Below are 56,456 nucleotides of genomic sequence, written 5' to 3' on the forward strand. Positions count from 1 at the left end.
ATGGCCGCTTACGCGGCCAGCGCTATCCATCCTCGGCCTGAACGCCGAGGCTTTTCGCGCATTTGGTAATGCTTTAGTTGTCGTTGCGGTGGCAGCCTGGCAAATCATTGTTCCAGCGCTTGCCATCGGGCGTACATCTCCAGAACGTAGCCGGGCCTTCTAGCACACACACCGGGCGCATCAATAAGCTGGCCTGCCCGCAGGATTTAACCTCCGCCACCGGGGCCGGCGCGGGTGTTGGCGCCGGGGCCACTTCCGGGGCCGGGGCCTCGCGGGTTACGGGGCGCACCACCGGCTTGGGCTGCTCCACCGGGCGCTTGACCGGCTTGGGCTCAGCTTGCGCGGGCGCTTCGGGCGACGGCGGCAGCGGCACATCGGGCACCATCACAGGCTGGGGGGCCACCGCCAGCGGGGTATTGAGCGGGGCACTGTCTGTCACCAGCGCAGGCGCGACAGGTTCCGTGGGTGCATTCATAACCGGGGCCGATACGGCAGGCACCTCCATCGGCCCCACCTTGTTCTTCAGGGGCGAGGGGCTGTTGTCCATGACCAAGTACACCGCCCCACCAATGGCCGCAAAAAAAGCAATGGCCCCACCAATCCAAAGCCCCACATTGTTCCCCATATTGGTAGCTGGTTCCACAGGAAATACAGGTGGAATGGAACGGTTTCCGTCATCTTTTGATTGTTTATCAGCGGAAACAGCTTCTTTAATAAGAGCAGACTCAGGCACAGGGGGCGCTGGCGGCACCGCCACAGGCTGGGCCGCCATGGGGGCACGCGCAACGGCAGCGCCGCAATGGTTGCAAAACTTGGCCTCGGGCTTCAAAGGCGCTTGGCAAGCCGCGCAAGCCAATGGTGGAGCGAGCACCGGCGCAACGGCTGCGGCAGCAGGGTGGCCGCAGTCGGGGCAAAACTTGGCGCCGTCATGAAAGTCAGCATGGCATTGGGTGCATTGCACGGCAAAAATCCCCTTCTTATTGAAAAAACATGGCCTTTAAACCAGACAGGCGCGGATATTACCCCGCCAAAACAGCCCATCCCGTGCGGAAAACCACTTTGCCCGACAATCGCGCCCACCATGAAAGCCCCTGAACTGCTCCTGCCCGCCGGCTCGCTCGACAAGATGCGTGCCGCTTATGACTTTGGTGCCGATGCCATCTACGCCGGCCAACCACGCTACTCGCTGCGTGCCCGCAACAACGACTTTCGCCTGGAGCAAATCGCCCAAGGCATCCAAGAAGCCCACCAGCGCGGCAAAAAATTCTTCGTCACCAGCAACCTGATTGCGCACAACGACAAAGTGCGCACCTACCTGCGCGACATTGAGCCCGTGATTGCCTGCCGCCCCGATGCCCTCATCATGGCCGACCCCGGCCTGATCATGATGGTCAAGGAAAAGTGGCCCGCGCAGGAAATTCACCTCTCGGTGCAGGCCAACACCACCAACTGGGCGACAGTGAAGTTTTGGCAGAAGATGGGTGTCTCGCGCATCATCTTGTCGCGCGAGCTGTCGCTGGACGAGATTGAAAAAATCCGCCAAGAATGCCCCGACATGGAGCTTGAAGTCTTCGTCCACGGCGCTTTGTGCATCGCTTACTCGGGCCGCTGCCTGCTGTCGGGCTACTTCAACCACCGCGACCCCAACCAGGGCACCTGCACCAACGCTTGCCGCTGGGAGTACAAGACGCACGACGCGGCCGTCGATCCCAACACCGGCGAAGCCCTGGCCACACCGATGGAGCAAGGCTTTAGCTTTAGCAAATCGCGCGAAGATGCCGATAGCCAGTTTTCCAGCACCCACATGCAGCGCCACCCGCTGGCCGACCAAATCTACCTGCTCGAAGAAAAAGGCCGCCCCGGCGAGCTCATGCCCATCATGGAAGACGAGCACGGCACCTACATCATGAACAGCAAGGACTTGCGCGCGGTGGAGCACGTGGAGCGGCTGGTGAAAATCGGGGTGGATTCCCTCAAGATCGAGGGCCGCACCAAGAGCCTGTACTACGTCGCCCGCACCGCCCAGGTGTACCGCCGCGCCATTGACGATGCCGTAGCCGGCCGCCCCTTCAACCCGCATTTGATTACCGAGTTGGAAGGCCTGGCCAACCGGGGCTACACCGGCGGCCTGCTCGAGCGCCGCCCGGCCAACGACTACCAGAACTACGAAACCGGCACCAGCGTGCTGCAGCGCAGCCACTTTGTCGGCCAAGTGCGCGGCCACGCTGACGGCATGGCCGAAATCGAAACCATGAACCGCTTTGCCGTGGGTGACATGATCGAAATCATCCACCCCAGCGGCAACCGCACCGTTAAGCTCGAGCAGATGTTCAACCTGGAAGGCGAACCGGTACAGGTCGCCCCTGGCAACCCGGTGCGCGTGCGCGTGCCGCTGACGGGGCCGCTAGAGGGCGCACTGATCGCCCGCTTGCTGTAAGAACGTGTTCACGATCTAATAACAAATATCAAAAAAACCGATTGCCCCGCTCGGGCTTGGCAGGGGCCAACTCACCAAACCGTGCCGTGGTGCTGCTGCCCTCGCGGTAGGCCAGCACGGCGCTGGCCAGGGCAAAGTCTTCTGGGTAAGTCACTTTAAAGTTTTGCGCGCCGCCCGCCACCAGCTTGGGGCGGTGGCCTGCGGCCTCCATGGCGCTGGCTTCGTCGGTGGCCGCATCGCCCAACTTTTCTAGCGCGTGCAGCAAAGGCTCGAGGCGGAACATCTGCGGCGTTTGTGCCAACCATTTATCGCTGCGCTCCAGCGTTCCCACCACGCGCACACCACCCGGGCCGGTGACCGCCGTTTTTAAGGTATCGGGGATTTTGTGTGCCAGCAAGCCGCCCACACTGTCGTGCTGGCACTCGGCAATCAAGGTTTCAATTTGCAGTGAAGTGACCAAGCACCGCGCCGCATCGTGCACCAGCACCCAATCGTCGGCCTGTGCCCCACGCTGCAACAACGCGCGCAAAGCACCCAACACCGTTTGCGCCCGACTCGGGCCGCCGCAGGGCACCGTGAAATAGCGCGAGGAAGGGTAAGCGGCCAAAAAATCATCGCCAGAGGCCACCGCAACCAGCGTGCCCGCCAACTGCGGTACAGCGGCAAAGGCCGCCAAGGTATGCAGCACCAGGGGCTGCCCCAACAGCGGCTGGTATTGCTTGGGCAAGCTTGGCTCCAACGCCCCCGCAGCCATCGCGCGAGCACCCACGCCAGCACAGGGAATGACCGCCCAGAAACGGGGCGGTGAAGAAGGTTCAGGGGCAATAAAAGCGAGCGTCATGGCAGGCGATGATAGCGAGCACGGGCAAAGAAAAAGCCGTGCTTGCTTGCGCAACCACGGCTTTTATCAAACTTGGCAGGGGAGGAAGGACTCGAACCCTCGCATGCCGGAATCAAAATCCGGTGCCTTAACCAACTTGGCGACTCCCCTACGAAAAATCAAATTATGCACGATTTTTTCTGTCATTTTTTCCAAGCACTCAATTTTTTTAAAAATGAGCGCAATGCTCACAATTTTTCTCCCTGCTGTGCAGCGCACGGGGCCACTGTTCTGAATTGTGCGCTCTCCAAGAGGCATGCATTTTTTAAAACTAAGCCCTGGGGCAAGGATTTATGCAACTGCCCACAATGGTAGCTTTTTAATACGCTTTACTCGTTTTCATGTCTCAACACGAATCGGTCTCGCCAACTACGATCTGGGTTTTAACCCTTGCAGGATTGGGCGTTGCCTTGCTCATCATTTGGGGCTTTGTGGTACAGCGTCAGCAGCAAGAGGCGGCGCAGCAGCTGAAAAAACAGCAAGCCGCTTATGCCATCTATGAGCGCAATACCCGGGTCAATGCACTGACCACAGACAACTCGGCCGAACCCACCCCCACCCAACAAGAGCGCCAAAATGCTTGGGAAGAGGCCCGGCAAATCCGTAAATTCTTACTCGAGCACCCCAGCGTCACTCCCGGCCCCGGCTTTAGCGCCCCTGGCGTGCAAACCACTGGGGCGGCCATTGTTCGCGCGATTGACAATGCCCAAGAGCATTAAATCGGCCACCTAACACTATCAAGGCCTCACACCATGCCCCACCAGTCCAGCCCCCAGCAACCAACCGCAAGCATTTACCTGGCCGGTGGTTGTTTTTGGTGTACAGAAGCCATCTTTCGCCGCGTGCGCGGTGTTCAGCACGTGCGCAGCGGCTATGCCAATGGCACTGATATAGCAACCCCGCCGACGTACGCCGCGGTCTGCACCGGCACCACGGGCTATGCCGAAGCGGTTGAAGTGGTGTATGCGCCGCAGGAGTTGGCGCTGGTGGATTTGCTCGCCATTTTCTTTGCCACCCACGATCCAACCACGCTCAATCGCCAAGGCAATGACGTGGGCACGCAGTACCGCAGCGGGATTTACACCACCACCGCAGAACAGCTCGCGGTGGCACAAGGCTATGTGGCGCAATTGAACCAAGATCGCAGCTTCCCCGCGCCAGTGGTGACCGAAGTAGCCCCTCTCACCGCTTTTTACCCGGCAGAAGAGGAACACCACGATTATTTTGCCCAGCACCCCCAGGCGGGCTATTGCACCTGGGTGATTGCCCCGAAGGTGGCGAAATTCACAAGCCAATTCGCCCACTGCATGCGCTGAAGATGCGTGCGTGCGCCCAGCATGCGCCAAGGCCCAGCATGCATTGCATGGCCTTGTGCAGTACGCCGGTCATTAGCCGGTCATTAAAATCACAAATACCAATTAAGCGCCTCAGGACGGCGCTCGGTTGTAAACCACTGTGGTTCAAGCTGCAGACGATCGGGCCGAATGGGCTCATCTTGCCCCACCAGATAGACCATCATCTCTTTGCGGCGCAGCACCACGTGACTGACGGTTTCTTCGCGGCCACCTTGCAGCACCCGAACCCCAGGTTTGAACACCGGCATTTGAAACATGCGGTGGCGAGGCGTAGCCCCGGCCTGGGCCGCTTCGGTAAAAGTTGTGTTATTCATTCTGGAGCCCTTTCCAAGCTTTGCATTGCAGACAGCGAATACTTGCGCTATCGGCAGCTGCGGTAAAAAGTTAAGCTATTTTTCCAATCCGCCTGGTTTTCAAGGATTTTTGTGCGTTTCAAACCTGACACCTTCACCCTGCTCCTGCTTTCTACGGTAACGATAGCTAGTCTCGCACCAGCCACTGGGATATTTGCAGAAATTTTGAACAAAGCAACTACCTGGGTGATTGTTTTGCTCTTTTTTTTGCATGGCAGCAAACTCTCGCGCCAAGCCATCTGGGCCGGTATTGGCCACTGGCGCCTGCATCTGGTGGTTACGGCCACCACGTTCATGGTGTTTCCCCTGGTAGGCTGGCTGGCCCAACCGCTGTGGGCCCTGTTGCTGCCACCGCCTTTGGTGCAAGGCATGCTGTTTTTGTGCGCCTTGCCCGCTACGGTGCAATCGGCCATTGCGCTGACCAGCATTGCCCGGGGCAATATCCCTGCTGCGGTCTGCAGCGCATCGGCCTCAACCTTGCTGGGCATTGTGTTCACGCCTTTGCTGGTGGGCGCTTTGCTGGCCCACAGCGGCCATACCGGCGACCCACTGCAAGCCGTCAGCCGCATTGCCGTGCAGCTGCTGCTGCCCTTTGCCCTGGGCCACCTGCTGCGCCCCTGGACGGGCAAGTTGTTGCAAAAAGCAGGGCAAAAAATCCGCATCATTGACCAAGGCTCCATCCTGTTGGTGGTTTATGCGGCCTTTAGCAGCGCCGTCGTAGGCGGCCTGTGGCAACAAATGCCCCTTGCGGCCATGGCGACGCTGCTGGGCGTGTGCGCTGTGCTGCTGGCGATCAGCATGGCCTGGTGCCTTTGGATTAGCCGCCGCCTGGGCTTTAGCCAAGCCGATGAGGCAACCATTTTGTTTTGCGGTGCCCAAAAAAGCCTGGTCAGCGGCATTCCTATGGCCAACGTGCTGTTTTCAGCGGCGGTCGTGGGGCCCATGATCTTGCCGGTGATGCTGTTTCACCCCATGCAAATCATGGTCTCGGGCATTTTGGCGGGCCGCTATGGCCGCAGGCAGTCCCACGCCCTTGAAGAAAATAAATAAAGGGTTCACCTGGTAGCAAATTAAATAAAACCTTGGTTGCACCTCTAATTTTTCAATCAGAGAAAATCGTGCCATGTCCCCGTAAAGTGCCTGCCATGCAGCGTGCGAACGGGGATTTTTTCCTTTGAACACTGGCAGAGTTCCCCTCTGCTCCTCCGACGAAGAAGGGTTATCTCTCCTATGCACATCACCTTCAGTGCCTACTACACGCTGATCCTGGCCGTACTCGTGCTCCTACTGGGCAAGTTTTTGGTGCAGCGCATACGCTTTTTGCGCAACTTCAATATCCCAGAGCCCGTGGCTGGCGGCCTGGTGGTCGCCACGGTGATTTACACCCTGCACGAAGCGATTGGCCTGACGCTGGCCTTTGAAAGCAGCTTGCAAACGGCTTTTATGCTGATTTTTTTCTCGTCGATTGGCCTGAGTGCCAACTTCGCCAAGCTGCGTGAAGGCGGAATGGGGCTGGTGGTGTTCCTGGCCATCATTGCCGTATTTATCGTGGTGCAAAACACTGTGGGCATTGGGCTGGCCAGCCTGCTGGGACTGGACCCGCTGATCGGTTTGATGGCCGGCTCTATTACCCTGGTCGGTGGCCACGGCACTGCCGGGGCCTGGGGATCGGTGCTGGAAGGCCAATATGGCCTGACCGGCGCCACCACGTTGGGGATCGCCTGCGCTACCTTTGGTTTGGTCATTGGTGGCTTGCTCGGCGGCCCGCTGGCCAAGCGCCTGATTACCCGCCACCAGCTGGCCCAAGCCCGCCCCGATGCCGAGCAACTGGCCCCCACCGCCCCCACCGTACCGGAAGGCGGCGAGCGCACGAATTTCGAGTTTCCCTCGAATGCACCGCGCCTGATTACGGCCGATGCCGCCATTGAAACCCTGGCCTTGTTTGCCGGTTGCCTGGCCTTTGCCGAGTTCATGACCCACCTGACCAAAGGCACAGCCATTCAGCTGCCCACTTTTGTCTGGGCCTTGGGCACGGGGGTGGTGATTCGCAACGTGTTGGACTATGTCTTCAATGTCCAGGTTTTTGACCGCGCCATTGACGTGTTTGGCAATGCTGGCCTGTCGATTTACCTGGCCATGGCCTTGCTGTCCTTGAAGCTGTGGGAGCTGACCGATCTGGCCGCGCCGTTGATGGTCATTTTGGCGGTGCAAACCGTCATGATGGGCTTGTACGCCGGTTTTGTGACCTTCCGCCTCATGGGCAAAAACTACGATGCTGCCGTGCTGGCCGCTGGCCATTGCGGCTTTGGCATGGGGGCTACGCCCACCGCGGTGGCCAATATGCAGGCCATTACCAACCAGTACGGGCCGTCGCACAAAGCGTTTTTGATTGTGCCGCTGGTGGGTGCCTTCTTTATTGACATCATCAACGCCTTCATGATTCAGGGCTTTATCCAGTTTGTGCGCTAAGAACGTGTTCACGATCTCCTCATGGGTGTGCGGGCGCGGCTTCGGGCGGTCTGCGTCGTTGCAAATCCTCGCAATAGCCAAGCTATTGCTGTGGTTTGCGCCTCGCAACCCATCCCGAACCGCATCCCCCACACCTTCATTCGAGATCATGAACACGTTCTAACACCGCCTAACTTGCACCGCACCGGGCCGCGACTGCGCATACCATCGCGCATGTTTTTACGGTTTTGCTCCGCCGCCTGCATCGCCCTGCTGGCTTTGGCCCTTGGCGGCTGCGCCCTGCCCTCTTTAGAGGGGCGCAGCCACAGCCAAGCCATCGCCGCCACTGCCAACACACCGCTGGGCCAGACAGCCCGCCACTTGCGCCAATTGGCCCAAGCGCCAGAGGGCATCACCGCCATCGTGCCCCTGGACAGTCCACAAGAGGCTTTTGCGGCCCGCCATTTTCTGATCCAGCAGGCCACACACAGCCTGGATGTGCAGTACTACATCTGGCGGGCCGATACCAGCGGGCTGATGCTGCTGGGCGATTTGCTCGCCGCGGCTGATCGGGGCGTGCGTGTGCGCTTGTTGCTTGACGATGGCGGCACCGCCGGCATGGACAGCCTGCTGCACACCTTGAACACCCACCCCCAGATTGAGGTGCGCCTGTTCAACCCCTTTGTGCTGCGCTGGCCCAAAGTGCTGGGCTATGTGTTTGACTTTCAGCGCACCAACCGGCGCATGCACAACAAATCGCTCACCGCCGACAACCAGGCCAGCATTGTGGGCGGGCGCAATATTGGCAACGAGTACTTTGGCAATCCCCAAGGGGTATTGTTTGCCGACTTGGATGTGCTGGCCTGGGGCCCGGTGGTGCGCGATATTTCGCACGACTTTGACCGCTACTGGGCCAGCCCTTCGGCCTACCCCATCGAGCGCATCGTCACCCACCCCTACGCTTTGGATTGGCCCACGTTGCGCCAGCGCATTGCCACAGCGCACGCCAGCACCGAAGGGCAGCGCTACCAGGCCGCCAAGGCCAACAGTCGGCTGCCCGAGCATTTACAAGCCAACGACCAAGCCATCCTCTGGGCCCCGGCCCACCTGGTCAGCGACGACCCGGCCAAGGTGCTGGGCCAGGCCCGCCAGCAGGGCCTGATCGGCGCACAACTGGCCCGCGCCATTGGCCAGCCCAGCATTGCGCTGGATATGGTCTCGCCTTATTTTGTGCCCACCCAGGCCGGGCTGGATGCGCTGGCCCAGCTGCGTGCCCAGGGCATCCGCATTCGTGTGCTGACCAATGCACTGGAGGCCACCGATGTCAGCCTAGTACACGTGGGCTACGCGCGCTACCGCGCCCCCCTGTTGCGCATGGGTGTGCAGCTGTACGAGCTGCAGCGCCAGGCCCCCATTGAGCTGCCGCGCCAGCTGCATGAACGCATCAAACGCCGTTGGCTACTGGCCAGCAGCGGCACCAGCTTGCATGCCAAAACCTTTGCCATTGATGGGCAACGCGCCTTTGTCGGCTCGTTTAATTTTGATCCGCGCTCTATGTTGCTCAATACCGAGATGGGGCTGGTGATTGAAAGCCCCGCCCTGGCCGCACAAATCAGCAATATCTTTGAGCAGGACATCCCCTGGCGCTCTTACCGCTTGAGTCTCGACCCCGAAGGCCACCTGCAGTGGGAAGCCCCCCCCTTTGGCAGTGGCACCACGCACTCAACCGAGCCCAACACCGGCTGGTTCAAGCGCTGGGGATTGCGCCTGTTGGAATATCTACCGCTAGAACCATTGTTATAAATTTAATAGCTGTTAGCGCTTATATAAAGCCATTTCCCATGGAAAAACGGATAAAAAATATACATAACAAACGCAAATAGCTTCAAAAACAATAGTAGAACCCTGTTCTTGCTGGCCTACTTCAACCGCGCCAGCTCGCGCTCAATGCCTTGCACATCGCTTTCTTGGCGGGCGATTTTGGCTTTCAGGTCATCAATGCGGGCTTGGTACACCTCGGGCTGGCTTGCCTCCAGCTCGGCCGCAGTGGGCTGGCCACCATTGAATTGGGCTTTCAACTCAGCCAAGCGCGCTTGGGCCCGGCCCAGCTCAGACTGCAAAATCGCTCGGGCATCGTTATCGCGCACCTGCTGCTGAGTGCTGCTGACCTGCGCCGCTTCTGGCCCTCGGTTCACCGGGGTTGCGGGGCCACTGCTGGATGCCGCCGCACGTGGGGCGGTGCCACCACCACTGCTGCCCCCACCCGTATGCACAATCGTCAGCGAGCCGCCCTCGACCAAACGACAATTTTCTTTTTTCGCTTGGGCTGCATTGTTCGTGTACTCATTGCCACAGCGGTACACCCGGCTTTGCCCCCAGCTGGCCGAAGCCACGCTCAGCAGCACCAGCGCACAAAAAAATTGGATGCGGTTTGTTTTCATCACAGCCTCTACCTTCTAAATTTTGCGTATCCTCGCACCCACTGGCGCTTTGCCCGCACTGTAAGCGAGGCCGACGCGCTTAAAGCCCCAATGAGCAGGGTTTCTCTGCATGAGATACTTCTGTGAAACAGTTTTTTACCTCCCCGTGTGCCCATGACTACAACGCCCCCCAACGCCGCCACCGAGCGCGTGATTAAAAAATACCCCAATCGCCGTCTGTACGACACCAGTACCTCGGCCTACATCACCCTGGGCGAAGTCAAGCAGCTGGTTTTACAGCGCGAAAATGTGCTGGTCAAAGATGCCAAAACAGGTGAAGACCTCACCCGCTCCATCCTGCTGCAAATCATCTTGGAAGAAGAAGCCGCCGGCATCCCCATGTTCAGCGAAGCGGCGCTGGCCAACATCATCCGCTTCTACGGCCACGCCATGCAGGGGCACATGGGCAGCTACATTGAAAAAAACCTGCAAATGTTCACCGACTTTCAAACCAAGCTGGCCGAGCAAACCGGCAACACCGATGCTTGGGCCAAGATGATGCAGATGCCCCAGGCCATGCTGCCGGCCGGTTACGCTGAACAAATACAAAAAATGCAGGAGCAAATGCGCCAACAAACCGAGCAAATGATGGGCATGTTTGGCCTCAAGCGCTAACCATGCGCTTGCCCGCTGCCAGTGGCACGTGATGGCTTGCCTGCGCACACAATAAAAAAGCCAGCTTGCGCTGGCTTTTTTTGATGGTCAATGTGGTCAATGGCTGACCAACAACCAATTAATAGCTGCTGCGACGCGAATCACTGTAGCCACCGCCGTAGCCACCGCTGCGGGGGGCGCGCGCTTCCATCGGGCGGGCGATGTTCACGGTCAGGTCACGGCCACCCATGTTCTTGCCGTGCATGGCCTGGATCGCTGCCTCGGCTTCTGCGCCACTGGACATCTCGACAAAACCAAAGCCTTTGGAGCGGCCGGTGTCGCGCTCCATCATGACTTTGGCGGATTGGACTTGGCCAAAGTGGGAAAACTGCTCTTGCAGATCGTCGTCACGGACCGAGTAGGACAAGTTACCGACATAAAGTTTGTTGCTCATTTTGGAGCCTTTCAAAAAAAGCGCCCAACAACGTTAGGGGCGCAGGTGAAAACACAGGTGTGCGAGAAATTAGTATTAGTGCTTGCGTTTGAAAGCAGGCGCTCGCGCAGCGCGGGGCTGGCGATTTTCGATATGGCGGAAAGTGATCCGCCCTTTGGTCAGGTCGTACGGCGACATCTCCAGCGTGACGTTGTCGCCGGCCAGAATGCGGATTCGGTGCTTGCGCATCTTGCCGCCGGTGTAGGCAATCAATGTGTGGCCGTTGTCCAAGGTCACCCGATAACGGGTATCAGGCAGCATTTCATCTACCTTGCCTTGCATTTCAATAAGTTCTTCCTTGGCCATAGAGCCTCCTTGAAGTTACGGTTTAGGGCAGCGAGGTGGGGTCAAGCAACCAGTGGCGGCCTTGTGCGGCGGCGTACATCAAGGCGCTGTCTTGCGTCTTGAACTCGGGCTTGAAGGTGTAAACACGGTCAAGTTGTTGGCGGCCTTGACCTCGCTGGATGGAAAGCAATGCGGTGTGTTGGTCGCTGCCGTGCGAGCGGCTAAGCGGTGTGATCCGAAAATCGCCGACAGCGAACGGATGGGTACTGGCAAATGGCATTAAAAACAATAGTGCTCGGGCCGATGTAGCCCGGGTTCATGCTGTCACGCTGTGCGACAAAGCATGGGCAGAGGCAACCGCGTAAAGGTTGCTCAAGTGAAGCTTGCCTTGGGAAAAGTCAGACCACCGAAGAGCCCACATTGAAGTGGTATGCAGTAGAGGTGTGCGGTTTTGGGGTACCGCTGCCCAGATCGAACCTGCTTGCAGCACGAGTAAGCAAAAAAACGCTGCAGCTGGGCTAATGTAGGGGGCTTAGGCCTGGTGCGCAAGCAGTTTTTGCATATTTGTAGAAAAAAGTCTAGCGCCAGGTGTGCGCCAGGTGTGCGCCAGTGCATTCGGGGCAAGCGGTTATAGCCAGTGTCGCCCTTGTATGCAAAGCGTTTGAAATAGAATGCCCGCCTTACGAATAAAGGCGTTACCGCAAAAGAAAATTAAATGAAATCAATGGATTGTGAAAATAATACCCAACCCGCCATTCCGAAAATTGGGATGGTGAGTCTGGGCTGCCCCAAAAATCTGACCGACTCTGAACTCATCATCACCCAGCTCAGTGCCGAGGGCTACCAGACCGCCAAAAGCTTTGCCGGTGCCGATTTGGTCATTGTGAACACCTGCGGCTTTATCGACGATGCCGTCAAAGAAAGCCTGGACACCATTGGCGAAGCCCTGGCTGAAAACGGCAAAGTCATCGTCACCGGCTGCCTGGGGGCCCGCAAAGACGATGGCGGAAGCAATATGGTGGCCGGCATCCACCCCCGCGTACTGGCCGTGACCGGCCCACATGCCACGCAAGAAGTGATGGATGCCGTGCATGCGTACTTGCCCAAACCACACGATCCCTTCATCGACCTGGTGCCCAGCCTGCCCGGTGCGGTGGGCGAGGCGGGCATCAAGCTCACCCCACGCCATTACGCCTATTTGAAAATCTCGGAGGGCTGCAACCACCGCTGCACGTTTTGCATCATCCCCAGCATGCGCGGCGACTTGGTTTCGCGCCCGATTGGCGATGTGCTCAAAGAAGCGCAAGCGCTGTTCGCTGGCGGGGTGAAAGAGCTGCTCATCGTCAGCCAAGACACTTCGGCCTATGGAGTGGACATCAAATACCGCATGGGTTTTTGGGAAGGCCGCCCGGTCAAAACGCGCCTGCTGGAGCTGGTGCAAGAGCTGGGCAAGCTGGCACAACAACACGGTGCCTGGGTGCGCCTGCACTACGTTTACCCCTACCCCAGCGTGGACGACATCCTGCCGCTGATGGCCCAGGGGCTGGTGCTGCCCTACCTGGATGTGCCGCTGCAGCACAGCCACCCCGATGTGCTCAAGCGCATGAAGCGCCCGGCCAGCGGCGAGAAAAACCTCGAACGCATCCAGCGCTGGCGCGAAATCTGCCCCGAGCTGGTGATCCGCTCCACCTTCATCGCCGGTTTTCCGGGCGAGACCGAAGAAGAATTTCAGCACCTGCTCGATTTTGTGCGCGAAGCACAAATTGACCGCGCCGGCTGCTTTGCTTATAGCGATGTCAGCGGTGCCACCGCCAACGACCTGCCCGGCCAACTGCCCCAGTCCGTGCGCGAAGAGCGCCGCGCGCGCTTCATGGCCGTGGCCGAGGAAGTCTCCATCCAGCGCCTGCAGCAGCGCGTGGGCCAGACGATGCAGGTGCTGGTCGATAAAGCGCACAGCCTGGGCAAAAAAGGCGGCATCGCCCGCAGCTGGGCCGATGCGCCCGAAATTGATGGCCTGGTCCACCTGCAACCCATTGCCAAGGCCAGCCAGCAGTACAAGGTGGGCGACATGCTCAAGGTGCGCATCACCGCCGCGCAAGGGCACGATCTGATCGGTGAAGTGCTCTAAAAAAAGCGATAAAAAGCCAATTCAGTAGCTATTGCCGCACGTTTTTATTCAAATTCAGGTGTTTTTAACCCTGAAAATCAATAAACACCTGCGGTAAAAGCTATAAAAAATCAGTGGCTGTTACTCAGGGTCGGAACGCTCAAAGAAGCGATGGCGCTGCGCTTGCAAGGTGTTTTTGATTTCGGCACGGATTTCCACCTCCAGCTGGCGCAGGTGGCTGGCAACCAAGGCATTGATGCGCTCCTCCAGTTGCTCTTGCAGTAGTTTTTTTGGTGGCCCCGCCGTGGGCTGCGCCACCGGTGTGTCCACTGCCGCCTCGATCGGTGGGGCGGCCAGTGGTTCTGGCCCACGCTGCTGCCCCACGGGCTCAGGCACAGGCTCAAGGATAGGCTCCACCGCCTGGGTCAGGGTTGGCACAAAGCGGGGGGGCTGCTTTTGCGGGTAGTGGCTCATGCTGCGCGCTGAAGCAAATAGTGCAGCAACAAGGCCACTGGGCGGCCCGTAGCGCCTTTGGCCGCGCCTTCTTTCCAGGCCGTGCCGGCAATGTCCAAATGCGCCCACGGTGCATCACCGACAAAGCGCTGCAAGAACTTGGCGGCGGTGATCGACCCACCAGCGCGGCCTGCGACGTTGCCCACGTCGGCAAAATTGCTTTTCAGCCCCTCGCCGTAATCCTCATCCAGCGGCATGCGCCAGCACAGATCCAGGGTTTGTTCACCCGCTGTTTGCAATTGCTGGGCCAGGGCATCGTCGGTGGCGTACATGCCGCTGCGGATGCCGCCCAGGGCAATCACGCACGCGCCAGTCAGTGTGGCAATGTCGATCAAGGCGGCGGGTTTGAAGCGCTGGGCATAGGTCAAGGTGTCGCACAGCACCAAGCGGCCTTCGGCATCGGTGTTCAGGATTTCAATGGTCTGCCCGCTCATGCTGGTGACCACGTCACCGGGTTTGACGGCTGCGCCATCGGGCATGTTTTCGCAGGCGGGGATCAAGCCGACCACGTTGATGGCCGGCTGCAACTGCGCCAAGGCGGTAAACACCCCCAGCACGCTGGCCGCGCCGCACATGTCGAATTTCATTTCGTCCATGGCTGCGGCCGGTTTGATGCTGATACCGCCGGTATCAAAGGTGATACCCTTGCCGACCAGCACCACGGGGGCCTCGGTTTTGGCGGCCCCTTGGTAGTGCAGTTCGATCAATTGCAAGGGCTCTTTGGAGCCTTGGGCTACGGCCATAAAGGCATGCATGCCCAGCTTGGCCACTTCTTTGGGGCCGTGAATTTTGCAGCGCATATTCTCGGCCTTGCCCAGCGCCTGGGCCACCTCGGCCAAGTGGCTGGGGGTGGCGTGGTTGGCGGGGCGATTGCCCCATTCTTTGGCGGTGGTTTGCCCGGCAGCAATGGCTTGGCCCAAGGTGAAAGCGGCCTCAGCAGCGCGTTTGTTGGGCACGCCCAGGGTCAGTTTTTTGATGGCGGGGACTTTGGCCGAGGGCTTGGTGTGCTGGTAGTGGTAGAGCGCTTCGTGCAGGGCTTGCACGGCAATGGCCACGTCAGGCGCATCTAAAGCGCTTAAACACAGCGCAGCGTGCTCTACTGCTGGCGCTTTGAGCGCGCTGGCTGCCCCCAGCAAGGCGCTGCGCAGCTCTTTGGCGCTGCCTTGCCCGGTGCCCAGCACCAGCACGCGGCGGGCTTTGATGCCCGCGACTTGGTAGGCCTGCAGCTGGCTGCCCGCTTCGGTGGAGGCATCCTTATGGGCGATGGCGGCGGCCAGCCATTGCGGCAAAACCTCTTGTTGTGCGGAAAAATCGCCACTTTGGCTGCTGATGGGCACGATCAGCAAATCACATTTGAGCGCTGCGGCCGCGCTAAGGCTTAAAGCTTTGAGTTCAAAGTTCATAATCGGGGTTTTCCTTTTTTGCCAATGTTATTCGATTCATCCATACGCAAAGAGCTCTCGCGCAGCTTTGGTGCCACGCTGTTGGTGCTGATTACTGTGGTGATGACCATGATGTTGATCCGCATGCTGGGCCAAGCGGCCAAGGGCGTTATCAGCCCCGCAGATGTGCTGCTGATTATGGGCTTTACTGTGCTGGGGTATCTGGCCACGATTTTGACGCTCAGTTTGTTCGTGGCCATGGTTTCCACCCTCTCGCGCATGTACCGCGACAGCGAAATGGCCATTTGGATGAGCAGCGGCCAAGGGTTGCTGGCGCTGCTGCGGCCGTTTTTGCGCTTTTCTTGGCCCATTTTGCTGGCCGTGCTGGGGCTGTCGGTATTTGCCTGGCCGTGGAGCAATAACCAGGTTTTGCAATTGCGCACCCAGTTTGAGCAGCGCAGTGACCTGGACCGCATTGCCCCCGGTGAATTCCAAGAATCGGCCGATGGCAGCCGGGTCTTTTTTATTGACAAAGAAAAACTCAGCGCTGAATCGGCCAGCAACGTCTTCATTGTAGAAAACCGCCCGGATCAAGAGATTGTGACTTCGGCCCAATCGGCCCATTTAGCGGTGCACGATGGCCTGCGCTATGCCATCTTAGAAAATGGCCAGCGCGTTGAAACCCAGCCCAGCACCCAAACCACCAAATCCACCCAATTTGCGCGTTACCAGGTGCTGCTCAAGGCAGAAAGCACCACGCAGACCGCAATGAGCGTGCGCGCCCTGCCCACCATGGCCCTGTTCAGCGCAGCAGAGGCGCAACACCGCGGTGAGCTGGCCTGGCGGCTGAGCCAGCCTTTGCTGGGCCTGAGTTTGATTTTCTTGGCGCTGGCCATTACGCGCGTCAATCCCCGAGTGGGCAAAAGCAGCAGTTTGATGCTGGCCCTGCTGGCCTTTGTGGTTTATTACAACTTGGTCAATGCCGGGCAAAGCTGGGTGGCTGCGGGCCGGGTGAATATGTGGGCGTTTTTAATCGTGCTGCATGGCAGCGTTTTGCTGCTGGGGGTGGGCGGGCTGCTGATGCGCCACCAACAAACCACCCTGGGCCAACTCCTGGGGGCCTGGCTGGGCCGTGGCACGGCAGGCAAAACCGGAGAAGCCGCATGAAGATTTTTCGCCGTTTGATTTACAAAGAAGTCATCAGCGCCGTCACGTTTGTCTCACTGGGGTTTTTGGCGCTGTTTTTCTTTTTTGACCTGCTCGATGAAATGCGCAGCGTAGGCCGGGCCCCGGGCTACACCCTGGGTTATGCGCTGATGGCGGTGACGTTTGAAATTCCCAATCACCTGTACGAGTTGCTGCCCATCACGGTGCTGATTGGCACAATTTTTGTCATGGCCCGGTTCGCCCAAAGCTCTGAGTTCACCATCATGCGCACCAGCGGCCTGGGGCCATGGCGTGCGCTGGGCACGATGGTGTTGCTGGGGCTGGGCTTTGTGCTGTTTACCGGGTTTTTGGGCGACTACGTTGCGCCAGCGGCCCAGCGTTTGGCCTTGCAAGCGCAGGCCAAGTATTTAGGCAGCAGCAAATCGACCGGCAGCACGGGCGCTTGGCTCAAAGAGCGCAGCGCCGATGGGCACATGCTGGCGGTGAATATTCGCGCCATTGATGCCAATGGCCGCTTGGGCCCGGTGCGGATTTTTACGTTTGATGCGGCCGGCCGCCTGCACGAGCAGCTGCACGCCAGCGATGGGCAGGTGCATGCCGAAACCGGAATTTGGGAGCTGAACGCGGTGCAGTACAGCCAGTTTTCATACGATAGTGCTGGAGAAATGGCGCAAGTAAAGCGCGAGCAGCTCCCAAACTTTAGCTTTTACACCAACATTACCGGCGACATGGCCCTGGCCGCAGCGCACAAGCCCGACCACATGCCCATGCTGGAGCTGTGGCGCTTTGCCCAGCACCTAAAAGCCAACGATCAATCGGCGCAAAAGTACGAAATGGCCTTTTGGCGCAAGGTGTTCTACCCCTTGAGCTGCCTGGTGATGGTGGTGCTGGCCCTGCCCTTTGCCTATTTGCACTTTCGCTCGGGCGGGATTGCCGGCTATGTGTTTGGCGGCGTGATGGCGGGGATCAGCTTTTTTCTGCTGAACAACGTCTTTGGCTACGCCGGCAGTTTGCAAAACTGGTCGCCGCTGTGGAGCGCTGCGGCTCCGGGGCTGACGTATTCGGTGCTGTCCCTGGCGGCCTTTGGGTGGCTGGTACTTAGACGATAAAACAACAGCGCAGTCAATCCTATATGCAAATAGATCATAATGACGCGCAGTTTTATTGTTTGCGTACCTTATGAACCTCCATCAATTTCGCTTTGTGCAAGAGGCCGTGCGCCGCAACCTGAATTTAACGGAGGCGGCCAAGGCCCTGCACACCTCGCAGCCCGGTGTCTCTAAGGCCATCATCGAGCTGGAAGAAGAACTGGGCGTGGACATCTTCGCCCGCCACGGCAAGCGCTTAAAGCGCGTGACCGAGCCCGGTGAGCATGTGCTGCAAAGCGTGGCCATCATCATGCGCGAGGTGGGCAACCTCAAGCGCATTGGCGAGCAATTCAGCGCCCAAGACAGCGGCACCCTGAGCATTGCCACCACCCACACCCAGGCGCGTTACGTGCTGCCGCATGCGGTGGCCAAGCTGCGCAGCAGCTACCCCAAAGTCCACATCAGCCTGCACCAAGCCACCCCACACGAAGTGGCCCGCATGGTGCTGGACGAGCAAGCCGAAATCGGCATGGCCACCGAATCCTTGGCCGACTACCCCGACCTGGTCACCCTGCCCTGCTACGAGTGGGAGCACGTGCTGGTGGTGCCGCCCAGCCACCCGCTGGCCACCAAGGAGCGCATCGGCCTGGACGATTTGGCCATTGAGCCGCTCATCACCTACCACCCCTCATTCACCGGCCGCAACAAAATTGACGCTGCCTTTGCCGTCCGCCAGCTGCATCCGCGCGTGGTGCTGGAGGCGATCGACTCCGACGTGATCAAAACCTACGTGCGCCTGGGCCTGGGCGTGGGCATCGTGGCCGAAATGGCCATGCGCGAAGACCCCGGCGTTGATTTGGTCGCCCGCCCGCTGGGCCATTTGTTTGGCCAAAGCGTGGCCCGCGTGGCCTTCAAGCGCGGGGCCTACCTGCGCAACTTTGTCTATAAATTTGCCGAAACCTTGAGCGACCGCTTAAGCCGCGACCTGATCATTCGCGCCATGCAAGGCCAACCCAGCGACTACAGCCTGTAACCCATGACTGCCACCCCCCCCTCCTTCCCCAGCCGCCTGCCCCAGGTGGGCACCACCATCTTCAGCACCATGTCGGCCCTGGCGCAGCAGCACCAGGCCGTCAATCTTGGCCAGGGTTTCCCCGACTTTGGCTGCGATCCGCGCCTGCTGCACGCCGTCACCGAGGCCATGCACGCCGGGCACAACCAATACGCCCCCATGCCCGGCATCGCCGCACTGCGCCAGGCCGTCAGCGACAAAATGCTGGCCCTGTACGGCCGCCGCTACAACGCCGATAGCGAAATCACCGTCACCGCCGGGGCCACCCAGGGCATCCTCACCGCCATCCTCGCATGCACCCAGCCGGGCGACGAGGTCATCGTGCTCGACCCCTGCTACGACAGCTACGTGCCCAACATCGAACTGGCCGGTGCCACCGCTGTACGCGTGCCGCTCACCCCCGGCAGCTTTGCGCCAGACTTTGCCAAAATCGCCGCCGCGCTAACCCCGCGCACGCGCCTGCTCATCATCAACACCCCGCACAACCCCAGCGCCACCGTCTGGAGCGATGCGCAGATGCGCCAGCTGCAAGAGCTGCTCGCCCCCACCAATGTGCTGCTGCTCAGTGATGAGGTGTACGAGCACATGGTCTTTGACGGCCAGCCGCACCAAAGCGCCGCCCGTTTCCCCGGCCTGGCCGCGCGCGCTTTTATCGTCTCCAGCTTTGGCAAGACCTACCACGTCACTGGCTGGAAAGTGGGCACCATCGCCGCCCCGGCCGCGCTGATGGCCGAGTTTCGCAAAGTCCACCAATTCAACGTCTTTAGCGTAAACACCCCCATGCAAGTGGGCCTGGCCAGCTACATGGCCGACCCCGCGCCCTACCTGGAGCTGCCCGCTTTCTACCAACGCAAGCGCGACCTGTTTTTACACGGCCTGCAAGCCACCCGCCTCAAGCCCTTGCCCACACGCGGCACCTACTTTCAGTGCGTGGACATTTCTGCGGTCACCGACCTGCCCGAGGCCGACTTCTGCCGCTGGCTGGTGCAAGAAATCGGCGTGGCCGCCATCCCACTCTCAGCCTTTTACGGCGACGGCTTTGACCAACAAGTGGTGCGCTTTTGCTTTGCCAAAGAAGATGCCACGCTACTGGCCGCGCTAGAGCGCTTGAAGAAGTTGTAGCGATAGCTGCTTACGCTGGTATTTAAAGGGTTTCATGGCTTTATTGCTTTGAAACCCTTTGTTTTTGTGCGCTGAAGGCTATGGAAGTCTTGGTAAAAGTTCTGTGGCAAGCTTGTTGCCGTCCGTTGAATAGAAAAAACCTCATTTTTTGCATAGATACTGCGTTTTATCCATTTCTGGCATCGCTGCAGGAGAAAGCCGCTCATGACTCCCCATTCAAAAACCCATTGGCTCCATGCCTCTTGCCGGGTGGCCTTGGCCGCCTACTTGCATGACTTGGGTAAATTTGCCGAACGTGCCCGCTTGGACGTGCCTGCCGACGCGCTGGCAGCGCACAAAACCCAGTACTGCCCCTGGCACAGCACCACCCCGGGGGGCAAAAACGGCTACCACAGCCACATCCACGCGGCCTACACCGCGCTGGCCTTTGACCACATTGAGCGCCACGCCCCCAGCCTGATCCAGGGCGACATGGCGCCTTTCGTCAACCGCCATCAATTGCAGGCGGGCAGCGAGGCCGATTCGCTGGTCAACGCCGCCGCTGCGCACCACCGGCCCGACACTTTTTTGCAGTGGATCATCGCCAGCGCCGACCGCCTGGCCAGCGGCTTTGAGCGCGAGGCGTTTGATGCCTACAACGCCGCGCAAGAGGGCAACCCCGACACTCCTACCGGGCGCAACCACTACCAGGCACGGCTGCTGTCGCTGCTGGAGCAGGTGGACATCAGCGCCGCGGCCAAGAAGTCTCACAGCCTGAAAAGCCTGCAATGGCGCTACCCGCTGAAAGCGCTCTCGCCCCAGGCCATCTTTCCCCAGCCGCGCGAAAAATGCGAACCCGCACAAGACGCGCCCGCCCAGCAGGAATACGCCGCCCTGTGGCAGCAGTTTTTGCAGGCCCTGCAAGCCATTCCCGCCGCGCACCGCAGCCAATGGCCGCTGTGGCTAGACCATTTCGACACCGCCTGGCTCACCTTTACCCAGGCCATTCCCTCGGCCACGGCCTTTGGCAGCAAGCCCGAGGTATCGCTGTACGACCACAGCAAAACCACCGCCGCACTGGCCGTGGCCCTGTGGCGCTGGCATGCAGCCCAAGGCCAAACCGATGCCGCCGCTGCCCAGCGCCTGAAAGAGCGCAGCGACTGGGACGAGCAAAAGTTTCTGCTCATTCAGGGCGACTTTTTCGGTATCCAAGACTTCATCTTTGCCGACGGCAGCCAGACCCGGCGCGATGCCGCGCGGCTCTTGCGCGGGCGCTCGTTCCAGGTGTCGCTGTTCACCGAACTGGCCGCGCTCAAGGTGCTGGAGGCACTGCAACTGCCGCCTACCAGCCAGATCACCAACGCGGCGGGCAAATTCCTCATCGTCGCGCCCAACACCGCCGAGGCCCGCGCCCAACTGGCTGCGGTGCGCACCGAGCTGAACAACTGGTTTTTGCAGCACAGCTTTGGCCTGGCAGGCCTGGGCCTGGCAGGCAAGGCCGCCAGCAGCAACGATTTTCTGGACAAAAAGCCTGCACACCGCTTCCAGGCGCTGATGAGTGAGCTGTTTGCCGACCTGGAAAAAGCCAAACTACACCGCTTTGACCTGACAGCCGCCAGCGCGCCCAGCGTCTTTGAAGTGCAGTACCCCCATGGCGTGTGCCGCTACAACGACCGCCTGCCAGCCGACCAACTGCAAGACGGGCAGGCCAGCGCCGCCCTCTCGCGCGATCAGATCGAGATCGGTAAGGGCCTGGCGCGCCAAGATCGCCTGCTGGTGCTGCGCCAGGGCGAAGCCGTGGTACCAGGCGGCAGCGTCAAGCGATTGGAGGTGCCCATCTTTGGCTACACCGTCGCCTTTACCGCCGATGAAGACCGCAGCGGCAAGTTTGGCAACCTCGCCAGCAACGCCAGCCTAGCGCGCTGCTGGGATTTCAGCCTGCCCGACACCCTGGACGCACCGCTATGGCACGGCTACGCGCGCCGCTACATCAACGCCTACGTGCCGCGCTTTGGCAGCCTGGACCTTCAAACCCAGGCCAAATACAAAGGCATCGAGGAAGAAGTGGATGCCGACGCGGTGGCGCACGGCGCGGGCAAAACCCTTAACCACATCGCCTGCGAAGACCGCCTGCCCAAGAGCGACGACACCAGCAGCGCCGCCAACTGGCAAGGCCAAGTGGCGCTGATGACGCTCAAGGGCGACGTGGACAACCTGGGCACCATCTTCCAGCAGGGGCTGCCGTCGCCCACGTTTGCCAAGATGGCAGCCCTGTCGCGCCAGATGAACGCGTTTTTTGCCGTGTACCTGCCCGCGTTGTGCGCGCAAGAATTTCCCAATACCTACACCGTGTTTGCTGGCGGGGACGATTTTTTCCTCATTGGCCCCTGGCACAGCACGCAAAAACTGGCCGCACGCATGGCCCGCGCCTTTGCCGACTACGTGGCGGGCAACCCGGGCATCACCTTCTCGGCAGGCATGTGCATGACCAAACCCGGCCTGCCCATGCACACCCTGGCGGCGCAGGCCGAAGATGCGCTCGATGCCGCCAAGGCAGGCAGCCACCCCGACCCCGCACAGCGCAAGAACGCCCTGGTGCTGTATGGCGAGCGGGTGCGCTGGCCAGAGTGGAAGGTGATTGAGTACACCCAGCAGCAACTCGACGACGTTCGCGCAGCCTACGGTCTTTCCACCAGCTACGTCTATAGCCTGCTGCACCTGATCGACCTCAAGGCCGACACCCACAACCCCGAGCACGCCATGTGGCGCAGCCGCTTTGCCTACCGCACGCGCCGCTACGTGATGGACAAGCTCAAAGACCGCGACCCCCTGGCCCGTGCGCAGGCGCAAACCCGCTTGGCCCAGGTGCTGGGCGAGCAGGGGCTGGAGCACCTGGGTACCCAATTTCGCATTCCGCTTTTCAACCACTTCTACCGCCAGCGATAAGGAGACAGCATCCCATGGCCACGCAATACCAACGCAACCAAGGCTGGACCGACCGGTCACGCCAGGATGCGCCACGCATCACGATTTCTGTTGCCGATGTGCAGCTGAAAAACATCCCCGCCACGCTGTTTTCTGACATTGCGCAAGACAAAGCGCGCACCGTGCATGAAGCGGGCGAAGGCAAAAAGAACAAATCTACCCAGCTGCGCCGCTTTTACGACGAGCTGGTGATGTGGTACGAGCGCGTGCAGTTCGAGCGCACCCCTGCCGAGCGCAGCGCCAAATACGAGGAAGTGGCGCCCTTCATCCAGATGCTGGTGGCTAAAGCGGCCTACGCCAAGGGGCGCGATCACGTGGATGAATGCTTTGAAACCCTGTTCGCCCACCTCATCCGCCAGATCAGCGATGCAGACAGCCTGCGCCACGCCAAATTGTTCATGGAAGCCTTCATGGGCTTCTACAAAGCCCAGGAGAAATAAGCCATGACCCAACAAGCACCCCAACAACTCACCGGCATCACCACCATCCAGGCAACGCTGGAGCTGGTCAGCGGTCTGCGCATTGGCGCGGGCGACAGCGAAATGCGCATTGGCGGCGTGGACAACACCGTGATTCGCCACCCGCACACCCAGGCGCCCTACATCCCCGGCTCCAGCCTCAAGGGCAAGATGCGCAGCCTGCTCGAATGGCGCAGCGGTGCCGTCAAAGAAGCCCCGCTGGGCTACCCAGACCTGCAAAACGCCAGCGGCGCGGTGCAGGCCGAGGTCAAGCACATCCTGCAGCTGTTTGGCATCAGCGGCGATGCCAAGCTGGGCAAAGAGATGCAAGAGCTGGGCCCCAGCCGCCTGTCATTCTGGGACTGCAACTTGCAAGCTGAGTGGGAAAAAGAAATCCGCGACAACAACCAGATGCTCACTGAGGTGAAAAGCGAAAACCGTATCAACCGCATCTCGGGCGTGGCCGAGCACCCACGCCAAACTGAGCGCGTTCCAGCCGGGGCGCGCTTTGACTTTCGCCTGTCCGTTAAGCGCCTGGCTGGCGATGGCGATGCGCTGCTCACCACCGTGCTGCAAGGCCTGAAGCTGCTGGAGCTGGACAGCCTGGGCGGCAGCGGCTCGCGCGGCTACGGCAAGGTCAAGTTTGTTGGCCTGACCATCGACGGCCAAGATGCCCAGGCCCGCTTTGACACGGTGCAACCGTTTGCGAGGTAAGCCATGAACCACGCCGCCTTAAGCCAAAGAATTTTTGACACCGTGCAGCAGCTGCCTACCGCCTTGCAGCAAGAAGTGCTGGACTTTGCGGCGTTTCTGGCCCAGCGCGTCCAGGCATCTGCACAACAGGAATGGCACGACCTGCAGGCTGCGCAAACCACCGCGTTGCACGACGTATGGGACAACCCCGAAGACGAGGTGTGGAATGACGCTTGAACCCGGCAGCGTGGCCCTGGTGCCGTTTCCTTTCAGCGATTTGAGTGCCTCTAAAAAGCGCCCAGTTTTGCTGCTAACCGCCGCCGACGCACGCGGCGACTTTATCGCCATGGCATTGACATCCAAGGCGCAGAACCATCATGCCATCGCGCTACCCGCAGGCCCCTTGCCGCAAGGCGGCGCCCTGCCCGTAGCCAGCTGGATACGCACCGACAAAGTCATCACCCTGCGCAGCACCATCGTCACCAAAACCCTGGGCCGTGTGGACGAAGCCACGCGCCAGGCCTGTGTGGCGCAACTGTGCAGCCAACTACACCAAGGAGGTTGAATGCAAACCTACCGCCTCACCCTGCAACCCCTGTCCGCTTTGGGCACGCCTCTGGCGGGAGATACGCTGTTTGGCCAGCTGTGCTGGACGCTACGCCACCAGCTGGGCAACGACGCCCTGACCACCCTACTGGAGGGCTACACCCAAGGCCAGCCCTTTGCCGTGGTGTCCGATGCGCTGCCGCAGGGCCACCTGCCCTTGCCCAGCCTGCCCAGCAGCGCCTGGCAGGCCGAGGCGGGCAGCGACCGCAAGGTTTTAAAGAAAAAACGCTGGTTGCCCTTATCCAGCTTGCGCGAGCAGCTACCAAAATGGCAGCAATTGGCCCAGGCCGACAGCGCCCTGGGTGCCACCCTGGAACGTGCCCAGCCGCACAACAGCATCAACCGCCAGACCGGCACCACCGGCACCGGCATGTTTGCCCCGTACACCATGGGCCAGACGTGGCTAGCGCCGGGCAGCCAGTTCGATGTGTACGTGGCCCTCGATAGCGCACGCCTGTCGGTGGCGCAACTGCAGGCCGCTTTGGCGTACATCGGCCAGCACGGCTATGGGCGCGATGCCAGCATTGGCCTGGGCAAATTTGCGTTGGTGGGCGAGGCCACACCCGTCACCTGGGAGCTGCCCAGCCAAGGCACGCCCAACGCCTGGCTCACGCTGGCCCCCTGCGCGCCGCAAGGGCTGGGTTTTTGCCCGGTGCGCAGCCACTGGCACAGCGTGACGCGCTTTGGCCGCCATGGCGATGTGGCCGTGCAAAGCGGCACCCCCTTCAAGCGCCCGGTGCTGCTGGCCAAAACGGGCAGCGTGTTCTGGCCCGAGCAGCTGGATGCGCGCCGCGCCTTTATCGGCCAGGGCCTGGGCGGCACGGCGGCACCGGTGTCGCTCACCCTGCCCGAGACGGTGCAGCAAGGTTATGCCCCCGTGGTGCCGATTCATATTCCTGAAACTCCTGAAACCATAGCTGCCAGCGCAGTACTGGAGAGCATATGAGCCCGTTTTTAACCACCCACCGGCTGCACCTGACGCCGCTGTCGCCCATCCACATTGGCTGCGGCGAAGACTTTGAGCCGACCAACTACGTCATTGATGATGGCTTGCTCTACGGCTTTGACCCCAGCCGAGCTGCCCTGAACGACTTGCAGCGCAAGCAACTCACCGACGTGGCGCGGCGCGGCTCGCTGGCTGGCATTCAGCGCTTTTTTCGCGACCATGCTGCCGCCTTCAAACCCCATGCGTATGTAGTCATGCCGGTGTGTGCTGGAGTGGAAGAGAAATATAAAGAAACGATTGGGAAAGCCGCCAACATTGAAGCCAGCGGCAAACCCGTTTTCAATAAGCAGGAAATCGAACGCCACGTGTACACCGGCGCGCTGCAACAGCCCTTTATCCCCGGCACCAGCTTCAAGGGCGCCTTGCGCACGGCATGGCTGGATGATTTGAATGCCGAACAGCGCCCTCAAGAAAACACCAGCAGAAGCACCACCGCCATGGAAAAGCGCCTGCTGGGCGGCGACTTCCAAACCAGCCCGCTGCGCCTGCTCAAAGTGGCCGACCTCATGCCCACGCGCGAGCCCGAGCGCGAAGTGCTGTTTGCCGTCAATCGCAAAAAGCGCGAAGTCTTGGGGCGCGATGGCCAGCCCCTGCAGCCCAAAGGCATTGCCGCGCGCAAAGACTGCGTGCTGCACGGCCAGTACCGCCTGTTTGTGGCCGATGTCACCCTGCCCGCACTGCTGCAGCACGTGGGCGCCAGCGACAACAAAGGCAAGCCCGCCACGCCCCAGGCGCAGCAGCTCAACGCCCACGGGGCCGTGGATATGCGCAAGCTGGCGCGGCAATCCAACGCCTACCACCTGCAGCGCTTGCGCCGTGAACTGGCCGTGCTAGACGGGCGCGGCCTGGTGCATCCCACCTGGAAAAACAGCATCAACCTGTTGTTGCTGGCTCAAGGCACCCTCGGCAAAAAACTGTCGACGGGCGATGCCTTCCTGGTGCGCATTGGCCGCTACGGCAGCGCCGACAGCAAAACCCTGACCGGCGAAGGCGTGGCCAGCATCAAGATCATGGGCGGCAAAGGTCAACCCCCCACGTTTGAGAGCACCACCAAAACCGTCTGGCTGGCTGCGCAAACCGAAGGCGACCAAAAACACCTCATCCCCTTTGGCTGGGCCGTGGTCGAAATCGACCCCCAGGGCGACTGCCCCGAGCTGCAAGCCTGGTGCCAGCAGCAAGCCCAGGGCCGCCCCAGCATGGCTGCGATGCGCGCCCAACTGGCGCAGCAGCGCACACAGGCCGAAGCCGAGAAAACCCGCCTGCACGCGCAGGCCCAAGCCAAAGCCGCCGCGCAAGAGGCCGAGCGCCAAGCCCTGGAGCAGCGCGCCCAGGCCTTGAGCACACTCTCCCCCCAGGGGCAAGAAATAGAAAAACTGCGCCAAGCCTGTGCCGACTGGGCCGCCAAGCTACCGCCCCACGGCAACTTCAAAAAGCAACCTGCCGATGCCAACAAGCCCGGCCTGTACCAAGATGCGCTGCGCCTGGTCAAAACCGCCCTAGAAAGCGCCAACTGGAGCGCAGCCGAGCGGCTGGCACTGGCTGAGATGCTGCCCACTGCCCTGGCCCCAGTGATCGAGCGCTGGGACGCCAAAGAGCAGCGCAGAAAGCTGCAACTGGCCCAACTCAAGGGCAGTGCATGAGCATGCAAGCGCCTACACAGCACCAGCACGACGGCCACCCCCTGCCCATAGCGCGCTACCGCTTCAGCGCGCGTGCGCTGGATGCCGTGCAGCTGCCGCATTACGCCGGATCGCTGCTGCGCGGGCAGTTTGGCGCGGCACTGCGCCATCTTGCCTGCATGACGCGCCAGCCCAGCTGCACCGACTGCCCGCTGCGCAGCACCTGCCCCTACACGCGTATTTTTGAAGCCGCTGCGCCCGAGCAACACCAGCTACAGCGCTTTTCCGCCATCCCCAACGCCTATGTAGTGGAGCCGCCGCCACCCGCCTTGAACAGCATGGCGCATGCCAACGACCGTTGGCTCCCAGCAGGGCAAAAACTGGTGTTTCACCTGGTGTTGATCGGCTATGCCTTGGAGCAATTGCCCCTAGTCATCGTCGCCTGGCAACGCGCACTGGCGCGTGGCTTGACCAAGAGCCGCAGTCGGCTGGAGCTAGAGCAAGTGCAATGGCAAGATTCAGAGGGGCAGTTGATCCCGGTGTGGACAGCGACCAAAGCGCACATCCAACCCCACGCTGCCAGTCTGCATATTCCCCCTCTACCCAAAGCGACCCAGGCACTGCAATTGCACATCCACACCCCACTGCGCCTGCAACACCAAGGCCATGCCCTGCCACCGAGCAAGCTCACGCCACGCACCCTCATCAGCCACCTAGCGCGCCGAGCTGCGCTGATGCTCGAATTTCACGCCAACCAAACCCATTGGGGCACCCAAGTGCCCGCTGCCGTGGCACTGGCCGAACAAGTGGGCGATGAGCGCCAATTGCGCTGGTTTGACTGGACGCGCTACAGCAGCCGCCAGCAGCAGGAAATGGCGCTGGGTGGTGTGGTCGGCCAATGGCACCTGCACACCAACGCCGACACATTGGAGCAGCTGTGGCCGTGGCTATGGCTGGGCCAATGGCTGCACGTCGGCAAAAACGCCAGTTTTGGCTTAGGCGGCTATCGTTTGCAGGGGCTGAGCACCGATGCCCACGCCTAGCTTTGGCAAGCTTGCGACAGCCCCCACCAAGCTGGTGCCCCTTACCATCACGGGCAATGACCACCTACTTTGTCTCGCGCCACCCCGGCGCACTGCTTTGGATGCAACACCATGGCCCCGCCTTTGATCAGCACGTAGCGCACCTGGACACCACCCAGGTGCAGCCGGGCGACTGCGTAATTGGCACCTTGCCCGTAAACCTGGCCGCGCAGGTGTGCGCCCGCCAGGCCACCTACCTGCATCTAAGCCTGGACATCCCCGCGCAAGCGCGTGGCCAAGAACTCAGCGCCGAGCAACTGCAAACGCTGGGGGCCACCCTGCAACAATTCCACGTTCAATCCCATAAAGTGAGACCTGCACCATGACCACCTTGCACCTGTGCATTGCCACCGGCCAAAACGCCGCCAACTTCATCCCCTTAAAACAGCTCCAGGCCCAAGAAATTTGGATTCTGGAAACCCCCGAAATGCAAAAGCAGCAAAGCGCCAAGGCACTGAGCATGGCGCTCAAATCGGCACTGCCCGAGGCGCAGCTGCGCACCTTGGCATTTGATGACAGCACACCTGCCAACATGCAAGCTGCAGCGCTGCAGCTGGCCTGTGACCAGCTCGATGGCCGCGATGTCGTATTTCACGCCACCGGTGGCACCAAGCTCATCGTGCTGGCCATTCACCAGCAACTGCTCAACCTGGCCAGCGGCCAAGGCCGCTACCGCCTGCTCTACGCCGACACTTTTCAGCAAACACTCAGCTGGCTGGATGACACCCCGCGCCAAGAAGCCATGCAAGACGTGCTCACCCGCGACGAACAACTCTTGCTGCGCGGCTACCGCACAACCAACGACACCCGCCCAGCGCAAATTCAGCAGCGCGCCGCTGAACGCGCCAAAGTCACGCGCTTCATGGGCGAAAAATCAGCCCAACTCAAAGGCTTTCTGAGCACGCTGAACTACCACGCCAACCAAGCGGCCGATGGCAAAAGCCTGACCCGTGACATGGACTACCTGCCACGCGCCAGCACAGCCGCTGGCAAGCTGTTGGATTTAGCCCAAGAGCACGGCCTGCTGACCATGGACGAGGCCTACAGTTCCATCACCTTCACCAACCAAGAAGCAGCCAAATACCTCGGTGGCGGCTGGGTCGAGGAATACGTCTTCCTCAAATTCACCGGCACCCTTGCCCCCACCCAATACACCCTGGGCGCACAAATTACGCACAGCGTCAGCAAAACCAGCAACGAAATCGACGGCATCGCCGTGGCCAACAACCGCGCCCTGATCATCGAGTGCAAAGCCAAAAAGCAAGACCAGGCACAAGACGCTATTTACAAATTGGGCCAACTCGTCAAACAAGTCGGTGGCCTGATGGCGCGGGGCCTGTACGTCAGCGCCAAACCCGTCAGCGACACCGACCGCGCCCGCGCCCGCGAATACGGCGTCGATATCCTTGCTGGCGATGAACTGGCCACCCTCAGCGACTACCTGCGCCGTTGGAAAGACAGCGAGCAAGCATGATGACCTTCCCCCGCCGCATCCTCTTGGCCGCCACCGGCCTGTTTCCGCAAATCGTCACTGAAACGCTGTACGCCCTGGCAGTGCAACCCGGTGCGGCAGGGCAGGCATTTTTGCCTACAGAAATCCACCTGATCACCACCGCTGAAGGCGCACGCCTGGCACGCACAGCCCTGCTGCACCCCGATGGCGGGCAATTCCACGCCCTGCTGGCCAACTACCCCCAACTAGGGCACCCCGTGTTTGACGATGCCCACATCCACCAAATACACAACGCCCAGGGCCAGCCCCTGCCCGACATCCGCACCCCGGAAGAAAACGCCTGCGCTGCCGACGCCATCACCACACTGATGGCCCAACTGACCCACGACCCCCAAGCCGCGCTGCATGTGTCGATTGCCGGGGGCCGCAAAACCATGGGTTTTTATCTGGGCTACGCCTTCTCGCTCTTTGCCCGGCCGCAGGACGAACTCTCGCACGTACTGGTCTCCAGCCCCTTTGAAAGCCACCCAGAGTTCTTCTTCCCCCCCGCCACCCCCCGGCGGCTGGCCACGCGCGACGGCCAACACATCGACACTGCAGATGCCACCATCACCCTGGCCCGCATCCCCGTCGTGCGGCTGCGCCACGGCCAGCCCCAGGCACTGCTGGACGGGCACGCCAGCTTCAACCAAACCGTTGCCACCATCCAAAAAAGCCTAGAACCGCCACACCTGCACATCGACCTGCGCAGCAAACAAGCCCTTTGCGGCGGCACACCCGTGCCACTGCCACCGGCACTGCTGGCCTGGCTGGCCTGGTGGGCACACCAAACCCTGCACCAGCGCGGCCCGCAAAGCTGGCGCAGCGCCAATGCCCAAGAATTTTTAGCCCTGTACCGCAGCGTTGTAGGCATCGATGCCGAAGCCTACGAAAAAGCCGCCCTGCGCCTGCAAGAAGGCATGGAGAAAGAGTTTTTCGAACAAAACAACTCCAAACTCGAACGCGCCCTAAAGGCCGCACTGGGCCTGGCCGCCACCCCCTACCTGCTGGCCACCAGCGGCAAACGCCCCCACACCCAGCGCAGCCTCAGCCTGCCGGCAACCGCCATCACCTGCCACACCTAGCCCCAGCCGCCCCCACCCGCCGCCGCCCCACCCGCGATAGCTGCAAACGCTGCCCCACAGCGACTGCAGCTATTTTTTTTACCCCACGGGGGCCAGCGCAGCCACCGCCCTGAACGGCAAGCTTGCCATAGCACCCTGGCAGCGCCCTGAACAGCACACTGGCAGCCATCCCAACCACACCTGAAAAGGAAACAACATGAAAAAAACCACCGCCGCCATTTTGGCTTGCACCCTGGCAATCAGCGCCTGCTCAACCTCCTCGAAAAAAATCAGCGCCACCTACATCACCCCCACCCAGTACCACAACTACGACTGCGATCAACTGGCCAGCGAAACCCAACGCCTGCATCCACGCATCACCCAACTGGGCGCACGCCTGGACGAAGCGGCCAGCAACGATGCTGCCCTCATGGGCGTTGGCATGATTTTGTTCTGGCCCGCCCTGTTCGCCCTGGGCGGCACCAAAGAACAAGAAGCCGAATACGGCCGCCTCAAAGGCGAATACGAAGCCATCCAGCAAGCGGCCATCGCCAAAAAATGCACCCTGCCCACCCTGCCCCCGGTCCAAGCCGCCAACACCGCCGCCGCCCAGGCCACGCCTGACGGCAGCCCACAAGGCACCACCCCCTAACCCTTTACACCCCCCATGGCCCGCACCCTCTACCTCATTGCATACGACGTTTGCCACCCCAAGCGCCTGGCCAAAGTAGGGCGCTACTTTCACAGCTACCGCGTCGCGGGCCAAAAAAGCGTGCCAGAAATCTGGGTCACTGGCACCGAACTCCAACGCATCCAGCACGACCTGGAAAACCTGCTCAACCCCCACGAAGACCGCCTGCACATCATCGCCCTGGACCCCCGGCAACAACGCCACTGCCTAGGCCAGGCCCAAACCTTTAACACCCCATTTTTCAGCGTCGTTTAAGACAGACAGCCCCGCCCATGACCAGCCTCTACGTCGATCGCCGCGATGTCCTGCTCAAACACGATGCCGGAGCCATCGTCTTCTACGAAAACGGCCAGCGCAGCGCCACCGTCCCCCTGGCCCCACTCACGCGCCTGATCCTGCGCGGCAAAGTCACCCTAGAGGCCGGCCTGCTCGGCCAACTGGGCCAGCGCGGCGTTGGCGTACTGTTTTTATCCGGGCGCAATGGCGACCCCCACCTGCTGCTAGGCCCTGGGCACAACGACATCCAGCGCCGCGTCGTCCAAGTGCGCCTCAGCCTGGACAGCCACTTTTGCCTCAGCTACGCCAACGCACTGGTGCAAGAAAAAATCCAAACGCAAATCAACAGCCTGGACGAACTGCGCCAGCACTACCCCCAGGCCCGCCTGCCCCTCACCCAAGCCCTGCGCCAACTGCAAGAACAAACCCAGCGCCTACCCCAAGCGCCCAACCTAGACAGCCTGCGCGGCATGGAAGGGGCCGCCGCTGCCGCCTACTTTGCCGGCCTGCGGGCCGTAGTCCCCGCCAGCCTGCACTTTCAAGAACGCAACCGCCGCCCCCCGCGCGACCCCTTTAACGCCCTGCTCTCGCTCACCTACACCCTCGTCACCGCCGAAGTGGCCATGGCCCTGCACATCGCCGGCTACGACCCCTGCATTGGCTACTACCACCAAATCAGCCACAGCCGCCAATCCCTGGCCTGCGACCTCATGGAACCCCTGCGCCCCCTGGCCGACCGCCTGTGCCTGCGCATGGTCGCCCAGCAAACCCTGCGGGCCGAACACTTCACCCACACCAACACCGGCGGGGCCTGCCTACTGGGCAAAGCCGGGCGCGTGCGCTACTACCAAGCGTATGAAGAAAACGCCCGCCCCCTGCGCCGCGCCATCAGCGCCCAAGTCAAAGCACTGGCCCAGCGCATCAACCCCGAGCTACCCCAGCCAGCCACAAATTTAAAAGCGCCTACCGCTGACGAATCCTATGCTTTAGATGATTAAGTATTAAAAAACGCCTATTCACAAGCGGCTAATGCTCCTAGAAAAGAGGTTTTTCATGTCCGAATACATCATCTGCTACGACATCACCAACCCCCGGCGGCTAGGGCGCATTCACCGCACCTTGAAGCAATACGCCGTGCCGCTGCAGTACTCAGTGTTTTTATTTACCGGCAGCGCGGCCCAACTAGCGCAATGCCTGGCCCGCCTGCAGGCCATCATGGACGAGCACAGCGACGACATCCGCGCCTACCCCCTGCCCCAGCGCGGCCTGCGCTTTACCCTGGGGCCCAGCAAACTGCCCGCAGGCGTTACCCTGGGCGGCGTGGCCAGCCACTGGCAAAACACCGAAGACTGCAGCGCTGAAAATGAAGATGCAGAAAATGAAGACGATGATTAATTTCACCCCCACCACGCCGTTAGAATCGGCCTCGCTTGAAACATTGAAACTGACTGAGAAAAAACTGCTTGTACCCAAGCCCCCAAAAGACATCTTTTTGAAAATGAAAAAATCACTAACACCCCGTGCAAGTGCTTGTTTTCAAAAGTATTTTTTGCGCGAACGGTTTCAAGCTTGCCCTGATTTCAAAGGGATTAAGACAATTTCTTGGCTACTAAGCCAAGATACTCTACTGTTTCAAGCTTGCCCTGATTTCAAAGGGATTAAGACAGCCATGGCTCGGGAAACTTCCCGAACAGAGACGTTTCAAGCTTGCCCTGATTTCAAAGGGATTAAGACTGCTGATTACTCCTTAAATGTGAAAGCGCCCGCGTTTCAAGCTTGCCCTGATTTCAAAGGGATTAAGACTCGGTGCCGTCGCCTTTTTTCAGCGCGTCGAAGTTTCAAGCTTGCCCTGATTTCAAAGGGATTAAGACGTCTACACGTTTCTGATACAGACGTGAACGGAAGTTTCAAGCTTGCCCTGATTTCAAAGGGATTAAGACACTTCGGCGTGTTGCACCTTGTCGAGAATCAAGGGTTTCAAGCTTGCCCTGATTTCAAAGGGATTAAGACATCAGAATTGTTTTAGGCTTACGGCGGTACTCGTGTTTCAAGCTTGCCCTGATTTCAAAGGGATTAAGACGGCGCAGGCCGTGCAGACCGGCGTGCAGGCCGCGGTTTCAAGCTTGCCCTGATTTCAAAGGGATTAAGACTTTCCCGCTGCGGATTGGGTGGTAGAGGTGTTGCGTTTCAAGCTTGCCCTGATTTCAAAGGGATTAAGACCTTTGATAATGATTGTGTCATTGGTGTCGTCTGTTTCAAGCTTGCCCTGATTTCAAAGGGATTAAGACGATCGGTAGTCAGCATTACCCAGCCTTGGTGAAGTGTTTCAAGCTTGCCCTGATTTCAAAGGGATTAAGACCTTTTCTACGACGGCCAGCGTGGACGTTTTGTTTCAAGCTTGCCCTGATTTCAAAGGGATTAAGACGCCTCGATCAGAACTTCTTCCGCTGTGTACGGGTTTCAAGCTTGCCCTGATTTCAAAGGGATTAAGACTTGTCGTCCGCTAAAGTTGGCGTAGGCCACCCAGGTTTCAAGCTTGCCCTGATTTCAAAGGGATTAAGACGCCGCGCGGGTGGCCAATGTGTTATTGGTGGTGGGTTTCAAGCTTGCCCTGATTTCAAAGGGATTAAGACATACTAGAGACTATTGATCGGGCAGTTTGCTGACGTTTCAAGCTTGCCCTGATTTCAAAGGGATTAAGACATCCAAAGCATTTAACAAGGCGCTCTGCTTTTCCGTTTCAAGCTTGCCCTGATTTCAAAGGGATTAAGACATAAAAGTGTGAATGCATTCTTTGTGATACCGTTTCAAGCTTGCCCTGATTTCAAAGGGATTAAGACTTCGGGGCGCTGGAGACTATTCGCACGCTGACACCGTTTCAAGCTTGCCCTGATTTCAAAGGGATTAAGACTGGCTCTATTGTATGCGCATTAAATTGCGTGTTGTTTCAAGCTTGCCCTGATTTCAAAGGGATTAAGACCACGGGCTGGGTATCGGTTAGAGCACCGACCAGAGTTTCAAGCTTGCCCTGATTTCAAAGGGATTAAGACGCCCAACGTTTTGCACTATCAGCACCTAAATCCTGTTTCAAGCTTGCCCTGATTTCAAAGGGATTAAGACCCGTGAAGGTGGTCAAATTCCATGAAAAATTCTTGTTTCAAGCTTGCCCTGATTTCAAAGGGATTAAGACATGAACATGGAATTTCTCCTAGAAAATAGAAAGCGGTTTCAAGCTTGCCCTGATTTCAAAGGGATTAAGACTTGCCATTGACGGCGAGGGCTTGCAAGCCCTTTTGGTTTCAAGCTTGCCCTGATTTCAAAGGGATTAAGACAAGTTAGCTGCATTGACCTGAAGCTGGGTGATGTTTCAAGCTTGCCCTGATTTCAAAGGGATTAAGACAGCGCTCCTTCGGCATTGGCCAGCTTTTCTAGCGTTTCAAGCTTGCCCTGATTTCAAAGGGATTAAGACGATAACTGTAGCTTGTTTCTTCTCCAGTTTCGGTTTCAAGCTTGCCCTGATTTCAAAGGGATTAAGACAATGACCTGCAGGTCTTCGGTGAGGTGTTTGAGTTTCAAGCTTGCCCTGATTTCAAAGGGATTAAGACTAGATAATCCCTGCAACAATCAAGAGCGCTCCCAGTTTCAAGCTTGCCCTGATTTCAAAGGGATTAAGACAAATCGCGTGTTTTCAGCGGTAACTCGTGCCCCGTTTCAAGCTTGCCCTGATTTCAAAGGGATTAATACGGCTTTCGGCCTGCGCCTGGGGCGCGCTTGCGGGTTTCAAGCTTGCCCTGATTTCAAAGGGATTAAGACCTGGCGGATCCCGGCAGTTAACCAAGGCCCACAGTTTCAAGCTTGCCCTGATTTCAAAGGGATTAAGACTGTAGGGGCAGACCTGTGTGTCTGCCCTGGTGCCGGTTTCAAAATACCGCCCCCAACGGCATGGGGCAGCAAAGCCATAAATAAATGAATAAATAAATAAATGAATGACTGCCTGGCTCCCCATGCCTGCTGTGTTTGGGCATGGCCTACAGCAGGGGGCCGGGCTACACCAGCGCCTGCGCTACGCTGCAGCAGTTGGCAGGCAGGCCCAGCCAGCGCTGGGCGGCCGCTTGCAGTGCCGGTAGCTGGCCCGTGGTGAAAAGCTGCATGGCTGCGGTGGTGGTGGCTGGTGGTGGGGGGGCAAGCAGCTGGCTTTGCAGCAGCAGGCGCTGGGTTTGCTGGGCCACGGCTTTGCCGGTGTCCAGCAGGTGTACGTGCGGGCCGACCAGGCGCTGCAGCACGGGCCGGGCAAACACGTAATGGGTGCAGCCCAAAACCAGGGTGTCCATGTGCCCAGAATTTGGGCCAAATGGGCCTAAAACGCTTATGTAGCGTGCGCAGAGTGCTTCTATTTCTGCCAAGTTTCCGTCGGCTTGCCAGGTGCTGGCTTCAATGGCTTGGGCCAGGCCATCGCAGGCTTGCACGTGCCAATGCACTTGCTGGCCATGGGTGTGCAGCAGATTTTGAAAACGGCTGCTGCCCACCGTGCCGCGCGTGGCGATAACGCCGACGTGGCCGGTGCGGGTTTGCAGTGCGGCGGGTTTGATGGCCGGCTCCACCCCGACCAGGGGCAATTGGGGCCAAAGGGCACGCAGGTGGCCAATGGCGGCAGCGGTGGCGGTGTTGCAGGCCACCACCAATAATTTGATGGCGTGGTGCTTGAGCAGGTAGTCGGTGATTGCAGCGCAGCGCTGTTGCACAAAAGCATCACCACGCTCGCCGTAGGGGGCGTGGCCGCTGTCTGCGACGTAGATGCAGGGCTCGTGCGGCAATGCCGCGCGCAGGGCTTGCAAGACGCTCAGGCCGCCAATGCCGCTGTCAAAAATTCCAATGGGTGCCATGCCAGAGGCTGTTTGCATACTCAAAACGTCCAATTGCGAAGGGGTGAAGTATGCACCTTGGCGCGGCTGGCAAATGGGGGGAATGGGGAAATGAGGGGGGTGCCGAGGGGCCGGGCAGTGGTGGCTGCCGGCCCGTCTTAGAACGTGTTCATGATCTCGAATGAAGGTGTGGGGGATGCGGTTCGGGATGGGTTGCGAGGCGCAAACCACAGCAATAGCTTGGCTATTGCGAGGATTTGCAACGACGCAGACCGCCCGAAGCCGCGCCCGCACACCCATGAGGAGATCGTGAACACGTTCTTAGGGCACAGGGCGTAAAGCGGTTTTTGCAGCAGTTTTTGCAGCAGTTTTAGGGCTGGCTTTAGGGCAGTGCCGCAACGTAGGCAGCGACGGCTTTCATGTCGGCCTCGCTCATGCCCTGGACGATGCTTTCCATTTCGGGGTTGGAGCGAATGCCGTCCCTCTTCTTAAAGTGTTGGAGTGTGGCCAGCACATACCCTGGGTGTTGCCCAGCCAGGCGGGGCATGTGGGCGGTGCCCCGGGCATCAGCGCCGTGGCAGGCGACGCACACTTTGCCAAAGTACTGTTTGCCTTTTTCGACCAAGGCAGCGGGTTGAGTGGGCTGCGGCTCGACAGCTTGCGCGGCGTAATACAGGGACATGCCGGCGATTTCATCCACGCTCAGGGCTTTGAGCACGCCCTGCATAAAGGTATCGCGGCGGCGGCCGTCGATGTATTTGCGGGACTGCTCAATCAGGTAGTCCGGGTTTTGCCCGGCCAGCACGGGGATTTCTTCGGTATTGCTATGCCCTTTGTCGCCGTGACAGTTGGCGCAGACAGCGGCGACTTTGCGGCCCAGGATGAAGAGTTTTTTTCTAACTCCGGGTTGGCGCGTGCCGCTTGCATCCTGTCATGAATGGGGCCGGTGCCTACAGCAGGTGCCTGGGCATACGCGCAAGTGGCAATGAAAGTGGCCGACAGCGCTGCCACTGGCAGCCGAAAAAAACGAGACACCCGCAATTTCTGGTTCATGACAATGCTTTATCAAAACAAACCGAAAGATCATAGGGGCAAGCGCTGCGCATCCCACGCAATGCACGACCAAAATAGTCGCGCTTTCAAAAAAGAGGGATGAAAAAACCGCCCGAAGGCGGCAGTTAGTTGGCGGGAAATAAGGCGGCGCTGGCTTAGAACGTGTTCACGATCTCCTCATGGGTGTGCGGGCGCGGCTTCGGGCGGTCTGCGTCGTTGCAAATCCTCGCAATAGCCAAGCTATTGCTGTGGTTTGCGCCTCGCAATCCATCCCCAACCGCATCCCCCACACCTTCATTCGAGATCATGAACACGTTCTTAGACGGCTGCCAGACGCTTGACCGTGTCGGGATACTTTTCAACCAACCGCATGATGAGTGCGGCCTGGGCGTTGGGCTTGGCCCGGCCTTGCTCCCAGTTTTCCAGGGTACGAGGGTTGGTGCGCAGATAGCGGGCGAACACAGCGCGGGACAGCCCCAGGCGATCGCGCAGGGAAACGATTTCGGCTGCTTCGATTTTTACTTCAGGCCTGATCTGCACCTCATGGGTACGCAAAGTGCGCTTGCCGGTGCGCTGCTCTTTCAGGGCCTCAAAGCCTTCGGTCAGTTCTGCAAAGATGTCGCGTTTGGTCATTGTCGGGCCTCCAGTTCTGCCTTGAGCATGGTCTTGAGCGCAGCCTTTTGCTTGGGGCTCAAGCCGTCTAGTTCGTGTTTGTCGTAGAGGGTAAAGAGCCAGAATTGGTTCTTGCCATCCCACCGATTGCGTAGAGATTACAAAGAAAAAACCGCCCGAAGGCGGTTTTTCTGCGCAGGCCAGTGGTTTACGCGCTCTTGCGTTTTGTCACTGAAAACTCGCCGCTGGCAATGCGCTGCTGCCACTGGGCCGGGCCGGTGATGTGGGCGCTGGTGCCGCCGGCATCTACGGCCACGGTGACGGGCATATCGACCACGTCAAATTCGTAGATGGCTTCCATGCCTAAGTCTTCAAAGGCCAGCACTTTGGCGTGCTTGATGGCTTTGGATACCAAATAGGCTGCGCCGCCCACGGCCATGAGGTAGGCGCTTTGGTTGTCTTTGATGGCTTCGATGGCGACCGGGCCGCGTTCGGATTTGCCGATCATGGCAATCAGGCCGGTTTGCTCCAGCATCATGCGGGTGAATTTGTCCATGCGGGTGGCGGTGGTGGGGCCGGCGGGGCCCACCACTTCATCGCGCACGGGATCGACGGGGCCGACGTAGTAAATCACGCGGTTGGTGAAGTCCACGGGCAGCTTCTCGCCCTTGGCCAGCATGTCGTGAATGCGTTTGTGGGCAGCATCGCGGCCGGTGAGCATTTTGCCGTTCAAGAGCAGGGTTTGGCCGGGCTTCCAGCTGGCGACTTCTTCCTTGGTCAGGGTGTTCAGATCGACGCGCTTGCTGGTTTCGGTGTTGGGTGTCCATTCCACCTGGGGCCACAGATCGAGGCTGGGCGCTTCCAGGTAAACGGGGCCGCTGCCGTCCATCACAAAGTGGGCGTGGCGCGTGGCTGCGCAGTTGGGGATCATGGCCACGGGTTTGCTGGCCGCGTGCGTGGGGTAGAGCTTGATTTTTACGTCCAGCACGGTCGAGAGGCCGCCCAGGCCCTGTGCCCCAATGCCCAGGGCATTGACTTTTTCGTACAGCTCCAGGCGCAGCTCTTCGACCTGATCGAGTTTTTCGCCGCGTTCGGCCTTGGCTTGCAGCTCGTACATGTTCAGGTCTTCCATCAGGCTTTCTTTGGCCAGCAGCACGGCTTTTTCGGCTGTGCCGCCCACACCAATGCCCAGCATGCCCGGCGGACACCAGCCCGCGCCCATTTCAGGCACGGTTTTGAGCACCCAGTCCACCAGGTTGTCGCTGGGGTTCATCATGATGACTTTGGACTTGTTCTCGCTGCCGCCGCCTTTGGCCGCGACGGTCACGTCCAGCTTGTCGCCCGGGACGATTTGCACGTTGATGATGGCCGGGGTGTTGTCCTTGGTGTTTTTGCGGGCAAACAGCGGGTCGGCCACAACCGAGGCCCGCAAGGTGTTGTCTGGGTTCAGGTAGCCCCGGCGCACGCCTTCGTTGATGGCATCTTCCAGGCTTTGGTCAGCGGGGAAGCCTTCAAAGCGCACGTCCATGCCGATTTTCAGGAAGACGTTCACGATGCCGGTGTCCTGACAAATCGGGCGGTGGCCAAAGGCGGCCATTTTGGAGTTGGTCAAAATCTGCGCCATGGCATCTTTGGCGGCAGCGCTTTGCTCGCGCTCATAGGCACGGGCCAGGTGCTGGATGTAGTCGGCCGGGTGGTAGTAGCTGATGTATTGCAGGGAAGCTGCAACAGATTCAACCAAGTCTTGGTAGCGAATGGTGGTAGTCATCGTCTCTCTACGGTCAAAGAAAGCGCTGTGCGCGGGAGGGTATCCCGGGATTATCGGGCCAAGACCCCTACACCCAGCTGACCTGGGCAAGCTCTTATACAAGAGTGGCAAGAGTGGCGCATTGGCTATCGGCCCGTTTGCTGCCCCAGCGCCTGTTGGGCTAGCATGACCGCCATCACACACAAGGAGTTGCACGATGACCGACACCCGCATGGAATCCGACAGCTTTGGCCCCATCGCCGTCCCGGCGCAGCGCTTGTGGGGAGCGCAAACGCAGCGCTCGCTGATCCACTTTGCCATCAGCGGCGAAAAGCAGCCGCGCGAACTGCTGCACGCGCTGGCCCTGGTCAAACGCGCCAGCGCCACCGTCAATCACAAGCTGGGGCTGCTGGACGAGAAAAAAACCAAAGCCATCCTGGCCGCTGCCGATGAGGTGCTGGACGACAAGCACCCGGAAGAATTCCCCTTGGTGGTCTGGCAAACCGGCTCGGGCACACAAAGCAATATGAATATGAACGAGGTGCTGGCCAACCGCGCCAGCGAGTTGCTGGGCGGCCAGCGCGGCGAAGGCCGGCTGGTTCACCCCAACGATGATGTGAATAAAAGCCAATCAAGCAACGACGTGTTCCCCACCGCCATGCATGTGGCCGCCGTGGTCGCCTTGCAGCAGCGGCTGCTGCCCGCGCTGGAGCTGCTGCGCCAGACGCTGGCGGATAAATCCACCGCATTTGCCGACATCGTCAAAATTGGCCGCACCCACCTGCAAGATGCTACGCCGCTGACCCTGGGGCAGGAAATTTCTGGCTGGGTGGCCCAGCTCAGCCACGGCGCGGCCCATGTGCAAGCCGCCCTGCCCCACCTGAACGAGCTGGCCCTGGGCGGCACGGCCGTGGGCACCGGCCTGAACGCCCCCAAGGGCTACGCCGAAGCGGTGGCCAAAGAACTGGCCCGCCTGACCGGGGAAAACCTGGTCACCGCGCCGAACAAGTTTGAGGCCCTGGCCAGCTGCGATGCCCTGGTACACGCCCACGGCGCTTTAAAAACCTTGGCCGCCAGCCTGATGAAAATCGCCAACGATGTGCGCTGGCTGGCCAGCGGCCCGCGCAGCGGCATTGGCGAAATCCGCATTCCAGAAAACGAGCCCGGCTCGTCCATCATGCCCGGCAAGGTCAATCCCACCCAGTGCGAAGCGCTGACCATGGCCTGCGCCCAGGTGCTGGGCAACGACGTGGCCATCAACGTGGGCGGCTCCAGCGGCAACTTTGAGCTGAACGTTTTTCGGCCCATGGTGGCGCACAACTTTCTGCAAAGCGTGCGCCTGCTGGCCGATGGCATGCGCAGCTTCAACGACCACTGCGCCGTTGGCATTGAGCCCAACCGCGAGCGCATCGACGAACTGGTGGAGCGCTCCCTGATGCTGGTGACGGCGCTGAACCCGCACATCGGCTACGACAAGGCCGCCACCATCGCCAAGAAAGCCCACCAAGAAGGCAGCACCCTGCGCGCAGCCGCCATTGCCAGCGGGCACCTGACAGCCCAGCAGTTTGATGCCTGGGTGGTGGCGAAAAATATGGTGGGAAATTTGTAAACAGGTGACCGGTGACAGGTGGCGGCAGTGGGCACCGTAATGAGCGCCGTATTTAGGGTGCTTGGTAGATGATTTGCCCCTCTTTGAGCGTCTGGATGACACGAATGTCCTTGATCGCCATGGGATCAACGGTCAGCGGGTTGTTATCCAAAATCACCAGATCGGCCAATTTTCCAGGCTCTAGCGAGCCCTTGGTGGCCTGCTCACCATGCTGCTCGGCAGCCCACAGCGTCATGGCTTTGAGGCCCTCCAGCGCGGTGATGCGCTGGTCCGGGCCAATGGGCACGCCGTCCCGCGAAATCCGATTGACCGCAGACCACAGCATAAACATCTGGTCCAGCGGGGCAACCACCGCGTCCGTGTGGTTGGTCGGGCGCAAGCCCGCATCAATCGCATCGCGCATGGGACTGATGTACATGGCTTGCGCTTTGCCACGGTTGTTAATGTGCGCTTGGGCAAAGTAATAGGTGTGCAGTGTGTAAAAGGACGGGCGAATCTTGTACTGCACAAACTGCCCAATCTGGTCTTTGCGCGCGAACTGCGCGTGAATGGCCGTCACATTGCGCGGCTTGCCCAGATCGGGGGCGGCGGCAAATTCATGCGCTGCGAGCAGGGAATCAATCGCTGCATCGCCATTGACGTGAAAGAGCACTGGCACATTCAAGTCGTACACCTGCTTGAGCGCTTGGTTGATCACCGCCTGCGAAGCAATCAGCTGCCCCTTTCAATCCTTTTCGCCGCCCGGCCCGCCCGTGAGGTAGGGGGTGGTGAAGGCAGCGGTTCGCCCTTGCGGGGAGCCGTCAATGGTGATTTTGACCCCGCCAATTTTCACCCGCTGCTGGTACTGCCCCCAGCTGGCCACCGGAAACTGGGTGAGGGTATTTTGCAGATCGGTGATGAACGGGTAGGCAACCACATCAATGCTGTTGGCCCCGGCAGCGGCGGCGCGGTAAATGGTTTGCAACGCGCTCAGGTGCGTGGCCCCCTCTTGCGCTGTGGTGATGCCCGCTTGGGCGTACATCTGGTGCGCGGCCTTGGTGCCCTCAATCTCTTGCTGCGGTGTCAGCGGCGCGGCTTTTTCAAATATTGGCAAAAAAGCCGTTTCCATGATCAAACCGTAGGGCTCATTCGTCCCAGGCTTGCGCACGATGATGCCGCCGTCGGGGGTTTGGGTGTCCGCACCAATGCCGTAGAACTTTTGTGCCAAGGTGTTGAGCACCGTGCCGTGCATTGAGACGTGATCCACGCGCACCGGGTGGTTCGGGAAGGCACGATCGAGATCGTCGCGATTGAGCAAACGCCCCTGGGGCATCACCGTATCGTCATAGCCGTAGCCCATGATCATTTCACCAGGCGCAATCTTGCGCTCTAGGGCAAACCGTTGCAGCGCCGCAATGATGCTGGGGACATCTTGGCCCGGCCCTGCCGGTGGCGCGTACAACTTGGCCTGATGGGCCACCGAAAGCGCGTTGATGTAATGGCTGTGGGCATCAATAAAGCTGGGCATCAAGGTTTTTCCGCCAAGATTGACCACCTGGGTGTGGGCTGCCTGGTGGTTTTTTTCGATCTCGGCTTGTGGGCCAACTGCCAAAATTTTCCCATCCCGAATGGCCAGTGCCTGGGCGCTGGGCTGCGCATCGTTGAGGGTGACGATATCGCCACCCAGATAAATCACTTGCGCCGCGCCAGAGGGTAAAGCTGGCGCTAGTGCCAATGCGTGGGCTGCTGTGCCAGCGTATGGCAGCCAGCCAGTGCGGCAGCGGCCAAACAGCCAATCAGCACGCGGGGATGCATCAATCTCATGGGTGTCTCCTGGTATTAAATAAATGGCCCAAGCCATCGGGTCATCGTCTGCTCATCGTCTGGCAATCGGTCAGGGTACAGCAAAGTGACACCCATAAAGCCAAACACCCCAAGGCCAGGTTGCCCGGCTTTGGGGTGTTGCTAGGGTATAAAAGTATGAATTAAATAGCTTGTTCCGCTTGTTTAATAAAGAATTAAAGGCTTTTTCAATATAAAAGTCTTTAAATTAAAGCGCAAGCAGCTATCAAATTTATTAAATGTATTTCACCGACACAATTTCGTAGCTGCGCTCGCCGCCGGGGGCCATGACCACGGCCACATCGCCCTCTTCTTTGCCGATCAGGGCGCGGGCAATGGGGCTGGAGACGTTGATCAGGCCAAACTTCAAATCGGCCTCGTCCTCGCCGACGATTTGGTAGGTCACCGCGGTGCCGGTGTCTTCATCTTCCAGCTCAACCGTGGCACCAAACACAATGCGGCCACCGGCATCCAGGGCGGTGGGGTCGATGATCTGCGCGGCCGAGAGCTTGCCCTCCACCTCCATGATGCGGCCTTCGATAAAGCCTTGGCGGTCTTTGGCGGCCTCGTATTCGGCGTTTTCGCTCAAATCGCCTTGGGCACGGGCCTCGGCGATGGCGGCGATCACGGCGGGACGCTCCACGGTTTTCAAGCGCTGCAGTTCTTCTTTGAGCTTTTCAGCGCCACGCTTGGTAATGGGCAGGGTTGCCATAACGAGTTTCTCCACAAATTAAACGCACAAAAGCAAACCGCCGCGCAAACAATTGACGCGGCGGTTTTCTCAGGTATCGGCGGCTATTATGCCCCGTTTATCGCGTTTTTAGTGCGATGAATTGGCCCGGACGGGCTGGCTTTCAGGCCAGCAGGGCGTGCAGCTCTTGCACCGAAGTGACTTGCAGCGCACCGGCGCGCATGGCTTTCATGCCATCGACGGCGGCTTCGGCACCGAAGATGGTGGTGAAGGTGGTCACGCGCGCAGCCAAGGCGCTGGTGCGAATCGCCCGCGAGTCGGCAATGGCGTTGCGGCGGTCTTCCACGGTGTGGATGACCATGGCGATTTCGCCGTTCTTGATCATGTCCACCACGTGGGGGCGGCCTTCGGTCACTTTGTTCACCGCCTGCACCTGCAAACCGGCGGCCGCCAGCGCAGCGGCGGTGCCTTTGGTGGCCACCAGCTCAAAGCCCATGGCCACCAGGTCTTTGGCAACCTGCACAGCACGCGGCTTGTCAGCGTTTTTGATGGTCAAAAACACCTTGCCCTGGGTGGGCAGCTGCACGCCAGCGCCCAGCTGGCTTTTCACGAAGGCTTCGCCAAAGGTCTTGCCCACGCCCATGACTTCGCCGGTGGATTTCATCTCGGGGCCGAGGATGGTGTCCACACCAGGGAACTTGACGAACGGGAACACGGCCTCTTTCACGCTGAAGTACGGCGGGGTCACCTCTTTGGTCACGCCCTGGCTGGCCAGGGTTTGGCCGGCCATGCAGCGCGCGGCCACCTTGGCCAGCTGGATGCCCGTAGCCTTGGAGACAAACGGCACCGTGCGCGAGGCGCGGGGGTTGACTTCCAGCACGTAGATCACGTCGCCGCCCTCGGTTTCCTGGATGGCGAACTGCACGTTCATCAGGCCGACCACGTTCAGGCCTGCGGCCATGGCAGCGGTTTGGCGCTTGATCTCGGCCACGGTTTCGGCCTTGAGGTAGTACGGCGGCAGCGAGCAGGCCGAGTCACCGGAGTGCACGCCCGCTTGCTCAATGTGCTCCATCACGCCGCCGATGAACACCGCGCCAGTATGGTCACGCACGCAGTCCACATCGCACTCGATGGCGTTGGACAGGAAGTGGTCCAGCAGCACGGGCGAGTCGTTGGAGACCTTCACGGCTTCGCGCATGTAGCGCTCCAGATCGCGCTGCTCGTGCACGATTTCCATGGCACGGCCACCCAGCACGTAGCTAGGGCGCACCACCAGGGGGTAGCCCAGGGCTGCGGCTTTTTCCAGCGCTTCAGCCTCGGTGCGGGCGGTGGCGTTGGGCGGCTGGCGCAGGTTCAGATCGTGCAGCAGCTTTTGGAAGCGCTCGCGGTCTTCGGCGGCGTCGATCATGTCGGGCGTGGTGCCGATGATCTTCACACCTTCGCGCTCCAGGCCCAGGGCCAGCTTCAAAGGCGTTTGGCCGCCGTACTGCACGATCACACCTTCGGGCTGCTCCAGATCGACGATTTCCAGCACGTCTTCCAGCGTCAGCGGCTCGAAGTACAAGCGATCAGAGGTGTCGTAGTCGGTCGAGACGGTTTCGGGGTTGCAGTTGACCATGATGGTCTCGTAACCGTCTTCGCGCATCGCCAGCGCTGCATGCACGCAGCAGTAGTCAAACTCAATGCCTTGGCCGATACGGTTGGGGCCACCGCCCAGCACCATGATTTTTTTCTTGCTGGTAGGCGCTGCTTCGCACTCTTCGTCGTACGTCGAGTACATGTAAGCGGTGTTGGTGGCAAATTCGGCCGCGCAGGTGTCCACGCGCTTGTACACAGGGCGCACTTTCAGCGCACGGCGGGCTTCGCGCACGGCTTTTTCGGTGGTGTGCAGCAGCTTGGCCAGCCGACGGTCCGAGAAGCCTTTTTGTTTGAGCGTGCGCAGCGTGGCCGCGTCGATGCTGGCCAGGGCTTGTTCGCCTTTTTCGGCGTACAGCTTGTCCAGGTCGAGTTCGATCTTGACGATTTGCTCAATCTGCACCAAGAACCAACGGTCGATCTTGGTCAGGTCAAACACTTCATCGACCGACAGGCCCATGGCAAACGCATCACCCACGTACCAGATGCGCTCGGGGCCGGGCTCGCCCAGCTCTTTTTCCAGGGTTTCGCGGTCCTGGGTTTTTTCGTTCATGCCGTCCACGCCCACTTCCAGGCCACGCAGGGCTTTTTGGAAGGATTCTTGGAAGGTGCGGCCCATGGCCATCACTTCGCCCACCGACTTCATCTGGGTGGTCAGGCGGTCGTTGGCTGCGGGGAATTTTTCGAAGGCAAAACGTGGGATTTTGGTGACCACGTAGTCGATGCTGGGCTCAAACGAAGCGGGGGTTGCGCCGCCGGTAATTTCGTTTTTCAGCTCGTCCAGGGTGTAGCCCACCGCCAGCTTGGCCGCGACCTTGGCAATCGGGAAGCCCGTGGCCTTGGAAGCCAGTGCCGAGGAGCGGCTCACGCGCGGGTTCATCTCGATCACGATGACGCGGCCATCCTTGGGGTTGATGGCAAATTGCACGTTGGAGCCACCCGTGTCCACACCAATTTCGCGCAGCACGGCAATGCTGGCATCGCGCAGGATTTGGTACTCGCGGTCGGTCAGGGTCTGCGCCGGGGCCACGGTGATCGAGTCGCCGGTATGCACGCCCATGGGGTCGAGGTTTTCGATCGAGCAGATGATGATGCAGTTGTCCGCCTTGTCGCGCACCACTTCCATCTCAAACTCTTTCCAGCCCAGCAGCGATTCTTCAATCAGCAACTCGGTGGTGGGCGAGGCTTCCAGGCCGCGCTTGGCAATGGTTTCAAACTCTTCGGCGTTGTAGGCAATGCCGCCGCCGGTGCCGCCCAGGGTGAAGCTGGGGCGAATCACGGTGGGAAAGCCCACGCGCTTTTGCACTTCCCAGGCTTCGTCCATGCTGTGCGCAATGCCCGAACGGGCCGACTCCAGACCAATTTTGGTCATGGCATCTTTGAACTTCAGGCGGTCTTCGGCCTTGTCGATGGCCTCGGGCTTGGCACCAATCAGTTCCACACCGTATTTGTCCAATACGCCGTGGTGCCACAGATCCAGGGCGCAGTTCAGCGCCGTTTGTCCGCCCATGGTGGGCAGGATGGCATCCGGGCGCTCTTTGGCAATGATCTGTTCCACCGTCTGCCAAGTGATCGGCTCAATGTAGGTCACGTCCGCCGTGGCCGGGTCGGTCATGATGGTGGCGGGGTTGCTGTTGATCAGGATGACTTTGTAGCCTTCCTCGCGCAGGGCCTTGCAGGCCTGCACGCCGGAATAATCGAACTCGCACGCCTGGCCAATGATGATGGGGCCGGCGCCAATGATCAGAATACTTTTAAGGTCGGTGCGCTTGGGCATTATTTTTTCTCCTGGGTGGCTGCCATGGACGCAGTAAAGCGGTCAAACAAGTGGCCAATGTCGTTGGGGCCGGGTGCCGCTTCCGGGTGGCCCTGAAAGCTAAAGGCAGGCTTGTCCGTGCATTCCAAGCCTTGCAAGGTGCCATCAAACAAGCTGATGTGGGTAGCGCGGACATTGGCAGGCAAAGAGTCGGTGTCCACCGCAAAGCCGTGGTTCTGGCTGGTGATGCACACATGGCCGTTGGCCAGGGTTTTGACAGGGTGGTTGCCGCCGTGGTGGCCATGCGCCATCTTGAAGGTCTTGGCCCCCAGCGCCAGCGCCATGATTTGGTGCCCCAGGCAAATGCCAAACAAGGGAATGCCTTGCGCCAAGAAGGTCTGCACTGCCGCAATCGCGTAATCGCACGGCTGCGGATCGCCAGGGCCGTTGGAGAGGAAAATACCATCCGGATTGAGCGCCAGCACCTCGGCCGCAGGCGTTTGCGCTGGCACCACCGTCAGCTTGCAGCCGCGGCTGACCAGCATGCGCAAAATGTTGCGCTTGACACCAAAGTCATAGGCCACAACGTGAAAGCGCGGGTTTTCCAGCTGGCCAAAGCCCTGGCCCAGCTTCCATTCGGTCTGTTCCCAGACATAGGTTTCAGGGGTGCTGACCACCTTGGCCAGATCCAACCCCGCCATGCTGGGGGCGTTTTGCGCGGCAGCGATGGCGGCGGCGATGCGTTCGGGGGTGACCTGCTCACCGGCGGCCAAGCCCACAATGGCACCGTTTTGCGATCCTTTTTCACGCAGCACGCGCGTCAGCCGACGGGTGTCAATATTGGCAATGGCCACCGTGCCTTGGCTGGTCAAAAATTCAGACAAACTTTGCTCGGCACGGAAATTGCTGACGGTCAAGGGCAGATCGCGAATGACCAGTCCAGCGGCCTGCACTTTGGCAGATTCCATGTCTTGCGCATTGACGCCGTAGCTGCCAATGTGCGGATAGGTCAAAGTGACGATTTGCTGGCAATAGCTGGGGTCGGTGAGGATTTCTTGATAGCCGGTCATGGCGGTGTTAAACACCACTTCTCCGACGGTAGTCCCTGTGCTACCGATGGAGTTGCCAATAAAGACCGTGCCGTCTGCGAGCGCCAAGATGGCGGAAGGGAACGCTCCCTGAAGAGACAAAAGCACTGGGTTCTCCGAGTTGATTTCGGTTACGCCCAGCGTGTGCTTGACAACCTAGAGTTGTGCGGCAGCTTACAGCAGAAGTGGCCAAAAAACGACGCTAGGCGTAAAGTAGGTTAGCTGAAAGCCTCTCATTATAGCGACTCGCTCCTCACGTTTTGCGCATGCCATTCGGGATTACCCGACTTGCTTGCAGGCCTGTAGCGCACTGGCGTGCAAACAAATGGCTGCTGCGGCAGCGACATTGAGCGACTCCTCGCCCCCAGGCTGGGCAATGCGCACCCACAGCTGGGCCTGGTTGGCCACCTCAGGGCCTACGCCCTGCCCTTCATGGCCCATGGCCCAGGCGCACGGCCAGGGCAAATCGGCCTGGTGGAGAAACGCGCCTTGGTGCGAGCTGGTGGCCAGCAGCGGCACATTCAGCTGGGCAATATCGGCTGCACTGGCCGACTCCACCAAGTGCAAACCAAAATGCGCCCCCATGCCGGCGCGTAGCACTTTTTGGCTCCACAACGCTGCCGTGCCTTTGAGCGCCAGCACCTGGGCAAAACCAAAGGCACTGGCGCTGCGCAGCATGGCACCGACGTTGCCGGCATCTTGCACCCGATCAAGCACCAAGGTGGCCACCCCCGGTTGCAACTGGGTGGCAGCCCCTTGCCAGGGCAAGATGAAACCCATCTTGGCGGGGGACTCCAGGGCGCTGATCTCGGCAAACAAGGCATCCGGCAGGATTACAACTTTGCTAGCTGTTTGCGCCCATTCTTTCGATGTTTCAGACCAATAAGAGTCAGAAAACACCGCTGTATCAGCGCGAAGCCCTCTTGTAAGTGCAGCACGGCACAGGTGATCGCCCTCCAGCCAGACATAGCCCAAGCGCCGGTAAGCACTGGCCTCGCGGGCCAGGCGCTTGAGGTCTTTGATAAATCCGTTGTCACGGGAGGTGATGGTGATGATTTTCATAATGCCTTTTCTCCTTGCCCGGCCCCTTGGCTTTGCAGCGCCCGGGCCACCGGAGCAAAGCTGCGCCGGTGTGCCGAAGTGGCCCCCAGCCGGGCCAAGGCCTGCATATGCTGCGCTGTGCCATAGCCTTTGTGCGCGGCAAAGCCGTATTCGGGATAGCGCACATCAAACTCGGCACACCAGCGATCGCGCGTGACCTTGGCCAAAATAGAGGCCGCCGAAATCGCCGGCACCAGCAAGTCGCCCTTGACAATCGCTTCGCCCTGCACCGCCAGGCGCGGCAGGCGGTTGCCGTCTACTTGCACCAAGGCCGGTTTTAAGCGCAGGCCTTCCACCGCCCGCTGCATGGCCAGCATGGTGGCGTGCAAGATGTTTAACTGGTCAATTTCTTCAACGCTGGCCTGCGCCACGCAAAAGCACAAGGCTTTGGCACGAATTTCATCAAACAAGGCTTCGCGGCGTTTGGCGGTGAGTTTTTTCGAGTCGGTCAGACCGGCAATGGGCTGCAGCTCGTCCAAAATGACCGCAGCAGCCACCACGGGCCCCGCCAAAGGGCCACGCCCCGCTTCATCGACCCCGGCCAACAAACCTGCGCAGGGCCAGGGCAAACCAATTTGCTCAGGCATAAATCAAAGTCTCAATGGCTTGTGCCGCCAAGGTAGAAGTATCACGCAGCAAGGACTGGTGCAGGGCCGCAAAGCGCTGCTGCACCGCCGCCACCTGGGGCGCGGCCTCGGGGGTCAGCCACTGCTGCACCGCATCGGCCAGGGCGGCCGGGGTGGCGCGGTCTTGCAGCAATTCCGGCACCACAAAATCCTGGCACAAAATATTCGGCAGCCCCACCCAGGGCTGCAATTGCTTGCGCCGCATCAACCACCAGCTGATCGGGTGCATGTGGTAGCCAATCACCATCGGGCGTTTGAACAAGGCCGCCTCCAACGTGGCCGTGCCACTGGCAATCAAGGTGCAATCGCACGCCGCCAAGGCCGTGTGCGACTGGCCGGGCAGCAACTGCACGCGCGCGCCCAAACCCAACGCACTGAGCAAGGCCTGGAGCTGGTCATACAAAGCGGGCACGGCGGGCAGCAACACTTGCAGTTGCGGCATGCGCTGCAGCAGCAAGGCCGTTGCCTGCAAAAAAGGCCGCGCAATGTATTGCACCTCCGCGCGGCGGCTGCCGGGCAACACGGCCAACACGGGGGCATCCATGGCCAAGCCCAAAGCCTGCCGCGCCGCCTGTTTGTCGGGCTGCTCAGGAATCACCTGGGCCAAGGGGTGACCGACAAAAGTGGCCGCAATGCCTTGCGCAGCCAGCAACGCGGGCTCAAACGGAAACAGGCACAGCACGTGATCGGCTGCAGCACGAATTTTGTGGATTCGCTCAGGCCGCCAAGCCCAAATCGAGGGGCAGACAAAATGCACGGTTTTGATGCCTTGCGCCCGCAAATCGCGCTCTAACCCCAGATTGAAATCGGGGGCATCCACCCCGACAAACACCGCTGGCCGCTCTTGCAGCAGCTGGCTGCGCAACGCAGAGCGAATTTTTAATATATCTCGCAGTTTTAGGAGGACTTCAAAGCTGTAACCGTGAACTGCCAAGCGCTCACTGCTATACAAAGCATGAAATCCGCGCCGCTGCATCATGGCCCCGCCAATGCCGTAGGCGTGCAAATCGGGCCAACGGCGCAGCAAGCCATCCAGCAGCAGGCCAGAGAGCAAATCGCCGGAGGTTTCTCCGGCGACCATGGCAATACGGGGTGACTGAGGTGGCGTGACCGCCACAGGCATAGGATCGGGCATGGCGATTAACGAAATTCGTCGGCTCAAGGCGCCAAACAGGGTTTAGCGTGCAATGCCACGGGTCGAGGCCTGCAGAAAATCCTGCATCAAGGCCACATCGGCAGCAGCTTCGGGCGTTTTCTCGGCCAACACTGGCAAGGCGGCCAAGGCCGCTTGCAAAGTCAGCCCCTGGCGGTACAGCAGCTTGTGCATGGTTTTGACCGCTTGAATCCGTGCCGGAGTGAACCCCCGGCGGCGCAAACCTTCGATATTGAAACTGCGCACAGCCAAAGGATTACCATCGACCATCATAAAAGGCGGAACATCCTGAGAAATATGGCTGGAAAATCCCGCCATAGCATGGGCACCAATACGGGTAAATTGATGCACTCCTGTAAGGCCACCCAAAATGACCCAATCCCCCACATGCACATGCCCCGCCAAAGTGGCATTATTGGCAAGAATGGTGTTATTGCCGACTTGGCAGTCGTGGGCAATATGCACATAGGCCATCACCCAGTTGTTATTGCCAATCCGGGTGACCCCTTCGTCTTGCGCTGTACCGGTATTAAAAGTGCAAAACTCGCGAATGGTATTACCATCGCCAATTTCCAAGCGCGTGGGCTCACCGGCATATTTTTTATCCTGCGGCTGCGCCCCCAACGAAGCAAATTGAAAAATCTGGTTATTGCGCCCAATGCGGGTATGGCCCTCAATCACGCAATGCGGCCCAATGCATGTGCCTTCACCAATCTCAACGTCAGGGCCAATAATGCTGTACGCGCCCACCGATACCGACGGGTGCACAACGGCACCTTCGGCAATCAAAGCGGTAGAGTGAATGTGTTGCGACATAGGCAGCCGCTTACGCCTGCTTGTCCTGCTTATCAGGGCCAACGTAGCGCATGGTACACATCAGCTCGGCTTCGCAAGCGATTTCATCGCCGACACGTGCAACACCTTTAAATTTCCAAATTCCGCCCCGAATGCGATCAATCGAGGCCTCCAAAAGCAGCTGGTCACCAGGCTCGACCGGGCGCTTAAAACGGGCCGAATCAATGCCAACAAAATAGTAGATATTATTTTCATCCGGCACTTGCCCCATGGCATCAAATGCCAGCAAACCGGCTGCCTGGGCCAAGGCTTCGAGCATCAAGACACCGGGCATGACCGGGCGACCTGGAAAATGCCCCATAAAGAACGGCTCATTGAAAGTGACGTTTTTTACCGCCAAAATTCGTGCATTGCGCTCAAGCTCAACAACTTTATCAACCAGTAAAAACGGGTAACGGTGCGGCAGTTGTTTCAGGATTGCGTGAATATTCATCATGTTTTTATTTATCCTCTGTCAAAGCATTGAGTGCTTTTTCAAGTTTCTTAATTCGTTCGCGCAGTTGTGACAACTGCTTTAACGAAGCCGCATTTTTTTCCCATTCGGCATTGGTTTGAATTGGGAAAATTCCAGTATATAAATCCGGCTTATGAATAGAGCGCGTGACCATCGAAGTGGGTGAAATACTGGTGCCATCAGCGATTTGCAAATGCCCCAAAATATTCGCCGCCCCACCAATAGAGCAATGGGCACCAATTTTTGCGCTACCAGCAATGCCGGTATTGCCCGCAATCACCGTGTGCGCGCCAATTTTGACGTTGTGGGCAATTTGCACCAAATTGTCGATTTTTACACCGTCGGCAATCACCGTATCATCCAAAGCGCCCCGGTCAATGCAGGTGTTGGCACCGATTTCAACATCATCACCAATCACCACAGCACCCAGCTGCTCAATTTTTTGCCATTGGCCATTTTGTTTGGCAAACCCAAAGCCATCGGCACCAATAACCACGCCGGGATGCAAAATGCAGCGCTCGCCAATGGTGCAGCCTTGGCCAATGTGCACCCGAGCGCGTAAAACCGTCTGCGCCCCCACAACGGCACCACGCTCGATGGTGCAATGGGGGCCAACGCTGGCAGAGGGATCAACCCGGGCTTCAGGATGCACCACCGCAGTTGGATGCACCCCTTGCGGCCAGGCCGGAGGTTGCTGGGCCTGCCACAGCTGGGTCAAGCGCGCAAAGTAGGCATAAGGGTCTGGCGTGGTAATGCAAGCACCATGGGCCAAAGCAGCTTCGCGCATGGCGGGCGCAACAATAACGCAGGCCGCCTGGCTTTGCGCCAATTGGGCCGCGTAGCGCGGATTGTGCAAAAAGCTGATGCTGTGGGCATCGGCCGATTCCAAAGGGGCAATCCGGGTAATCGGTGTTTGGGGGTCTCCCCCCTCCAGACACCCTCCCAGAGCCGCCACAATCTGACCAAGCTGCAAACCCACGCCCTGGCCCGCCTTACTTGGCGGCGTTCAAAGCTTTAATCACCTTGTCGGTGATGTCATGCTTAGGGTTGACGTAAACCGCTTCTTGCAAAATCACGTCGTACTGCTCGGCCTCGGCGACTTGCTGCACGATTTTGTTTGCTTGGTCCAGAACCTTGGCCAGTTCTTCGTTTTTCCGGTTGCCCAGATCTTCTTGGAATTCACGGCTCTTGCGCTGGAATTCACGGTCTTGCTCAACCAAGTCACGCTGCTTGGTCACGCGCTGGCTTTCCGACATGGTCGGCGCATCGCGTTCAAACGCATCGGAGCCGCGCTTTAAATTGTCACGCAGAGCGATCAATTCCTTTTCGCGCTTGGAAAACTCTTGCTCTAACCTGGTTTGAGCAGTTTTTGCGGCATTCGCTTCGCGAAATACCCGATCGGTATTGACAAAACCGGCTTTAAAGTCAGCAAACGCCGAAAAGCTCAGACCGGCCAGCAAAGAGGCGGCGACGATGGTGCGAGTAAATTTTTTCATTAGAAAGAAGTCCCAATTTGAAATTGAATTTTTTGCAGTTTATCCTGCGGTTTCTTGCGCACTGGGGTAGCCCAAGCCAAGCGCAAAGGCCCTAAAGGAGAAATCCAACTTAAACCAATGCCGGCCGAAGCACGAAGCTCGTTAGTACGAATCGGATCGTTTTCGCCAAAAACGTTCCCCATGTCAAAGAAGGTAAACCAGCGCAAGGTTTTATCATTGCCATTGCCCGGGAAAGGGGCGATCAGCTCGAAGTTCATCACCGCCATTTTTGCTCCCCCTACGAAAGAGTAAGAGGTGCAGGGTGTGGCCTCGCCTTGGTAGCAATATGAGCGAGGGCCTAGGCTGCCTTGGTCAAAGCCACGCACTGAGCCTAAACCACCTGCGTAGAAATTCTTAAATACGGGAAATTCTTTACCGCCCAAACCTTTGCCCCAGCCAATTTCGGTATTAAATGCAAAGGTGATCGCCTTGGTGATTGGAATGTATTGTTGGAACTGGTAATTGGCTTTGATGTATTTTAAATCGCCCGCCATCGACCAATCCGCATTCAAACGCTGGTAGCGCCCTTCATTCGGAGCCAATGCACTATCACGCGAATCGCGCCCCCAGCCCAGGGTTAAAGGAATGGCCGTATTACTCTTACCCGCATAAGGGGTGAAGTACAACGGCATGTATTGGCCGGATTTAATGCTGGTTTGCTCGATGCCAGCACCAAAATACACCGTATCCAATTCGCTAAATGGCACACCAAAGCGGATAGATGCCCCTTTGGAGAGGATCTTGTACATATCGCTGGTGCCAACCTCGGTGTCATCCACCACATACGAGTAAGGGCGCGAAGTGCGGTAGTAAAGATCAATCGTGCGCGAGACACCATCTTGGGTGAAATACGGATCCGTAGTGCTGACCACCAAAGTGCGGTTGTATTTGCCAGTATTTACATCAATACCCAGGTAATTACCAGAGCCGAACGCATTTTCTTGCTTAATACCAAAGCTCAAGGTCACTTTTTCAGCGCTTGAGAAACCGGCACCCAAAGTTACCGAGCCTGTGGGTTTTTCTTTGACTGTTGTAACCAAATCAACCTGGTCTGGAGAGCCTGGAACCTCTTGGGTGTCCATATCCACTTCAGTAAAGAAACCTAAACGGTCAATTCGGTCACGCGAGAGTTTAATTTTTTCTCCGTCGTACCAAGAGGATTCATACTGGCGAAACTCGCGGCGAATCACTTCATCGCGGGTGCGCTCATTGCCAGCCACCTGGATGCGGCGCACATAAGCGCGGCGTGAAGGTTCGGCCTGCAGAACAAAACTCACGCGGTTGTTTTCGCGGTCAATTTCGGGGACGGCCTCTACACGGGCAAAGGCAAAGCCAAAATTACCAAAGTGATCAGCAAACGCTTTGGTCGTATCTGTGACCAATTCAGCGTTATAGGGCTGACCGGGTTTAATTTTCACCAACGACTTGAATTCATCTTCACGATCGAGGTAGTTCCCTTCCAGACGCACATCCGAGACAACAAAGCGTTCGCCCTCGTGGATATTGATCACCAAAGAGATATTCTTTTTGTCAGGCGAGATGGCCACTTGGGTGGAATCAATACGAAAATCGATGTAACCGCGCTTCAAATAGTAGGAACGCAGGGTTTCCAAGTCCGCATTGAGCTTGCTGCGTGCATAGCGATTGGATTTGGTGTACCAGCTCATCCAGCCGCCGGTATCTTGGTCCATTTGTTTTTTCAAGGTGGATTCGCTAAAGGCGTTGGCGCCCACAATGCGAATTTCATTGATTTTTGCCGCTTTGCCTTCCACCACCGAGAACGTTAAATTCACCCGGTTGCGCTCAATGGGGGTGACGGTAACCACCACTTCCGCACCGTACAAGCTGCGGCTGATGTATTGGCGCTTGAGCTCTTGCTCGGCCCGATCGGCCAAGGCTTTATCGAATGGGCGGCCTTCGGCCAGACCGACATCGCGCATCGATTGCTGTAAGGCTTTTTTGTCAAACTCTTTGGTACCAACAAATTCAACATTGGCAATGGTGGGGCGCTCTTCAACGACCACCACCAGCACATCGCCATTGGCCTCTAGGCGTACGTCTTTGAACAAGCCCAGGGCAAACAGGGCACGAATGGCTGCGGTGCCTTTTTCGTCATCGTATTCGTCGCCCA

General features: G+C 59.2%; 52 protein-coding genes, 1 tRNA gene, 2 pseudogenes and 1 CRISPR repeat array (1 of these 56 running past the window's edge). Of the genes and pseudogenes, 28 read left to right on the forward strand and 27 right to left on the reverse strand.

What is annotated here, in order from left to right; translation table 11 throughout:
- Positions 1-73 precede the first annotated feature (73 nt).
- Together ACFO24_RS08695 and ACFO24_RS08700 are read right to left on the reverse strand one after the other, a co-directional pair.
- Positions 74-613 carry a hypothetical protein gene (locus ACFO24_RS08695; protein WP_377738044.1) on the reverse strand — a complete coding sequence of 180 codons (540 nt, stop codon included), beginning with the start codon at positions 611-613 and terminating at the stop codon, positions 74-76.
- 240 nt (positions 614-853) lie between these two features.
- Positions 854-961 (reverse strand): annotated as a pseudogene (locus ACFO24_RS08700) (hypothetical protein); the annotation flags it as partial.
- A gap of 120 nt (positions 962-1,081) precedes the next feature.
- Between ACFO24_RS08700 and trhP the strand changes: the two are divergent.
- Entirely contained in the window at positions 1,082-2,437 is a 1,356-nt protein-coding gene (gene trhP, locus ACFO24_RS08705) for a prephenate-dependent tRNA uridine(34) hydroxylase TrhP (protein ID WP_377737977.1), read from the forward strand.
- Positions 2,438-2,465: 28 nt separating this feature from the next.
- On the opposite strand, the gene ACFO24_RS08710 is transcribed toward trhP, so the two are convergent.
- Positions 2,466-3,278, reverse strand: a complete 813-nt coding sequence (locus ACFO24_RS08710; protein ID WP_377737978.1) for an IspD/TarI family cytidylyltransferase — start codon at positions 3,276-3,278, stop codon at positions 2,466-2,468.
- A 73-nt stretch (positions 3,279-3,351) separates the two neighbouring features.
- A tRNA-Gln gene (locus ACFO24_RS08715) sits at positions 3,352-3,428 on the reverse strand.
- Positions 3,429-3,658: 230 nt separating this feature from the next.
- Between ACFO24_RS08715 and ACFO24_RS08720 the strand changes: the two genes are divergently transcribed.
- A complete protein-coding gene (locus ACFO24_RS08720) occupies positions 3,659-4,036 on the forward strand; it encodes a hypothetical protein (RefSeq protein WP_377737980.1) in 378 nt (125 codons plus the stop codon).
- Positions 4,037-4,069: 33 nt separating this feature from the next.
- A complete protein-coding gene (gene msrA / locus ACFO24_RS08725) occupies positions 4,070-4,633 on the forward strand; it encodes a peptide-methionine (S)-S-oxide reductase MsrA (protein WP_377737981.1) in 564 nt (187 codons plus the stop codon).
- A gap of 89 nt (positions 4,634-4,722) precedes the next feature.
- Here msrA and ACFO24_RS08730 read toward each other — a convergent pair whose 3' ends face one another.
- Positions 4,723-4,986, reverse strand: coding sequence for a hypothetical protein (locus ACFO24_RS08730; RefSeq protein ID WP_377737982.1), 264 nt, complete (start codon positions 4,984-4,986; stop codon positions 4,723-4,725).
- 105 nt (positions 4,987-5,091) lie between these two features.
- On the opposite strand from ACFO24_RS08730, the gene ACFO24_RS08735 reads away from it, so the two are divergent.
- The 3 genes from ACFO24_RS08735 to ACFO24_RS08745 all read left to right on the forward strand — a co-directional run bounded on the left by ACFO24_RS08735 (position 5,092) and on the right by ACFO24_RS08745 (position 9,276).
- A complete protein-coding gene (locus ACFO24_RS08735; protein WP_377738041.1) occupies positions 5,092-6,075 on the forward strand; it encodes a bile acid:sodium symporter family protein in 984 nt (327 codons plus the stop codon).
- A 180-nt stretch (positions 6,076-6,255) separates the two neighbouring features.
- Positions 6,256-7,494 (forward strand): sodium/glutamate symporter, encoded by a 1,239-nt coding sequence (gene gltS / locus ACFO24_RS08740; protein WP_377737983.1) that lies wholly within the window; start codon positions 6,256-6,258, stop codon positions 7,492-7,494.
- Between the two features lie 213 nt (positions 7,495-7,707).
- Entirely contained in the window at positions 7,708-9,276 is a 1,569-nt protein-coding gene (locus tag ACFO24_RS08745) for a phospholipase D family protein (protein ID WP_377737985.1), read from the forward strand.
- A 116-nt stretch (positions 9,277-9,392) separates the two neighbouring features.
- Here the strand turns inward: ACFO24_RS08745 and ACFO24_RS08750 are convergent, their stop codons facing one another.
- Positions 9,393-9,914: a hypothetical protein gene (locus ACFO24_RS08750; RefSeq protein WP_377737986.1), complete on the reverse strand. Its 522-nt coding sequence runs from the start codon at positions 9,912-9,914 to the stop codon at positions 9,393-9,395.
- Positions 9,915-10,067: 153 nt separating this feature from the next.
- Here ACFO24_RS08750 and phaR point away from each other — a divergent pair, with 153 nt between their 5' ends.
- A complete protein-coding gene (gene phaR, locus ACFO24_RS08755; RefSeq protein ID WP_377737987.1) occupies positions 10,068-10,568 on the forward strand; it encodes a polyhydroxyalkanoate synthesis repressor PhaR in 501 nt (166 codons plus the stop codon).
- 118 nt (positions 10,569-10,686) lie between these two features.
- On the opposite strand, the gene ACFO24_RS08760 is transcribed toward phaR, so the two are convergent.
- From ACFO24_RS08760 to ACFO24_RS08770, 3 genes are all read right to left on the reverse strand, one after another.
- Positions 10,687-11,001, reverse strand: coding sequence for an RNA recognition motif domain-containing protein (locus tag ACFO24_RS08760; RefSeq protein WP_207574448.1), 315 nt, complete (start codon positions 10,999-11,001; stop codon positions 10,687-10,689).
- Positions 11,002-11,076: 75 nt separating this feature from the next.
- Positions 11,077-11,346 (reverse strand): translation initiation factor IF-1, encoded by a 270-nt coding sequence (infA, locus tag ACFO24_RS08765; protein WP_207574449.1) that lies wholly within the window; start codon positions 11,344-11,346, stop codon positions 11,077-11,079.
- A gap of 22 nt (positions 11,347-11,368) precedes the next feature.
- Positions 11,369-11,515: a hypothetical protein gene (locus tag ACFO24_RS08770; protein ID WP_377737988.1), complete on the reverse strand. Its 147-nt coding sequence runs from the start codon at positions 11,513-11,515 to the stop codon at positions 11,369-11,371.
- Between the two features lie 525 nt (positions 11,516-12,040).
- Here ACFO24_RS08770 and rimO point away from each other — a divergent pair.
- Positions 12,041-13,453, forward strand: coding sequence for a 30S ribosomal protein S12 methylthiotransferase RimO (rimO, locus tag ACFO24_RS08775; RefSeq protein ID WP_207574451.1), 1,413 nt, complete (start codon positions 12,041-12,043; stop codon positions 13,451-13,453).
- Between the two features lie 120 nt (positions 13,454-13,573).
- On the opposite strand, the gene ACFO24_RS08780 is transcribed toward rimO, so the two are convergent.
- Both ACFO24_RS08780 and ACFO24_RS08785 read right to left on the reverse strand, forming a co-directional pair.
- Positions 13,574-13,906: a hypothetical protein gene (locus ACFO24_RS08780; RefSeq protein ID WP_377737989.1), complete on the reverse strand. Its 333-nt coding sequence runs from the start codon at positions 13,904-13,906 to the stop codon at positions 13,574-13,576.
- A complete protein-coding gene (locus tag ACFO24_RS08785) occupies positions 13,903-15,348 on the reverse strand; it encodes a leucyl aminopeptidase (RefSeq protein ID WP_377737990.1) in 1,446 nt (481 codons plus the stop codon). The genes ACFO24_RS08780 and ACFO24_RS08785 overlap by 4 nt, the downstream gene beginning before the upstream one ends.
- Before the next feature lie 24 nt (positions 15,349-15,372).
- Here ACFO24_RS08785 and lptF point away from each other — a divergent pair, with 24 nt between their 5' ends.
- The 19 genes from lptF (at position 15,373) to cas2 (ending at position 33,122) form a co-directional block, all read left to right on the forward strand.
- A complete protein-coding gene (gene lptF / locus ACFO24_RS08790) occupies positions 15,373-16,494 on the forward strand; it encodes an LPS export ABC transporter permease LptF (RefSeq protein ID WP_377737992.1) in 1,122 nt (373 codons plus the stop codon).
- Positions 16,491-17,603 carry an LPS export ABC transporter permease LptG gene (gene lptG, locus ACFO24_RS08795; protein ID WP_377737993.1) on the forward strand — a complete coding sequence of 371 codons (1,113 nt, stop codon included), beginning with the start codon at positions 16,491-16,493 and terminating at the stop codon, positions 17,601-17,603. The genes lptF and lptG overlap by 4 nt, the downstream gene beginning before the upstream one ends.
- Positions 17,604-17,673: 70 nt before the next feature.
- Positions 17,674-18,615 (forward strand): CysB family HTH-type transcriptional regulator, encoded by a 942-nt coding sequence (locus ACFO24_RS08800; RefSeq protein ID WP_377737994.1) that lies wholly within the window; start codon positions 17,674-17,676, stop codon positions 18,613-18,615.
- Between the two features lie 3 nt (positions 18,616-18,618).
- Positions 18,619-19,776 (forward strand): pyridoxal phosphate-dependent aminotransferase, encoded by a 1,158-nt coding sequence (locus tag ACFO24_RS08805; RefSeq protein ID WP_377737995.1) that lies wholly within the window; start codon positions 18,619-18,621, stop codon positions 19,774-19,776.
- 204 nt (positions 19,777-19,980) lie between these two features.
- Positions 19,981-22,701, forward strand: a complete 2,721-nt coding sequence (cas10, locus tag ACFO24_RS08810) for a type III-A CRISPR-associated protein Cas10/Csm1 (protein WP_377737996.1) — start codon at positions 19,981-19,983, stop codon at positions 22,699-22,701.
- Positions 22,702-22,715: 14 nt separating this feature from the next.
- Complete coding sequence (gene csm2, locus ACFO24_RS08815; RefSeq protein WP_377737997.1) at positions 22,716-23,180, forward strand: type III-A CRISPR-associated protein Csm2; 465 nt, start codon at positions 22,716-22,718, stop codon at positions 23,178-23,180.
- 3 nt (positions 23,181-23,183) lie between these two features.
- Positions 23,184-23,912 (forward strand): type III-A CRISPR-associated RAMP protein Csm3, encoded by a 729-nt coding sequence (gene csm3 / locus ACFO24_RS08820; protein ID WP_377737999.1) that lies wholly within the window; start codon positions 23,184-23,186, stop codon positions 23,910-23,912.
- Positions 23,913-23,915: 3 nt separating this feature from the next.
- Positions 23,916-24,128 (forward strand): DUF2281 domain-containing protein, encoded by a 213-nt coding sequence (locus ACFO24_RS08825; protein WP_377738000.1) that lies wholly within the window; start codon positions 23,916-23,918, stop codon positions 24,126-24,128.
- Positions 24,118-24,456 carry a type II toxin-antitoxin system PemK/MazF family toxin gene (locus ACFO24_RS08830; protein ID WP_377738001.1) on the forward strand — a complete coding sequence of 113 codons (339 nt, stop codon included), beginning with the start codon at positions 24,118-24,120 and terminating at the stop codon, positions 24,454-24,456. The genes ACFO24_RS08825 and ACFO24_RS08830 overlap by 11 nt, the downstream gene beginning before the upstream one ends.
- Positions 24,457-25,443, forward strand: a complete 987-nt coding sequence (gene csm4, locus ACFO24_RS08835; RefSeq protein ID WP_377738002.1) for a type III-A CRISPR-associated RAMP protein Csm4 — start codon at positions 24,457-24,459, stop codon at positions 25,441-25,443.
- Positions 25,440-27,143, forward strand: a complete 1,704-nt coding sequence (locus tag ACFO24_RS08840) for an RAMP superfamily CRISPR-associated protein (protein ID WP_377738004.1) — start codon at positions 25,440-25,442, stop codon at positions 27,141-27,143. Before csm4 ends, ACFO24_RS08840 begins: the two co-directional genes overlap by 4 nt.
- Positions 27,140-28,165: a CRISPR system precrRNA processing endoribonuclease RAMP protein Cas6 gene (gene cas6 / locus ACFO24_RS08845; protein ID WP_377738005.1), complete on the forward strand. Its 1,026-nt coding sequence runs from the start codon at positions 27,140-27,142 to the stop codon at positions 28,163-28,165. Before ACFO24_RS08840 ends, cas6 begins: the two co-directional genes overlap by 4 nt.
- Positions 28,166-28,221: 56 nt before the next feature.
- Positions 28,222-28,530: a CRISPR-associated protein Csx16 gene (csx16, locus tag ACFO24_RS08850; RefSeq protein WP_377738007.1), complete on the forward strand. Its 309-nt coding sequence runs from the start codon at positions 28,222-28,224 to the stop codon at positions 28,528-28,530.
- Positions 28,527-29,678 carry a Card1-like endonuclease domain-containing protein gene (locus tag ACFO24_RS08855; protein WP_377738008.1) on the forward strand — a complete coding sequence of 384 codons (1,152 nt, stop codon included), beginning with the start codon at positions 28,527-28,529 and terminating at the stop codon, positions 29,676-29,678. The genes csx16 and ACFO24_RS08855 overlap by 4 nt, the downstream gene beginning before the upstream one ends.
- Complete coding sequence (gene csm6 / locus ACFO24_RS08860) at positions 29,675-30,781, forward strand: CRISPR-associated ring nuclease Csm6 (RefSeq protein WP_377738009.1); 1,107 nt, start codon at positions 29,675-29,677, stop codon at positions 30,779-30,781. Before ACFO24_RS08855 ends, csm6 begins: the two co-directional genes overlap by 4 nt.
- Before the next feature lie 196 nt (positions 30,782-30,977).
- Positions 30,978-31,412, forward strand: coding sequence for a hypothetical protein (locus ACFO24_RS08865; protein WP_377738011.1), 435 nt, complete (start codon positions 30,978-30,980; stop codon positions 31,410-31,412).
- 15 nt (positions 31,413-31,427) lie between these two features.
- Positions 31,428-31,706, forward strand: coding sequence for a CRISPR-associated endonuclease Cas2 (locus ACFO24_RS08870; protein WP_377738012.1), 279 nt, complete (start codon positions 31,428-31,430; stop codon positions 31,704-31,706).
- 17 nt (positions 31,707-31,723) lie between these two features.
- A complete protein-coding gene (gene cas1, locus ACFO24_RS08875; protein WP_377738013.1) occupies positions 31,724-32,725 on the forward strand; it encodes a CRISPR-associated endonuclease Cas1 in 1,002 nt (333 codons plus the stop codon).
- Positions 32,726-32,780: 55 nt separating this feature from the next.
- Positions 32,781-33,122: a CRISPR-associated endonuclease Cas2 gene (cas2, locus tag ACFO24_RS08880; protein ID WP_377738014.1), complete on the forward strand. Its 342-nt coding sequence runs from the start codon at positions 32,781-32,783 to the stop codon at positions 33,120-33,122.
- A gap of 165 nt (positions 33,123-33,287) precedes the next feature.
- Positions 33,288-35,609: direct repeats of the CRISPR family, unit length 36 nt; unit sequence GTTTCAAGCTTGCCCTGATTTCAAAGGGATTAAGAC.
- 164 nt (positions 35,610-35,773) lie between these two features.
- Here the strand turns inward: cas2 and murI are convergent.
- From murI to ACFO24_RS08900, 4 genes are all read right to left on the reverse strand, one after another.
- Positions 35,774-36,628 (reverse strand): glutamate racemase, encoded by an 855-nt coding sequence (gene murI / locus ACFO24_RS08885; RefSeq protein ID WP_377738015.1) that lies wholly within the window; start codon positions 36,626-36,628, stop codon positions 35,774-35,776.
- A 343-nt stretch (positions 36,629-36,971) separates the two neighbouring features.
- Positions 36,972-37,394, reverse strand: coding sequence for a c-type cytochrome (locus tag ACFO24_RS08890; protein ID WP_377738016.1), 423 nt, complete (start codon positions 37,392-37,394; stop codon positions 36,972-36,974).
- A gap of 566 nt (positions 37,395-37,960) precedes the next feature.
- Positions 37,961-38,275, reverse strand: coding sequence for a helix-turn-helix domain-containing protein (locus ACFO24_RS08895; protein WP_377738017.1), 315 nt, complete (start codon positions 38,273-38,275; stop codon positions 37,961-37,963).
- Positions 38,276-38,462: 187 nt separating this feature from the next.
- Positions 38,463-40,022 carry a fumarate hydratase gene (locus ACFO24_RS08900; RefSeq protein WP_377738018.1) on the reverse strand — a complete coding sequence of 520 codons (1,560 nt, stop codon included), beginning with the start codon at positions 40,020-40,022 and terminating at the stop codon, positions 38,463-38,465.
- Between the two features lie 196 nt (positions 40,023-40,218).
- Here ACFO24_RS08900 and fumC point away from each other — a divergent pair, with 196 nt between their 5' ends.
- A complete protein-coding gene (gene fumC / locus ACFO24_RS08905) occupies positions 40,219-41,610 on the forward strand; it encodes a class II fumarate hydratase (RefSeq protein ID WP_377738019.1) in 1,392 nt (463 codons plus the stop codon).
- A gap of 52 nt (positions 41,611-41,662) precedes the next feature.
- Here the strand turns inward: fumC and ACFO24_RS08910 are convergent.
- From ACFO24_RS08910 to bamA, 12 genes and pseudogenes are all read right to left on the reverse strand, one after another.
- Positions 41,663-43,285, reverse strand: a pseudogene (locus ACFO24_RS08910) (amidohydrolase).
- 381 nt (positions 43,286-43,666) lie between these two features.
- A complete protein-coding gene (gene greA, locus ACFO24_RS08915; RefSeq protein ID WP_377738020.1) occupies positions 43,667-44,143 on the reverse strand; it encodes a transcription elongation factor GreA in 477 nt (158 codons plus the stop codon).
- Between the two features lie 142 nt (positions 44,144-44,285).
- Entirely contained in the window at positions 44,286-47,534 is a 3,249-nt protein-coding gene (gene carB, locus ACFO24_RS08920; RefSeq protein WP_377738021.1) for a carbamoyl-phosphate synthase large subunit, read from the reverse strand.
- Positions 47,534-48,709, reverse strand: coding sequence for a glutamine-hydrolyzing carbamoyl-phosphate synthase small subunit (gene carA, locus ACFO24_RS08925; protein ID WP_377738022.1), 1,176 nt, complete (start codon positions 48,707-48,709; stop codon positions 47,534-47,536). Before carA ends, carB begins: the two co-directional genes overlap by 1 nt.
- A 171-nt stretch (positions 48,710-48,880) precedes the next feature.
- Entirely contained in the window at positions 48,881-49,663 is a 783-nt protein-coding gene (locus ACFO24_RS08930; RefSeq protein WP_377738023.1) for a TrmH family RNA methyltransferase, read from the reverse strand.
- Positions 49,660-50,289: a ribonuclease HII gene (rnhB, locus tag ACFO24_RS08935; protein WP_207574468.1), complete on the reverse strand. Its 630-nt coding sequence runs from the start codon at positions 50,287-50,289 to the stop codon at positions 49,660-49,662. The genes ACFO24_RS08930 and rnhB overlap by 4 nt, the downstream gene beginning before the upstream one ends.
- Complete coding sequence (gene lpxB, locus ACFO24_RS08940) at positions 50,282-51,463, reverse strand: lipid-A-disaccharide synthase (protein ID WP_377738024.1); 1,182 nt, start codon at positions 51,461-51,463, stop codon at positions 50,282-50,284. The genes rnhB and lpxB overlap by 8 nt, the downstream gene beginning before the upstream one ends.
- A 42-nt stretch (positions 51,464-51,505) precedes the next feature.
- Positions 51,506-52,297, reverse strand: coding sequence for an acyl-ACP--UDP-N-acetylglucosamine O-acyltransferase (gene lpxA / locus ACFO24_RS08945; protein ID WP_377738025.1), 792 nt, complete (start codon positions 52,295-52,297; stop codon positions 51,506-51,508).
- 10 nt (positions 52,298-52,307) lie between these two features.
- Entirely contained in the window at positions 52,308-52,772 is a 465-nt protein-coding gene (gene fabZ / locus ACFO24_RS08950) for a 3-hydroxyacyl-ACP dehydratase FabZ (RefSeq protein WP_207574470.1), read from the reverse strand.
- A gap of 4 nt (positions 52,773-52,776) precedes the next feature.
- Positions 52,777-53,769: a UDP-3-O-(3-hydroxymyristoyl)glucosamine N-acyltransferase gene (gene lpxD / locus ACFO24_RS08955; protein WP_377738026.1), complete on the reverse strand. Its 993-nt coding sequence runs from the start codon at positions 53,767-53,769 to the stop codon at positions 52,777-52,779.
- 13 nt (positions 53,770-53,782) lie between these two features.
- The gene (locus tag ACFO24_RS08960) at positions 53,783-54,286 is read right to left on the reverse strand and encodes an OmpH/Skp family outer membrane protein (RefSeq protein ID WP_377738027.1); all 504 of its coding nucleotides are present in this window, start codon (positions 54,284-54,286) and stop codon (positions 53,783-53,785) included.
- Positions 54,286-56,456, reverse strand: partial view of an outer membrane protein assembly factor BamA gene (gene bamA, locus ACFO24_RS08965; RefSeq protein WP_377738028.1) — the 3' portion only. 172 nt of this gene lie beyond the right edge of the window; 2,171 of the gene's 2,343 nt are visible here — the last part of the coding sequence; its start codon lies off the right edge, out of view; it ends in the stop codon at positions 54,286-54,288. The genes ACFO24_RS08960 and bamA overlap by 1 nt, the downstream gene beginning before the upstream one ends.

The sequence above is a fragment of the Comamonas denitrificans genome (genome assembly GCF_042654745.1).
GTDB lineage: Bacteria > Pseudomonadota > Gammaproteobacteria > Burkholderiales > Burkholderiaceae_C > Comamonas > Comamonas denitrificans.

Bases quoted from the DNA above. Each gene is read 5' to 3' on its own strand.
- trhP (WP_377737977.1), top strand. From the start codon at position 1,082: ATGAAAGCCCCTGAACTGCTCCTGCCCGCCGGCTCGCTCGACAAGATG.
- ACFO24_RS08710 (WP_377737978.1), bottom strand. From the start codon at position 3,278: ATGACGCTCGCTTTTATTGCCCCTGAACCTTCTTCACCGCCCCGTTTC.
- ACFO24_RS08720 (WP_377737980.1), top strand. From the start codon at position 3,659: ATGTCTCAACACGAATCGGTCTCGCCAACTACGATCTGGGTTTTAACC.
- msrA (WP_377737981.1), top strand. From the start codon at position 4,070: ATGCCCCACCAGTCCAGCCCCCAGCAACCAACCGCAAGCATTTACCTG.
- ACFO24_RS08730 (WP_377737982.1), bottom strand. From the start codon at position 4,986: ATGAATAACACAACTTTTACCGAAGCGGCCCAGGCCGGGGCTACGCCT.
- gltS (WP_377737983.1), top strand. From the start codon at position 6,256: ATGCACATCACCTTCAGTGCCTACTACACGCTGATCCTGGCCGTACTC.
- ACFO24_RS08745 (WP_377737985.1), top strand. From the start codon at position 7,708: ATGTTTTTACGGTTTTGCTCCGCCGCCTGCATCGCCCTGCTGGCTTTG.
- ACFO24_RS08750 (WP_377737986.1), bottom strand. From the start codon at position 9,914: ATGAAAACAAACCGCATCCAATTTTTTTGTGCGCTGGTGCTGCTGAGC.
- phaR (WP_377737987.1), top strand. From the start codon at position 10,068: ATGACTACAACGCCCCCCAACGCCGCCACCGAGCGCGTGATTAAAAAA.
- ACFO24_RS08760 (WP_207574448.1), bottom strand. From the start codon at position 11,001: ATGAGCAACAAACTTTATGTCGGTAACTTGTCCTACTCGGTCCGTGAC.
- infA (WP_207574449.1), bottom strand. From the start codon at position 11,346: ATGGCCAAGGAAGAACTTATTGAAATGCAAGGCAAGGTAGATGAAATG.
- rimO (WP_207574451.1), top strand. From the start codon at position 12,041: ATGAAATCAATGGATTGTGAAAATAATACCCAACCCGCCATTCCGAAA.
- ACFO24_RS08780 (WP_377737989.1), bottom strand. From the start codon at position 13,906: ATGAGCCACTACCCGCAAAAGCAGCCCCCCCGCTTTGTGCCAACCCTG.
- ACFO24_RS08785 (WP_377737990.1), bottom strand. From the start codon at position 15,348: ATGAACTTTGAACTCAAAGCTTTAAGCCTTAGCGCGGCCGCAGCGCTC.
- lptF (WP_377737992.1), top strand. From the start codon at position 15,373: ATGTTATTCGATTCATCCATACGCAAAGAGCTCTCGCGCAGCTTTGGT.
- lptG (WP_377737993.1), top strand. From the start codon at position 16,491: ATGAAGATTTTTCGCCGTTTGATTTACAAAGAAGTCATCAGCGCCGTC.
- ACFO24_RS08800 (WP_377737994.1), top strand. From the start codon at position 17,674: ATGAACCTCCATCAATTTCGCTTTGTGCAAGAGGCCGTGCGCCGCAAC.
- ACFO24_RS08805 (WP_377737995.1), top strand. From the start codon at position 18,619: ATGACTGCCACCCCCCCCTCCTTCCCCAGCCGCCTGCCCCAGGTGGGC.
- cas10 (WP_377737996.1), top strand. From the start codon at position 19,981: ATGACTCCCCATTCAAAAACCCATTGGCTCCATGCCTCTTGCCGGGTG.
- csm2 (WP_377737997.1), top strand. From the start codon at position 22,716: ATGGCCACGCAATACCAACGCAACCAAGGCTGGACCGACCGGTCACGC.
- csm3 (WP_377737999.1), top strand. From the start codon at position 23,184: ATGACCCAACAAGCACCCCAACAACTCACCGGCATCACCACCATCCAG.
- ACFO24_RS08825 (WP_377738000.1), top strand. From the start codon at position 23,916: ATGAACCACGCCGCCTTAAGCCAAAGAATTTTTGACACCGTGCAGCAG.
- ACFO24_RS08830 (WP_377738001.1), top strand. From the start codon at position 24,118: ATGACGCTTGAACCCGGCAGCGTGGCCCTGGTGCCGTTTCCTTTCAGC.
- csm4 (WP_377738002.1), top strand. From the start codon at position 24,457: ATGCAAACCTACCGCCTCACCCTGCAACCCCTGTCCGCTTTGGGCACG.
- ACFO24_RS08840 (WP_377738004.1), top strand. From the start codon at position 25,440: ATGAGCCCGTTTTTAACCACCCACCGGCTGCACCTGACGCCGCTGTCG.
- cas6 (WP_377738005.1), top strand. From the start codon at position 27,140: ATGAGCATGCAAGCGCCTACACAGCACCAGCACGACGGCCACCCCCTG.
- csx16 (WP_377738007.1), top strand. From the start codon at position 28,222: ATGACCACCTACTTTGTCTCGCGCCACCCCGGCGCACTGCTTTGGATG.
- ACFO24_RS08855 (WP_377738008.1), top strand. From the start codon at position 28,527: ATGACCACCTTGCACCTGTGCATTGCCACCGGCCAAAACGCCGCCAAC.
- csm6 (WP_377738009.1), top strand. From the start codon at position 29,675: ATGATGACCTTCCCCCGCCGCATCCTCTTGGCCGCCACCGGCCTGTTT.
- ACFO24_RS08865 (WP_377738011.1), top strand. From the start codon at position 30,978: ATGAAAAAAACCACCGCCGCCATTTTGGCTTGCACCCTGGCAATCAGC.
- ACFO24_RS08870 (WP_377738012.1), top strand. From the start codon at position 31,428: ATGGCCCGCACCCTCTACCTCATTGCATACGACGTTTGCCACCCCAAG.
- cas1 (WP_377738013.1), top strand. From the start codon at position 31,724: ATGACCAGCCTCTACGTCGATCGCCGCGATGTCCTGCTCAAACACGAT.
- cas2 (WP_377738014.1), top strand. From the start codon at position 32,781: ATGTCCGAATACATCATCTGCTACGACATCACCAACCCCCGGCGGCTA.
- murI (WP_377738015.1), bottom strand. From the start codon at position 36,628: ATGCAAACAGCCTCTGGCATGGCACCCATTGGAATTTTTGACAGCGGC.
- ACFO24_RS08895 (WP_377738017.1), bottom strand. From the start codon at position 38,275: ATGACCAAACGCGACATCTTTGCAGAACTGACCGAAGGCTTTGAGGCC.
- ACFO24_RS08900 (WP_377738018.1), bottom strand. From the start codon at position 40,022: ATGACTACCACCATTCGCTACCAAGACTTGGTTGAATCTGTTGCAGCT.
- fumC (WP_377738019.1), top strand. From the start codon at position 40,219: ATGACCGACACCCGCATGGAATCCGACAGCTTTGGCCCCATCGCCGTC.
- greA (WP_377738020.1), bottom strand. From the start codon at position 44,143: ATGGCAACCCTGCCCATTACCAAGCGTGGCGCTGAAAAGCTCAAAGAA.
- carB (WP_377738021.1), bottom strand. From the start codon at position 47,534: ATGCCCAAGCGCACCGACCTTAAAAGTATTCTGATCATTGGCGCCGGC.
- ACFO24_RS08930 (WP_377738023.1), bottom strand. From the start codon at position 49,663: ATGAAAATCATCACCATCACCTCCCGTGACAACGGATTTATCAAAGAC.
- rnhB (WP_207574468.1), bottom strand. From the start codon at position 50,289: ATGCCTGAGCAAATTGGTTTGCCCTGGCCCTGCGCAGGTTTGTTGGCC.
- lpxB (WP_377738024.1), bottom strand. From the start codon at position 51,463: ATGCCCGATCCTATGCCTGTGGCGGTCACGCCACCTCAGTCACCCCGT.
- lpxA (WP_377738025.1), bottom strand. From the start codon at position 52,297: ATGTCGCAACACATTCACTCTACCGCTTTGATTGCCGAAGGTGCCGTT.
- fabZ (WP_207574470.1), bottom strand. From the start codon at position 52,772: ATGATGAATATTCACGCAATCCTGAAACAACTGCCGCACCGTTACCCG.
- ACFO24_RS08960 (WP_377738027.1), bottom strand. From the start codon at position 54,286: ATGAAAAAATTTACTCGCACCATCGTCGCCGCCTCTTTGCTGGCCGGT.